General features: G+C 50.1%; 42 protein-coding genes and 2 tRNA genes. 17 read left to right on the top strand and 27 right to left on the bottom strand.

Going from position 1 to position 50,080, the window contains the following annotated elements; translation table 11 throughout:
* The 6 genes from tnpA to BLR50_RS14300 form a co-directional block, all read right to left on the bottom strand.
* The coding region (gene tnpA / locus BLR50_RS09265) for an IS200/IS605 family transposase (protein WP_143008078.1) at nt 1-204 on the bottom strand (204 nt) is incomplete at its 3' end.
* A gap of 184 nt (nt 205-388) precedes the next feature.
* Nucleotides 389-1,495: a radical SAM family heme chaperone HemW gene (gene hemW, locus BLR50_RS09260; RefSeq protein WP_092641034.1), complete on the bottom strand. Its 1,107-nt coding sequence runs from the start codon at nt 1,493-1,495 to the stop codon at nt 389-391.
* Nucleotides 1,492-1,830 (bottom strand): hypothetical protein, encoded by a 339-nt coding sequence (locus BLR50_RS09255; protein ID WP_143008084.1) that lies wholly within the window; start codon nt 1,828-1,830, stop codon nt 1,492-1,494. The genes hemW and BLR50_RS09255 overlap by 4 nt, the downstream gene beginning before the upstream one ends.
* 81 nt (nt 1,831-1,911) lie before the next feature.
* Nucleotides 1,912-2,403 carry a hypothetical protein gene (locus BLR50_RS09250; protein WP_092641027.1) on the bottom strand — a complete coding sequence of 164 codons (492 nt, stop codon included), beginning with the start codon at nt 2,401-2,403 and terminating at the stop codon, nt 1,912-1,914.
* 168 nt (nt 2,404-2,571) lie between these two features.
* Nucleotides 2,572-4,380 (bottom strand): translation elongation factor 4, encoded by a 1,809-nt coding sequence (gene lepA / locus BLR50_RS09245; RefSeq protein WP_205408683.1) that lies wholly within the window; start codon nt 4,378-4,380, stop codon nt 2,572-2,574.
* A 241-nt stretch (nt 4,381-4,621) separates the two neighbouring features.
* Nucleotides 4,622-4,978, bottom strand: coding sequence for a hypothetical protein (locus BLR50_RS14300; RefSeq protein WP_143008083.1), 357 nt, complete (start codon nt 4,976-4,978; stop codon nt 4,622-4,624).
* Between the two features lie 420 nt (nt 4,979-5,398).
* Here BLR50_RS14300 and trmB point away from each other — a divergent pair, with 420 nt between their 5' ends.
* From trmB to BLR50_RS09215, 5 genes are all read left to right on the top strand, one after another.
* Nucleotides 5,399-6,097 (top strand): tRNA (guanosine(46)-N7)-methyltransferase TrmB, encoded by a 699-nt coding sequence (gene trmB / locus BLR50_RS09235; protein WP_092641021.1) that lies wholly within the window; start codon nt 5,399-5,401, stop codon nt 6,095-6,097.
* 120 nt (nt 6,098-6,217) lie between these two features.
* Nucleotides 6,218-7,351, top strand: coding sequence for a type II CAAX endopeptidase family protein (locus BLR50_RS09230; protein WP_092641018.1), 1,134 nt, complete (start codon nt 6,218-6,220; stop codon nt 7,349-7,351).
* A 7-nt stretch (nt 7,352-7,358) separates the two neighbouring features.
* Nucleotides 7,359-8,291, top strand: a complete 933-nt coding sequence (locus tag BLR50_RS14815; RefSeq protein ID WP_162840386.1) for a GNAT family N-acetyltransferase — start codon at nt 7,359-7,361, stop codon at nt 8,289-8,291.
* An 830-nt stretch (nt 8,292-9,121) separates the two neighbouring features.
* Nucleotides 9,122-9,197: transfer RNA gene (locus BLR50_RS09220), tRNA-Thr, on the top strand.
* Between the two features lie 179 nt (nt 9,198-9,376).
* Nucleotides 9,377-9,461: transfer RNA gene (locus tag BLR50_RS09215), tRNA-Tyr, on the top strand.
* A 294-nt stretch (nt 9,462-9,755) separates the two neighbouring features.
* On the opposite strand, the gene BLR50_RS09210 is transcribed toward BLR50_RS09215, so the two are convergent.
* From BLR50_RS09210 to BLR50_RS09190, 5 genes are all read right to left on the bottom strand, one after another.
* Nucleotides 9,756-11,006, bottom strand: coding sequence for an ISL3 family transposase (locus BLR50_RS09210; RefSeq protein WP_242871732.1), 1,251 nt, complete (start codon nt 11,004-11,006; stop codon nt 9,756-9,758).
* A 34-nt stretch (nt 11,007-11,040) separates the two neighbouring features.
* On the bottom strand, nt 11,041-11,670 hold the full coding sequence (locus tag BLR50_RS09205; RefSeq protein ID WP_092641012.1) for a helix-turn-helix domain-containing protein: 630 nt from the start codon (nt 11,668-11,670) through the stop codon (nt 11,041-11,043).
* Nucleotides 11,671-11,765: 95 nt separating this feature from the next.
* The gene (locus BLR50_RS09200) at nt 11,766-12,989 is read right to left on the bottom strand and encodes a hypothetical protein (RefSeq protein ID WP_092641009.1); all 1,224 of its coding nucleotides are present in this window, start codon (nt 12,987-12,989) and stop codon (nt 11,766-11,768) included.
* 173 nt (nt 12,990-13,162) lie between these two features.
* On the bottom strand, nt 13,163-13,582 hold the full coding sequence (locus BLR50_RS09195; protein WP_092641006.1) for a tyrosine-type recombinase/integrase: 420 nt from the start codon (nt 13,580-13,582) through the stop codon (nt 13,163-13,165).
* Between the two features lie 113 nt (nt 13,583-13,695).
* Complete coding sequence (locus BLR50_RS09190; RefSeq protein ID WP_092641003.1) at nt 13,696-14,781, bottom strand: GntR family transcriptional regulator; 1,086 nt, start codon at nt 14,779-14,781, stop codon at nt 13,696-13,698.
* Between the two features lie 419 nt (nt 14,782-15,200).
* Here BLR50_RS09190 and BLR50_RS09185 point away from each other — a divergent pair, with 419 nt between their 5' ends.
* Nucleotides 15,201-17,084: an alpha/beta fold hydrolase gene (locus BLR50_RS09185; protein ID WP_092641000.1), complete on the top strand. Its 1,884-nt coding sequence runs from the start codon at nt 15,201-15,203 to the stop codon at nt 17,082-17,084.
* Nucleotides 17,085-17,416: 332 nt separating this feature from the next.
* On the opposite strand, the gene BLR50_RS09180 is transcribed toward BLR50_RS09185, so the two are convergent.
* The gene (locus BLR50_RS09180) at nt 17,417-18,349 is read right to left on the bottom strand and encodes a helix-turn-helix transcriptional regulator (protein WP_092640997.1); all 933 of its coding nucleotides are present in this window, start codon (nt 18,347-18,349) and stop codon (nt 17,417-17,419) included.
* A 128-nt stretch (nt 18,350-18,477) separates the two neighbouring features.
* Here BLR50_RS09180 and BLR50_RS09175 point away from each other — a divergent pair, with 128 nt between their 5' ends.
* Nucleotides 18,478-19,116 carry a type 1 glutamine amidotransferase family protein gene (locus BLR50_RS09175; protein ID WP_092640994.1) on the top strand — a complete coding sequence of 213 codons (639 nt, stop codon included), beginning with the start codon at nt 18,478-18,480 and terminating at the stop codon, nt 19,114-19,116.
* A 186-nt stretch (nt 19,117-19,302) separates the two neighbouring features.
* On the opposite strand, the gene BLR50_RS09170 is transcribed toward BLR50_RS09175, so the two are convergent.
* The 12 genes from BLR50_RS09170 to BLR50_RS09115 form a co-directional block, all read right to left on the bottom strand.
* On the bottom strand, nt 19,303-20,088 hold the full coding sequence (locus BLR50_RS09170; protein ID WP_092640991.1) for an HAD-IIB family hydrolase: 786 nt from the start codon (nt 20,086-20,088) through the stop codon (nt 19,303-19,305).
* A 222-nt stretch (nt 20,089-20,310) separates the two neighbouring features.
* A complete protein-coding gene (locus BLR50_RS09165) occupies nt 20,311-21,333 on the bottom strand; it encodes a sugar kinase (RefSeq protein WP_092640988.1) in 1,023 nt (340 codons plus the stop codon).
* A 144-nt stretch (nt 21,334-21,477) separates the two neighbouring features.
* Nucleotides 21,478-22,440 carry a bifunctional 4-hydroxy-2-oxoglutarate aldolase/2-dehydro-3-deoxy-phosphogluconate aldolase gene (locus BLR50_RS09160; RefSeq protein ID WP_092640985.1) on the bottom strand — a complete coding sequence of 321 codons (963 nt, stop codon included), beginning with the start codon at nt 22,438-22,440 and terminating at the stop codon, nt 21,478-21,480.
* Between the two features lie 30 nt (nt 22,441-22,470).
* Entirely contained in the window at nt 22,471-23,883 is a 1,413-nt protein-coding gene (gene uxaC / locus BLR50_RS09155) for a glucuronate isomerase (RefSeq protein ID WP_092640982.1), read from the bottom strand.
* A gap of 32 nt (nt 23,884-23,915) precedes the next feature.
* Nucleotides 23,916-24,998 (bottom strand): Gfo/Idh/MocA family protein, encoded by a 1,083-nt coding sequence (locus tag BLR50_RS09150; RefSeq protein ID WP_092640979.1) that lies wholly within the window; start codon nt 24,996-24,998, stop codon nt 23,916-23,918.
* Nucleotides 24,999-25,009: 11 nt separating this feature from the next.
* The gene (locus tag BLR50_RS09145) at nt 25,010-26,179 is read right to left on the bottom strand and encodes a Gfo/Idh/MocA family protein (protein ID WP_092641046.1); all 1,170 of its coding nucleotides are present in this window, start codon (nt 26,177-26,179) and stop codon (nt 25,010-25,012) included.
* A 144-nt stretch (nt 26,180-26,323) separates the two neighbouring features.
* A complete protein-coding gene (locus tag BLR50_RS09140) occupies nt 26,324-28,426 on the bottom strand; it encodes a glycoside hydrolase family 3 C-terminal domain-containing protein (RefSeq protein ID WP_092641042.1) in 2,103 nt (700 codons plus the stop codon).
* Nucleotides 28,427-28,794: 368 nt separating this feature from the next.
* A complete protein-coding gene (locus BLR50_RS09135; RefSeq protein ID WP_162840385.1) occupies nt 28,795-30,435 on the bottom strand; it encodes an extracellular solute-binding protein in 1,641 nt (546 codons plus the stop codon).
* Between the two features lie 66 nt (nt 30,436-30,501).
* Nucleotides 30,502-31,377, bottom strand: coding sequence for a carbohydrate ABC transporter permease (locus BLR50_RS09130; RefSeq protein WP_092640973.1), 876 nt, complete (start codon nt 31,375-31,377; stop codon nt 30,502-30,504).
* A 9-nt stretch (nt 31,378-31,386) separates the two neighbouring features.
* Complete coding sequence (locus tag BLR50_RS09125) at nt 31,387-32,349, bottom strand: ABC transporter permease (RefSeq protein WP_242871731.1); 963 nt, start codon at nt 32,347-32,349, stop codon at nt 31,387-31,389.
* A gap of 11 nt (nt 32,350-32,360) precedes the next feature.
* Nucleotides 32,361-34,313 carry a glycoside hydrolase family 20 zincin-like fold domain-containing protein gene (locus tag BLR50_RS09120; protein WP_092640970.1) on the bottom strand — a complete coding sequence of 651 codons (1,953 nt, stop codon included), beginning with the start codon at nt 34,311-34,313 and terminating at the stop codon, nt 32,361-32,363.
* A 478-nt stretch (nt 34,314-34,791) separates the two neighbouring features.
* Nucleotides 34,792-35,703 carry a serine hydrolase domain-containing protein gene (locus BLR50_RS09115; protein WP_092640968.1) on the bottom strand — a complete coding sequence of 304 codons (912 nt, stop codon included), beginning with the start codon at nt 35,701-35,703 and terminating at the stop codon, nt 34,792-34,794.
* A gap of 176 nt (nt 35,704-35,879) precedes the next feature.
* Between BLR50_RS09115 and BLR50_RS09110 the strand changes: the two genes are divergently transcribed.
* Nucleotides 35,880-36,701: a helix-turn-helix domain-containing protein gene (locus BLR50_RS09110; protein ID WP_092640965.1), complete on the top strand. Its 822-nt coding sequence runs from the start codon at nt 35,880-35,882 to the stop codon at nt 36,699-36,701.
* Between the two features lie 312 nt (nt 36,702-37,013).
* Here BLR50_RS09110 and uxuA read toward each other — a convergent pair whose 3' ends face one another.
* Both uxuA and BLR50_RS09100 read right to left on the bottom strand, forming a co-directional pair.
* Entirely contained in the window at nt 37,014-38,087 is a 1,074-nt protein-coding gene (gene uxuA / locus BLR50_RS09105) for a mannonate dehydratase (protein ID WP_092640962.1), read from the bottom strand.
* A 77-nt stretch (nt 38,088-38,164) separates the two neighbouring features.
* Nucleotides 38,165-39,766: a mannitol dehydrogenase family protein gene (locus BLR50_RS09100; protein ID WP_092640959.1), complete on the bottom strand. Its 1,602-nt coding sequence runs from the start codon at nt 39,764-39,766 to the stop codon at nt 38,165-38,167.
* Nucleotides 39,767-40,215: 449 nt separating this feature from the next.
* Between BLR50_RS09100 and BLR50_RS09095 the strand changes: the two genes are divergently transcribed.
* The 9 genes from BLR50_RS09095 (at nt 40,216) to BLR50_RS09055 (ending at nt 49,670) form a co-directional block, all read left to right on the top strand.
* Nucleotides 40,216-40,728 carry a MarR family winged helix-turn-helix transcriptional regulator gene (locus BLR50_RS09095; RefSeq protein WP_162840384.1) on the top strand — a complete coding sequence of 171 codons (513 nt, stop codon included), beginning with the start codon at nt 40,216-40,218 and terminating at the stop codon, nt 40,726-40,728.
* Nucleotides 40,721-42,448: an ABC transporter ATP-binding protein gene (locus BLR50_RS09090; RefSeq protein WP_092640954.1), complete on the top strand. Its 1,728-nt coding sequence runs from the start codon at nt 40,721-40,723 to the stop codon at nt 42,446-42,448. Before BLR50_RS09095 ends, BLR50_RS09090 begins: the two co-directional genes overlap by 8 nt.
* Nucleotides 42,448-44,337, top strand: coding sequence for an ABC transporter ATP-binding protein (locus BLR50_RS09085; RefSeq protein WP_092640951.1), 1,890 nt, complete (start codon nt 42,448-42,450; stop codon nt 44,335-44,337). The genes BLR50_RS09090 and BLR50_RS09085 overlap by 1 nt, the downstream gene beginning before the upstream one ends.
* A gap of 169 nt (nt 44,338-44,506) precedes the next feature.
* On the top strand, nt 44,507-45,220 hold the full coding sequence (locus BLR50_RS09080) for an ABC transporter ATP-binding protein (RefSeq protein WP_205408682.1): 714 nt from the start codon (nt 44,507-44,509) through the stop codon (nt 45,218-45,220).
* Between the two features lie 166 nt (nt 45,221-45,386).
* Entirely contained in the window at nt 45,387-46,403 is a 1,017-nt protein-coding gene (locus BLR50_RS09075) for an ABC transporter permease (protein WP_092640945.1), read from the top strand.
* A 212-nt stretch (nt 46,404-46,615) separates the two neighbouring features.
* Complete coding sequence (locus tag BLR50_RS09070; RefSeq protein WP_092640942.1) at nt 46,616-47,224, top strand: TetR/AcrR family transcriptional regulator; 609 nt, start codon at nt 46,616-46,618, stop codon at nt 47,222-47,224.
* Nucleotides 47,225-47,526: 302 nt separating this feature from the next.
* Nucleotides 47,527-48,411 carry a zinc ribbon domain-containing protein gene (locus BLR50_RS09065; RefSeq protein ID WP_092640939.1) on the top strand — a complete coding sequence of 295 codons (885 nt, stop codon included), beginning with the start codon at nt 47,527-47,529 and terminating at the stop codon, nt 48,409-48,411.
* Nucleotides 48,412-48,423: 12 nt separating this feature from the next.
* On the top strand, nt 48,424-48,657 hold the full coding sequence (locus BLR50_RS09060; protein ID WP_092640936.1) for a hypothetical protein: 234 nt from the start codon (nt 48,424-48,426) through the stop codon (nt 48,655-48,657).
* 203 nt (nt 48,658-48,860) lie between these two features.
* Nucleotides 48,861-49,670: an ion transporter gene (locus tag BLR50_RS09055; protein WP_242871730.1), complete on the top strand. Its 810-nt coding sequence runs from the start codon at nt 48,861-48,863 to the stop codon at nt 49,668-49,670.
* 209 nt (nt 49,671-49,879) lie between these two features.
* Here the strand turns inward: BLR50_RS09055 and BLR50_RS09050 are convergent.
* The coding region (locus tag BLR50_RS09050) for a transposase (RefSeq protein ID WP_205408656.1) at nt 49,880-50,080 on the bottom strand (201 nt) is incomplete at its 5' end.

Here is a 50,080-nt window from a genome sequence, read left to right as displayed (position 1 = left end):
TATGCTTACCATCATGTGTATATGGTCGCGGCATGCCTGTGCCTCTATTATTTCCACCCCTTTTTGTTCGCATAATTTCCTAAGTATCTGCCCTATATCCACCTTGATTTGTCCATATATTTCTTGTCGTCTATACTTCGGTGCAAATACTATATGATATTTACATCTCCATTTCGAATGTGTTAAACTATTTATGTCATCCATTGACATGTCCTCCTTTGTTTTTTGATGCGGTTGGTGAACCTTCATCATTCTATCACTGGAGGACCTCTTTTCGCTATAAGCGTTCTAATTCCACCAGCAGAGCTGGTGGTTTTTTGCGCTGAAGCTACAACAGTAAAAGGAGCCTTGAATCAAGGCTCCTTTTGTATTGATGTTCATGAATATACTAGGCCAATATCTTACCGATGCAGTAGTTTGAAACCAAAAAACCGTTCGGTGTTAACCGGATGCCGTTCTCGTCGCAAACACACAGGCCATACTGCCGCAGCGGTTGTGCACGTTTTAAAAGCATCTGCTCATCAAAGGCATACCGCTTATGCGCCTGCTCAAAGGCAAGCCCTTCATTCAGCCGCAGGCGAAGCATGGCATACTCCTCAAATTCCCCGCCCCCGCCCATGGGCTCGGGCTTGCTTCCCGCCAGAAAAGCCTGTAAATCCCGCGGGTAGGCAAAGCGCTCGCTTCCTATAAACGAGTGCGCCGCGGGGCCGAGGCCCAGATATTCGCGGCAGTCCCAGTAAAGCAGGTTGTGGCGGCAGGTATAGCCCTCTTTTGCGAAGTTGGAGATCTCATACTGCCGGTAGCCCGCCTGCTTAAGAACCTGCACCGCGCCAAGGTAGAGCGCCGCGGTGTCGTCCTCGTCGGGGAGCTTCAGTGCATCACGCCGTTCATAGAAAGGGGTGCCTTCCTCTATTTTCAGCAGATAAGCCGAGATATGCGTTACATTCAGCTGCGACAAAAACCGCACCGAATGCTGCATGCTCTGCTGCGTTTGGCCCGGGATGGCCAGCATCAGGTCGGCGCTGATATTCTCAAAGCCCGCCCGCTGCGCCGAAAGAATAGCATCCCTTGCCTGCGCCGCCGTGTGGGCACGGGTGAGCTGTCTCAGTTCTTCGTCTGCCGCGCTCTGTACGCCGAACGAGATACGGTTATACCCCGCCCCGCGAAGTGTAAGCAGGGTATCGTAATCGGTATGGTTGGGGTTGGCCTCCAGCGTAATCTCCGCCTGCTCCAAGCCAAAATGCTTTGCGCAGACCTTTAGCAGCTTGCACAGCCGCTCTGCGCCAAACAGGATGGGCGTGCCGCCGCCTAAGTATAACGAACAAGCCTTCCTGCCGTTTAACCGCTGCGACCACTGCTCCAGCTGTTCGCTCAGCGCCGATAGATAGATATCCATCAATGTATCGTCCGCCGTCACCGAGTAAAAATCGCAGTAGGCACATTTGCGCGAGCAGAAGGGGATATGGATGTACAAGCCGAAGGGTTCGCCTGTCATGTCGCTTCTCCTTTTGAAGGGGCACGCAGCAAAAGCTTAACAACCGCCTTTATCCCATCCAGCACCGCTCCGTACAATATAAACGAGAGAAGATGCGCAACATACCAATACACCGAGATTTCGCCCGGTATGGTTTTAGCCGAAATCTCCGGCCCGCTGTTTAATAACGCCCGGCCAGCATCATTCAGACTGATGCTTTCTAAGATAACGTTAAAGTAAATAAGCACGATGCTTTTACTATCGCCGCCCGAATAGTGATTCCATATTATCAGCAGGCTCAAAGCAGCAAACCAGAAGGTAAAAGAGGTAATGAGCAGTTTTAAAGCTTTTTTCAACATCGTTCCCCCGCAGTATTCCTATCAACGGCCAATGTATAGATGTGCATAAATATAAAGAGTGCCGGCTTCTCTCAGCGCCTATTTTGATTGCTGCTTTACCTCTTTAGTCTTCGGCAGTACCGCTTCAGGCCTTTTAAGCTCCGGCCTGTTCACTTGCGGCCCTTTCGCTGCGGTCTTTATGAAACGAATCAGCCGTATAATCAGCGTCTGTATTACATCCACAACGGCGCCGTACAGCACAAAGGTAAGCAGGTGCGCGATATACCAGTAAACCGAGATACCCCCGGCGGCAACAGCCGGCCCGCTGCTGAGTACATTCATCCCGAATTCGCTAAAGCTCACGCTCTTTAAGATTGGGTTCAATCCGATGAGGATCATCCCCTTGCTGTCGCCACCGAAATAGTGGTTTGCAATAATCAGCAGGCTCAGGATGGCAAAGCAAAGGGTGAATGAGAGATAAAGCGTTCTGCGTCTCATCCTTCTAAACTTCTTCATCGTCTTGGCTTGCGCCTTCGCCGGCCCTTTAGCACTCTTTTCCTTTTTGGGGGCTTTCTCATTTGCCTTTGCCATTACCGAATCACCCTCCTTGTCTTTTGCGGGTAGAACTCTTCAAGCAGCGCCATATAATGGGGAAGCTTCGCCATGCTCGGCTCCCAAAACTTAAAGACATAGCGGGTACACCTATAATATTGATTTTCATCTATGCAGCGCTTGCATGGCAGGCACCGTCACCGATGCTTATTCGTCCAGCTTCAGCACGCTCATAAACGCCTCCTGCGGCACCTCTACGGTACCGAACTGGCGCATGCGCTTCTTGCCTTCCTTCTGTTTTTCCAGCAGCTTCTTCTTACGGGTGATGTCGCCGCCGTAGCACTTAGCCAGCACGTCCTTGCGCATCGCCTTCACCGTCTCACGGGCAATTACCTTTCCGCCGATTGCCGCCTGAATGGGTATCTCGAACATCTGGCGCGGGATATTGTCCTTCAGCTTTTCCGCCATGCGGCGCGCGCGGGCATAGGCCTTATCGGCGTGCACAATAAACGACAGTGCATCGATTACATCGCCGTTTAACAGGATATCCAGCTTCACCAGCTTGGACTGCTCATACCCGCTCAGCTCGTAATCAAACGAGGCATAGCCGCGCGAGCGCGACTTTAGGGCATCAAAGAAGTCGTATACAATCTCGTTGAGCGGCAGGGCGTAATGTAAATCCACACGGTCGGTGTCCAGGTACTTCATATCCTTGAATACACCGCGCCGCTCCTGGCACAGATCCATAATATTGCCCACATATTCCGAGGGAGTGTAGATGTGCGCGTTCACCATCGGCTCCTCCGCGCTTGCAATCAGCGACGGGTCGGGGTAGTTGGTGGGGTTATCGATATAGATATCGTTGCCGTTTGTCATATGCAAAAGGTAGATAACGCTGGGTGCGGTGGTTACAAGGTCTAAGTTATACTCGCGCTCCAAACGCTCCTGAATAATCTCCATGTGCAAAAGCCCCAAAAAGCCGCAGCGGAAGCCGAAGCCCAAGGCCACCGAGGTTTCGGGCTCAAAAGAGAGCGCCGCGTCATTAAGCTGCAGCTTCTCCAAGGCGTCGCGCAGGTCGGGGTACTTGGCGCCGTCGGCGGGGTAGATGCCGCAGAACACCATCGGGTTTACCTTGCGGTAGCCGGGCAGCGGCTCGGCGGCGGGGTTTTCCGCATCAGTTATGGTATCGCCCACGCGGGTATCCTTTACGTTCTTGATGCTGGCGGTGATGTAGCCTACCTCGCCCGACCGGATTTCATCGCCGGGCAGCAGGCTTGTCGCACCCATCGCTCCCACCTCCACCACGGTAAACTCCGCACCGGTCGACATCATGCGCATGGTCATGCCGGGGCGCACCACGCCCTCCATCACGCGCACATAGACAATAACGCCCTTGTAGGCGTCATACACCGAGTCAAAGATCAACGCGCGCAGCGGGGCCTCGTCGTCCCCCTTGGGCGCCGGGATATCGGTAACAATGCGCTCGAGCACCTGCTCGATGTTAATACCCGCCTTGGCCGAGATGCGCGGCGCGTCCATCGCGGGCAGGCCGATTACATCCTCAATCTCGTGGCACACCTTTTCGGGGTCGGCGGCGGGAAGATCGATCTTGTTCACCACCGGCACCACCTCAAGGTCGTGGTCAATGGCAAGGTAGGTGTTGGCAAGCGTCTGCGCCTCTATTCCCTGCGACGCGTCCACCACCAAAACAGCCCCCTCGCACGCCGCGAGCGAGCGCGAAACCTCGTAGTTGAAGTCCACATGACCGGGGGTATCGATAAGGTTGAAGTCGTAGGTTTCGCCGTTTAAGGCGGTGTAGCTCAGCCGCACCGCGCGCGCCTTAATGGTAATGCCGCGCTCGCGCTCAAGCTCCATGTTATCTAGCAGCTGGTCCGACATATCCCTTGCCGCCACGGCGCTGGTTTTTTCAAGGATACGGTCGGCAAGCGTGCTCTTGCCGTGGTCTATATGTGCGATAATACAGAAATTCCGGATGTGGTCACGGTCAATGGACAAGTGGTATTCCTCCGCTTTCAAAGCCCTTTTAGGGGCAATAATAAACTGTTCTGCTGTGGGCAGCTGCCTTTTGCGTACAATTACCCATAATAATGTATTATAGCATAATCAAGGCTTTATACGCAATGTGACAAATGTAAAAAGGCATGTCCGCAACGGCTTTGTAAAATGGTGTATTTAATATTAAAAGAATAATATTTTACAATAATATTACAATACATATATGGTACTATTTATAAATTTATTTTATATTAATTATAAATCTATATTTTATAGGATGTTGAACTATGAAGAGAGAGGGTTTACTATGTGTGGTGACGATTCTCATTGTTTTATCGCTGGTTATTTCACCTTGCACAACTGTTTTCGCTTTACCTGTGAGGTGATAATCCATGCCCCCGTTAAAGTGGCGTAAGCTATTCTGGATTCTGATTGCTGTCTGGGGTGCTATCAATATCTCCTGTGCTTTTTTTAACGGCATTGTGCAAATCATCATTGCGGTTATTGCAATGATCTTTCTGTGTGTAATAGTTATTCTTGGCTTCATCTTTTGGCGTTGCCCCACCTGTAAGCGTTTTTTGCCTCGTGGGTTATTCATAGAGTATTGCTCCTATTGTGGCGAGCCGCTTGATACGGACGATAAGAACACCGGAAGTCAGGATACGAAAGAACATTAACCGTTTATTATTTTATTCATACCGCTCAACAGACCGGATAAAGGTTTGTCGGGCGGTATTTTCTATTCTCTCGCTTATTCTTGCGCATCACTGATTAATAGTGCTATAATATGCCTGCTACGAGAGGGCAGAACGTAGGGACCGTTCTTGACCGTTCTGCCGACATTGAAGCCCTTGATTGTCCTCAGGACGAACACGCGGGTTCGTCCCTACAATTCTACGTCGGAACGCCGTAGGATCGATTTACAGCGGACTATCGATGATTTTGATAGAACCGCAGACGCGCAATGCGCGCCCCTACAATCTATCCCCCACCACCTATATAGAAAGGAACCACACCTATGCGTATACGGCACAAACCCTGGGCGCGCCCCGAGCTGGCGGCAAGCCCGTTCTTCATAGACATCCCAACAGAGCAGAAGGGCCGCTGGAAGAGCGCCTTTGCTCACCCAGAACGCCCCCTGCACCTGGAGCTTGGCTGCGGGAAGGGCGGCTTTGTGGCGGCCATGAGCGTGCAGCACCCCGAGATAAACTTCATCGCGGTGGATATTAAAAGTGAGATGCTCGGCCTTGCCAAACGCAATGTGGAAAAGGCAAGCGCCGCAGCGGGCAAAGCGGTGGATAACGTTTTACTCACTGCTTATGATATCGAAAAATTATCCGAAATCTTTAATGAAAACGACGCCCCCGAGCGTATTTATATCAATTTCTGCAACCCGTGGCCCAAGCCCAAGCACCACAAAAAACGCCTGACCCACCCGCGCCAGCTCCACACCTACAAAAGCTTTCTGCACCCGGGTGCCGAGCTGTGGTTTAAAACCGACAGCGAGCCGCTGTTTCTGGGTACGAAACGGTATCTGGAGCAGTCGGGCGGCTTCGAGGTTCGCTTTTTAACCGACGACCTGCATAACAGCGGCTTTACCGAGAGTGTACCCACCGAGCACGAGCGCATGTTCTCCGAAATGGGGCTGCCGATACACTTTTTAATTGCGGTATATAACGGCGGCAACAAGCCAGAGCAGACCCCTGCAATTCCCTGATATCTTCGTATCTTGTTCACAAATAAGCGGTATATTTCGCAGATTCTGCTTGCTATACTGATAATGGTTTTGCTGATTTTTATTGCAGGTTCATTTCAGTTGTGAAAGGAACGAAACGCGATGGCCGGATATTCCCCCTATGATCCAAACCAACCCGCGCAGGGGCAGAATGGATATCAAAACCCTTACCCTTCAAATGGCTATAACCCTCCGCCGCAGGGGTATACTACCTGCTATGTCCATCAGCAGTATACCTTTGTGCAGGGGTACGGCTTTATGCTGCCCACCCCCGAGGATACCGAACGCACGGAGCTTAGCCGTCAGAGCCGCCAGTTGGGGCTTTCGCTGTTTATCTATTTTCTTCTGCTGCTGTTCATAAAGCCGGTTGCGTCCAGCCTTACACTGTTTTTAATTCGCCTATTTATCTCAAATTTTCCTACCGATAAATCTGCCCTTATCACCCTGCTGTGGTTTTACCCCTTGGTTATTCTGCTGCCGTTTTGGGTGTTTAAGCATTACACGGGTATTCCCACGCATGCGGCACTGCCCATGCGCGTGCCCCGGTTCGGGATTGTTTTTCCCGGCATCTTCATCCTGTTGGCACTTACGGCGGTGGGTACCTTTGCAATGAATGCACTCTCCAGCCTGCTGAGCCTTGCGGGCCTGTATGTTAAGCAAAACAGCGTTCCGCTTCCCGAGGATGTCGGCGGTATCGTACTATATATGCTAAACTTTGTGCTCATTGCCCCTGTGGTGGAGGAACTGGTGTTCCGCGGCTTTGTAATGCAGCCGTTGCGCCGCTTCGGCGACGGCTTTGCGCTGATTGTGTCATCGCTTGTTTTTGCACTGCTGCATGTAAACCTTTTAAAGCTGCCCTATGCATTCCTGTGCGGGTTGTGTATAGGCTATTTCGTATTGCGCACCGGCTCGCTGCTGGCGGGAATGGTGCTGCACTTTACCAACAACCTGTTTGTAACCGTCGGCGATCTGCTCACCCGCCGCCTTTCGCCGCAGCTATATACCCTCAGCCAGAGTATCATGCTTGCGGTGTTCCTGTTAACGGGGATTATAGCCGCAATAGCGCTGGTTCGCAGAAAGCCCGGTATGTTTACCGTAATGCCCAGCGAGACGGCGCTCAACGAACGCACAAAGCTTGGCGTGATGCTTGGCAGTGTACCGATGGTGCTCATTTACATAGCGGTTGGCGTTATGATTCTTACCAGCTTTGCCTTCATCGGCGCATCAACATGGTAAAAACGTTATGGTTCAGTTGATTGCCGTTGATAACAACACCGTCAGCCATTACCGGCTGTTTGAACAGGAGTACGAAAGCCGGTTAAGCCGTTACACCTCCAGAATCCACCCCCACCAACACGAGCGGTACGAGTACTTAACCCAACAGGGCCTGCTCTTTTGGAGGCTGATTCTCTGCGAGGGGCGGTATATCGGCAGCGTGTGGTTGGAAAAGGACGCTCCCTCCTCCGATACCGCAAGCCTTGGTATCTTCATTCTTGAAGAGCCGCTGCGCGGAAAGGGTATCGGGCGTAAAGCTATCCGGCTTGCGATAGACGAAGCCGCCCAAACGCTTCATATCCGCCAGGCAGAGCTGAATGTGCGCGCCGATAACCCCAGAGCCTTCAAATGCTACGAGCGGTGCGGCTTTACGAAGACTAGCCGCTTTACAAAGCCTAACGGTATAGAGGTCTTCCACATGGTTAAACCGCTGAATAACAACAGTCTTACAGATACCCCCGAATACTATATGAGCTTGGCGCTTAATCAGGCGCGCCTTGCTGCCTCTCTTGGCGAGGTGCCCGTGGGTGCGGTGATTGTCAAGGACGGCGAGGTGATTGCCGAGGGCTGCAACCGCCGTGAAACCGACCACTGCGCCACCTATCATGCAGAGGTAATGGCTATTGAGCAGGCCTGCAAAAAGCTTGGCAGCTGGCGGCTTTCGGGCTGTGATTTATATGTTACGTTGGAGCCCTGCCCCATGTGCGCGGGCGCCATTATCAACGCTCGGGTAAGCCGCGTGTATATCGGCGCACTGGATGAAAAGGCCGGGGCCGTACGCAGCGTTGCCGCTATGTTTGAGATGCCCTTTAACCACCGCCCCGCCGTAAAGTGCGGCATATTGCAGCAGGAATGCACTGCCGTTCTGGCCGATTTTTTTGCGTCTCTTCGCAAGACATGACAATCGTATTCGACGTATTAACAGTTTATTCACACTATTTCGACAATCCTTTGTTATAATGAGGCTGTCGAAACAGTATACCTGTTTCAGACAATCCCCCTCCTTTATAATTAACTCCATACTTACTTTATCTTACGAGCTTTCAGGCTCGTCTTTTTTTGTCGAAAAATGTTAATGTTGGAAAGTTATTAACAGTTAAAATGGCTTGGTTTTGCCGTTTTGCACACCGATTGTTGAAAACTGTGTTGAAAAGGTTGAAAAGTTAAATCAAAACTTGAAATATTACCTTTCGTAATCAATTGATAGGAACGTATTTTCGCCCACTAGATATTGTGATACTTAAATTACCGCTAACTCCATAATGTGGATTTTTCTTGTATTTTACTACATTCTCAATCAAGTCCCTCCGCAGTAACATAGAGCCCTCAGTTTTTTCTACAAAAATCGGCACGTCTGCATAAAAGCGTGCCGATTTTCTAGCGATTTAAGAATTCACGGTGTGGCGGGTTCGGAGAAGTAGGTTTTACGTTCTATGCAATTACCCCTTGTTACCCGCGTGTTCCGCCCCATTCCGCCACCGTAAAGCCCTTGCGTTCAAACGGGGTGAGCTTCTGCTCCTTGATTTCAACCGGCTCGTTCAGCGGCTGACATAACCGCTTGAATAATTCTTTCTATCTATGGTATACTGATGTCTGACATGTCGGCCTGCCGCCGTTCCAAAGCGGCAAATATTCGCAAGCTTCGCCCAGAAATTACTTTTATCCACAGTCTAAGAAATATCCTTGACAAAGGTTGCCCGATGTGTTAGAATAACATGCGTCGACAAAAACGCTGGTGTAGCTCAGCCGGTAGAGCAGCTGATTTGTAATCAGCAGGTCGGGGGTTCGAATCCGTCCACCAGCTCCACTGTTTTGAGTAAGTTCGGCACGGATTCGAACCCTGAGAGGGCTTTTCGCGTTAAGAAAAGCTGCCGGCGGCAGTTTTTTAGCGAAAAGGGGCGCAGCGCGACAGCGCAAGCCCGGCAGACGCGCAGCGGCTGCATCCGTCCACCAGCTCCACTGTTAAGCTGCCAATCAATTGAATATGGGAGGGTTCCCGAGTGGCCAAAGGGGGCAGACTGTAAATCTGTTGCGTCTCGCTTCGATGGTTCGAATCCATCTCCTCCCACCATAGAAAAACACCTGCTATTCAGCGGGTGTTTTTCTATGGTTTTTAGGCAGGAGTAGGATTCGAACGAGGTGAGCTCCGCAGAGCGAGCCGAAGCTCGCGCCTTTGTGCAGCAAAGGCGTTGGAATCACATCTCCTCCCACCATAGAAAAGCACCTGCTATTCAGCGGGTGCTTTTGTTTTGGCTTCAGCTGCGGAAGCATTAAGCTACCCGCAGCTGTTTTTTGTGGCTCTATGTCAATAGTTGTGGTGCAGGAAAAGGAAAGAATGGGAACAATAAAAGCAGCGAAGGAAGCGTTAAGAGGACAAAGCAGCATTTTGCTGACTAAAAACATGAAGGATTCTGTTTCTGAAGCGGAAGAAATTACGATAACCATAGGTATTACGTTTTAATACCTTAATTTTGTTGTTACAGCCCTCGGTGAAACCATTGGAGTAAGGCAAGGTGAAGGCGTTAAGAATCTCAGGAGCCCAAAGGATAAAGGTATCAGCACACTGATGGAAACGAGGAATGGAACTGTTTTGAGCGTGTAAAATCCAAGAGGATAGTTCTTGTCGCAGCAATACCGCATCCTTAATTCTGGATAACTTACAAAAGGATTCTTTAAGATAATAAGCGCTGGATAGGTTCGGACTTGCGTAAAGCATCACGTTTACCTCCTGTTTTTGCTCATTCGATAAGGAATCGAAAGGTTTTAATAAAAGAAATCTGGAATGCTTAAAGTATATCCGGTGAGATTTTGAGAATTTCTTTTGCTCTTCTTTCCGTACCGCTTCAAAGGCCCATTCCACTTGTCTCATGATATGATATCTATCTAAAACGTGCTTAGCGGTTTTAAAGTATGTACCAAAGATATCCGCATAGGGCTTCCACATATCACTGACAACAAAGGAAGTATTAAAGCGGTTTAGATCTTTGAAATAGGCAGCTAAATTGTGAAAGAAGCGATCAGGGAGGACATCTAAAACCCATCCGTTCTCAGGGTCTGTAAGAATACATTGATATTTTTCTTTTCCTGTATTACCTTTGAATTCATCAATACCCAATACATTACCTAGTACAGGCTTGCCATAATTAACAATGTCAAAGATACGGATAACGGTTGATACGGAAAGGTTCACCTGATTTGCTATACTGGTAAATGAGTAGATATCCCGCAGGCGGTCTATTACATAGGCCACAAGACGGCTTGTCATTCGGTGATAGTGGGGTAAAAAAGTATTCTTCTCGTAGAAGCACTTACCACAGGCCTTACAGCGGTAGCGGCGTTTGCGGTATAACAGTATCACTTGCATACCGAAAGCCGGTATGTCCTTAGCGGGCTGTAAGCGGTAATCATGTACACAATCCGTTTCTTGTCCGCAACACGGGCAGAGATGTGCTTTTCTTGGCAGTTCTATTGTGGCTTTATAAATTCCGTTAATATTCTCTTCCTTTTTTATGATTACCTCTTTTAATCCCAGCAGTTTTTCTGTAATATTAGTAGAGAGCATATTGTGTACCTCCGATGATGGTTCTAAGCAATTCCATTCTATCGGTTTTTCCACAAATATGCTCTCTTTTTTTACTCTTTTTTGAGCTCTATTTGCTGTCTACCACAACATTTATTATAGAGCCTTTTTTCTTTTGCTTTGCTTTTGGTTGCTCTCCGAACAGTAGTATGTAGAGGTTATGTGAAAAGCTGCCATCTTGTTTCCGGCGGTTTTGTTTTTTTAGAAACAGGTACTCCTGCAGCGCACGAATCTTTTTCACAATGGTCGCTATCGTCAGATGCACGTTATCCCGGATGTTGCTCAGAGATGGGAACGCTGCGGCGGTGTTATTCATGCAACGGAGTATGTACAGGTAGATGGCCGTGGCCGTCGTACCGGTGCAGGCGGCAACCTTGCGGAACATTTCTCTATCCACTTTAAAATAGCCGTTTTTTGTGGCCGGTAAGTTCACAATGTAGCCGTTGGCCAGTGTTATGCCTGTGAATGGGTTATGGCGCGGTATGATAGAGATAAAGCCCTTCTGCTCCAGTGAGCTTACAATGGTCATGGCAGAATCCGCGCTGGTGTAGCCGCACGCTTTTGCGATAGTTTCATATTTTGCAACTACATAATCTTGATGGTCTGGCTTGTGGATACTGGCAAGATAGGTAAGCATAACAAGCTCATTGGCCTTCAGGCCAAGCTTAAACAGGCAATTCGGCATTTTAATATAATTCATTTCTTATAAACACTCCCTAAATAATAAAGGCTTTAGAAGCGTTAATCGCCCCTAAAGCCTAAGTAATTAAATTTGAATATAATTAAATAACTTCGTTAGTTATTTTTATCTTTAATAAGATAAAGTGATCTCCCAGATGTAATCATTGCAATTGATTCCCCGTCTTCTGAAAATATATTGTCAGACTGCAGATTAACTGGCTCAAATTCATCATCTCTATTTTCAAGAAGAATTTTATATTTAACGGTATCATCTGAGTTTATCATACTTAAGTTGATCTTAGAATAATCATCGCTGAAGTCCACTAATAATTTGTTGCTACTGATTCTACTAAAGCAGATATCTTCAGCTTGATTATATTGTTCAGGTACTGGTACATACTGAGCCTCTTGTTTTCCATCGGTATTTATAACTTTAAAAGTATCGCATTTACTGCTCATCAGCGAATTAAAAGAACCGGTTATGTCATTTTTAAAATAGTAATCTTCTCGGGACTGACTTAATTTCATATTCCCATCTATGATGTAATTCAAATCTCCAGTCCCAATGTTGAAAATCGCCATGCATAATTCATGTTTCTGCGTCACTAAGTTTAAGAGAATTTTGGAGCTATCCAGAAATGCTACATCAGTACAAAAAATATCACTGTCATACTGTGGCAATTGTATTCTATCAAGTGAGTAAATAAGTTGGTTATTGTCAACGTCGTAAACTTCAAGACTTCTTTTTTCATTTGTTATATAAGCAACTTTTTTATTATCTTTTGATAGTGCAATTTTGTTGCCGGAATAGCCTGAAGGCAACATAATTTCTCTTATTGGGTTCAAAGTATAATCATACAAACTTAAGCAACCCTTATTGAGATCTAGAGCCCTTATCGAATCATCTCCCAAACCGCAAGAAGTGTTTCTATTTCCGGTACTCATTTTTATAGTCAGCGTCTTTAAAATTTTAAGATGTTTTACATCGTATAGCGTTAGAAAATAGCATTGATTTTGTGTATCATTGACATCCTTATGAATGATAATAAGTGTGCTATTATTAATGAAACTTACATTAACAATAGTAAATTTGTCTACACCAATTTGCTTAGTTAAATTATAGCAAACTTTATCATTTGATGATTGAATGATATTCTCTTGGACTAATTGTTCTGAAGGAATTTCAAGTGGCTCACGACTTGAGCTTTCATTTGGAGTATTGCTTATACTATCCTGCATTTGGCTAACAGCCGCATTGCTAACATCCCAATTGCTATTATTACTGCATGAAACTAACATTAAAGTGGTACATAAAACAATAATTATTTTTTTATACATACTTCCTCCATCAAATGAAATATTAGTACCCCGCAAGTCTTATTTAATAGATGCACATATGAATTATTATAGCATCATTTCTAATATATGTAAACAACCCCCCCGGGGAGATAAACCATTGAAACTAAATTCAAATTGCCCTAGTCTTACTCTAGGGCAATTTGAAGCCGAGATTATCTATCCAATTTTGCAGATAAAAACACGTTAATTTCATCGAGATAAATACCTTCCTCAGCAAAGTATGGGGCAATGTGGTTATATATTTGACCATAATATGTTTCATAAGTGTTCCCTTGAAGCTTAAACTTATGAGTCTCAAGCCATAATTTCATATAATCACAAAATAAAATTCTTTGTGACTTGAGTTTACTTAAAATGGTTGAATAATTATTAGAAGAGATGTTGTTTTTGCTCTTATCATTCATCATGAGAGATAAGCTTTTTTCAAGATACACGTCAATGCAACTCCTTGTAGTTAAATTGGGTTGCTTATATTGTATCGTAATTTGTCGCATTTCGTAAAATGATTTTGAATAAGGCTGTAAATCTGTTGCGTCTCGCTTTGATGGTTCGAATCCATCTCCTCCCACCATAGAAAAACACCCGTTCTCTACACGGGTGTTTTTGTTTTGGCTTCAGCTACGGAAGCATTAAGCAACCCGCAGCTGTTATTTATTATAGTAATATGTAGCACCATCAGCCGAAATCAGATGTTCGCAAAAGAAAGTTCCTTTACACTGGCACGCTCTACTGTTTTCCACTGGAATATCTTCGAGGTCTCCTGCTTGCCGCAAATCATATTTACAACCTTTTCGGCGGCTACCCGTCCAAGCTCATCCTTGGGGTGCGACAGCGAGGTGATGTTGGGCGACGCAATACTCGCATACAGGCTGTCGTCAAAGCTGATGAGCGACAGATCCTCCGGAACGCTCTTCCCCTCCAGCTTGATTGCCTTCAGTACATCCAAGGCAATCATATCATTGTAGCAGATGATGGCGGTGTGGCCGTTGATGAGATTTTTCAGCTGTGCAGAGGTCGTGAACCCCGCGCGGTTTAGGTCATTGTACCAGCACACGCTGTCGTCATTCAGCGTAAGCCCCGCGCGCGAAACCGCCTGCATAAACCCCGTGCACCGCTCCACGCCCTGCTTGTCGTCTGATTTAAATATCGCAGCTATTTTGCTGTGCCCCCGGTCAAGCAGGAATTCTGTTGCCATCCTGCCGCCCGCACGGTCATCAACGGTAACCGATATCGGGTTCTTGAGCTGGTCATAAGAGGCATGAATAAAAACTATCGAGGTGCCGCGGGCCTCCAGCTCCTCATACAGGTTGATGTTGGGGTTGGGAAGCGCGGTTTTCGTGCCCTCAATAATCAGCCCCCGCACGGGGTGCGTAAGGTAGTATTCCAGCTTCGCGCGCTCGTTGTCGGTTCGATTGTAGGTAGACGACAGCGATAAGGTAAACCCCTTTTCGTCCAGCGTTTTCACAATTCCTCTGACGATAGAGGGGAAGATATATTCGGTGATATAGGAGAAGATGACCCCTACGTTCCTGTTGTCGGTTTTGTACCTGCCCTGGTCGCGGGATACATAGGTTCCGCTGCCCTGCTTGCGCTCCACAAGGCCCTCCTGCTCCAGAAGATTAAGCGCCTGCCGGATGGTTTGGCGGCTGACAGAGTATAGCTGAGCCAGCTCAATCTCGGTCGGCAGCCGTCCGCTTTCTGCGGCCATCCTCTGCGCGATGTCTGTGCGGATGATATTGGCAACCATTTGGTACTTTGTTTTTTCGCTCATCGAATTCCCGCCCCCACAATTAGTACGTACATATTTTACCACGATTAGTTGCGTTTTGCAATTAAAAGTACGAAATTTTTAAAGGCAGCACCGAGAATTATGTTAATTTTGCACATATATGTACGCACCTATTTGTAATTGTATGAGAAATGTCACAAAAGGTATTGTATTGTTCGCAAGTTTGTATAGAATAAGTTGTAAGGACAACTTGTTGTGACTACTCACTGCTATGAATGGTCTACACAACACAAGCATACACTGCAGAATAAATTACAGCAAACAACTGCAAAAAGTTCAGCAGGGTGTCCTATTAACTGTTATAATGTTATTAAAAGGGCTTGGAGGTGAAAAACCGGGGAGTAAAAGCTGATTTCAATCACACTAGCGATGAGCATTAAAACAGGAGGAGCGAGCAACATATGAACAACCAAACTAACAAAAAAACCTTCCCACGACTTTGGCTATGGATCTCTATCGCTTGCCTTATAATCAGCATGGTTGGTGCAAGTATCGTTCAAACCGCAGGCGGAACTGTCGCAATAAAAGACCTTGACATCATTGCAAACGGCAGCAAGCAGATTAACGCAAAGATATTCATTCCTAAAGATGCTAGTGTAGATAACAAGCTTCCGCTCATTATCGTACAGCACGGCAGCCAGCACAACCTTGAAATGCAGGATATGAGCTATGTGGAGCTTTCGCGCCGCGGCTATATCGTTATTTCAGCCGATGCGTACGGCCACGGTTCATCCGATAACCGTGACGGCCTCAGCCGCGAACAGTCCTTCGGCAGCATGGCCGCCATCGTGGAATATGCATACAACAATCTTGACATTGTGGATAAAACCAAGATCGGTATTTCCGGCCATTCCATGGGCGCCGGCATTGTGCTTTCCACCGTTCAGTTCTATGCACAGCAGGCGGCTCTGAAGCTTGGGCCGAATAAGATTGCCGCAGCCCTGGAAGTTGGCTACGACCCCGATTATACAGGCTGCAAGATTAAGGGCATTGACCAGCCGGTTATCCCCGAGATTAACTGGGGCGTTATTGCAGGCAAGTACGACGAATACTTCTTCCGTCAAAAAGATGTTGGCGGCGACCCTGCCCGCATCCTTGAAAGTGCCGCAACACTGTCCTTTGTTCAGCAGGTAGACAAAACCGCTGTAGGCCCTGTTGAAAACGGCAAGAAATATAAAGGCGACATCAACGGCAAGGAATACATAAGAGCGTTCTACCAGAGCCCCGAAATTCATCCGCAGAACGTATTCTCTACCACCACTGCCGCCAGCACCATAGACTTCTTCTATGACGCACTGGGTACTCCGAAGGGCCATGAAGTTATCGCGCCAACCAACCAGGTTTGGCCGTTAAAGCAGGCATTTAACTGCCTGGGGCTTATCGCAGTATTCCTGTTCCTGTTCCCGTTTGCATCGTGGATTATGGACACCGTTCCCTACTTCTCGGTACTCAAGGCTTCTTCCGTTCCCGTTCCGGCTCCTGCCCTTAACACCGGCAAGAAGAAGATTGCGTACTGGTTAACCCTGCTTATCAGCACCGCCATTCCGGCAGTTTTAGCAATGCCGGTAATGCACTACTGGATCGGCCAGCAGTCGTTTGCACCCATGACGGCCAACAAGTGGTTCGGCGACGGCGCAGTAAACGAAATGGCCGGATGGTGCTTAATCGTATCCGTTACCCTGTTGGGTGTGTTCCTGCTCAACTACTTCGTATTCGGCAGGAATCACGGCGCTACCACCGAGAGCTGGGGCTACAAGATTACCTTGAATAAGCTTTGGAGAAGCGCCCTGCTCGCAATAATGACCTTCGCGGTTGTGTGCGCCATCCTGTTCTTTGCAGATTTCTGGTTTAAAACCGATTTCCGCTTCTGGCTGGTTGCCCTGCGCGTATTCACCGCCAATAAGATGATGTATTGGATTGCCTATGTTCCGGCCTTTGCACTCTTCTATGTAGTGAACTCGCTGCTGGTAGACGGCGGCAACCGTGTTGAAGGTATGCCCGATTGGTTGGTTACCCTCATCAGCTGCCTTGCAAACGTAGCGGGTGTAGCGGTTCTGATTGCTATTCAGTATATCAACTACGCTCAAACCGGCACCTTCATCTTCAACGCAATGCGTACACACAATCTGTTCCCGCTGCTCGTTCTTGTTCCGGCGGCAACAATTGTAAGCAGAAAGTTCTTCAAGAAAACCGGCAACATCTATCTAGGCGGCTTTACAGTATCGACAGTCATCACCATCATGACCATCACTCAAACCTCCATGACCATGAGTGTACTCAGCTAACATCAAATTCGATACTGCTGATAGTAAATTAAGAGTCTCCGAACCAATGATTCTACCGAACTTCGCTTTAATTCTCGAAAAAGTCAGCCAACAACGTTGCTATGCGTCTTAAAGAGATATTTAATTTGCTTATCGCAAGGTTTCAAGCATAAACACCTGAATTGACCAACACTTTTCCTTACAGTCAATTATTAGCCTCCCTTTATTTTAGCAGCAGGTTTACCGCCTGCTGCTCTTTTTTTACATTTACCTGTCCGCTGTCGCCTGCCACTTGTTGATGGGCTTTTGCTGTACTAAGCCTCACAGAGCCAGCCGAAGCTCGTTTCTTTTACTCATGTGTCGTATATGGCAGCTATATCATGTATTCTACGCTTCATTTCTGTGCGGATATGTAACGGCTCTAAACACTCGCATTTATCCCCAAAACTGAAAAGAATATTGTAGTAGTACTCGTTTTCTATGAAAGGAAAACGAACAATGTAATGCTCATCATCGTCTGGCAAAAAGTCTTCATAAGTGCAATAATCAAGTACCCTGTCCATAACAGATTTATGAATACGAAGTTTGATTTTTGTTTGCATCGTTTCCAAAATATCCGCAAAGTCTAAAATCGGTTTCTCATAATCTCGCGGCGTGAACGTCTCCTCTAGCATTTGTAGGTTCGATATGCGGGATAGTCTGAACAAACGAAAATCATTTCTTTTGTGGCAATAACCATGCAAATACCAATAACTACTTTTCAATACAAGCTGATACGGTTCAACTGTTCGTGCGGTTTTATTTCCGTGGTGGGCTATATATTCAAACGAAAGCAGCTTGCTTTCCTGCAAAGCTGCCTTGATCATCTCTAAATATGGTTGTATGTTCCTGTTGCCCATCCACGGACTTAAATCTATACATAGTTGATTTGCTTTTAATTCAATGTCTTTCGCTCTGTCGGCGGGGATAAAGCTCTTAACTTTCGCAAGGGCGTTTACCAGTTCATTACCACGCATCATGTTTGAAAGACTGGAAAGCCCCATCAAGATAGCAGAAAGGTCGTCAGTAGAAAAAACCTTTTTATCAATCTTGTATTCCTGCATGATTTCAAAGCCGCCGCCCACCCCTGATGTGGAACGAACGGGAATACCCGCCATGTTAATGGTGTCTATGTCGCGGTAGATTGTGCGGGGTGAAACCTCAAACAGTTCTGCTAACTCCTGTGCGCCTATACGCTCTTTATCAAGGAGTATCATAATAATGCTAACAAGCCTGTCAACTTTCATCTGAAAGCCGCCTTCCAAAATTACTTGTTAACATTATAGATTGTTGCCATAATGCTGTCAACAATTATAAGGTATAGTAAAAATGCAGGCAAATCAATCTGCCTATCTATGAGAATGGGGGAAAATTTATGTTTACCATCTATGTTTACGTTCTTGATACTTTAGCCGACTGGGAACTGGGGTATGTTACTTCGGAGCTGAATTCCGGCCGATTCTTCAAAAAGGGTGCACAAAGCGTATCACTCAAAACAGTCAGCTATTCAAAAAAGCCGATCAAAACGATGGGCGGACTGACAATAGTGCCCGATTGCTTAATTGATGATATTGTTATGAGTGAAACAAGCATGTTACTGTTACCGGGCGCAAATACATGGAACGACCCAAAGCATGGCGTTATCATCGAAAAAGCAAGCGAACTTCTCTCTTTAGGCGCTACGGTATGTGCAATCTGTGGGGCTACCGCTGCGCTTGCCAACTTTGGGTTATTGGATCAACGTCCGCATACCAGTAATGGACCGGGGTTTCTTGAAATGGTTTCTCCTGGTTATAAAGGGCAAAGTTTTTATATAGACAAGCCATCCGTAGCGGATAATAACCTTATTACTGCAAGCTGCACCGGCGCTTTGTTGTGGGCGAAGCAAATTATTGAGCATTTAGGTGTTTTTGGGTCAAACACACTGGAATCTTGGTATGAATATTTTAGTACCGGCAAGCCTGAGCATTTCTTTGCCCTCATGCAAACTTTGCCGTCGAACAATGAAAACTGATTCGCCTTGCCTGACAAACAATCTTGAAATTTATCCGCCGTTCTCTGAATATTAGAGAGCATGGGTAGTTGCGCCCCTTGCACTTCATAATTTCAGCCCTCCGCAACATACCGCGGAGGGCTGTTTTTCTATATATGATAGCTAGATAGTTTAAGCCTCAAACGAAGGCCCCGCCGCACTCGGCGCTTACTCCCCCCCCACCCCCAAAATAAACCCCACCGCCTCGCCAAACCCCTCCCCGCCCTCGCGGGTGGTCACAAACGCGGGCAGGTGCTCAAGCTTACCGGCAAACTGCAAAATATTTGCCACTGCGCAGCTATTGGGGAAGAACGAGAACATCGGCTCGTCGTTGGGCGAATCGCCAAAGAACATACACGCTTCCAGCAGGTTTGGCTCCTTGAGCACCTCACTAAAAAACAGCCTAGTCATCCTCAGCTTGTCGTACTCGCCGAACCAAGCGTTTACATGAATCGAGCTGATCTTCGCCTGCGCCCCGAACAAAACGCAGATATCCTTAATGCGCTGTGCCGCGTCCAGCCCCAAGTAAGGCGGGTCCTCGTTAAAATCAATCGCCAGATCGTAGATACGCGAGAACTGGTCCTTTGCCACACGGCAGCCCGGCACCCCCTTCAGGCAGGCGTCTTTCACCTCGGCTAGCTTCGCCCTTACCTCGCTGCCCGCCACCGAGGGGTGCACAAACGAGCGGATCTGCCCGTTTTCGGCATAGAAAACAAACGCGCCGTTCTCGCCCACTACCGCCTTCACCGGCCATTCGCGGATAATCAGGTCGCACCATCCGGCGGGCCGGCCCGTTACGGGTATCACCGCAAAACCGGCGTCCTGCAGCCGCCACAGGGCGGTGTAGGCCTCCGCCGTCAGCTTTCCGTGGGTGGTTAGGGTGTCGTCGATATCGCACAGTATGTATTTTAGCTTGGATATCCTTTTGGCATCCAGCTCGTTGATTGGCCGCATAGAGTTGTTTCCTCCCAAATCTGTCTCATTTAATTGCACCACTCTAGCATAGCATCCGAGCCCGCCGCTGTCCAGATATCCGCCCTCATTTTACGCGATGAGTGTTTATACATATCGTATATAACTACATATCAAAAACCGGGCTGCGGCTAGTGTGCAACCCGGTTTTTGATTGATATGATATAAAGTTGAGGAAACAAGCAATGTAATACGCCAATGCTCCTACCGCTGCACCCTGCCCGAGCCGCCGCCCGAAACCAGCGCCTGAACCTCGGCAACGGTAACGTGGTTAAAGTCGGTTTCAATCGAGTGCTTGAGGCAGGAGGCCGCCGTCGCAAACTCGATGGTATCCTGCGAGGAATACCCCTGCAGCATGGCGTAGATCAGCCCCGCGCCAAAGCTGTCGCCGCCGCCCACACGGTCTACGATATGCACCGCGTAGCTCTTGGAAAAATGATAGTCTGTTCCGTCATACAGCATGGCTGCCCAGTCGTTGTCGTTTGCCGAATGGCTGGTGCGCAGCGTAATTGCCGCCGCCTTCAGATGAAAACGGTCGGTCAGCTGCTTTGCCACGCTCTTGTAGCCCTCATGGTTGAGCTTGCCACCATCCACGTCCGTGCCGTCGGCCTTAATGCCAAACACCTTGTCGGCGTCCTCCTCGTTGGCGATGCACACATCCACATACTCCATCAGCGCGCCCATCGTTTTACCCGCCTGCTCGCTGCTCCACAGGTTCTTGCGGAAGTTCAGGTCGCAGCTTACGGTAATGCCCTTCTCCTTTGCCTTTTTGCAGGCCGTCAGGCAGATATCCGCCACATTCTGCCCCAGCGCCGGGGTAATGCCGGTAAAGTGAAACCACCTGCAGCCGTCAAAGATCTGGTCCCAGTCAAAGTCCTCCTGCGCGGCCTTGGCAATCGCCGAACCTGCGCGGTCGTAGATTACCTTAGACGGGCGCTGACTTGCGCCCTTTTCAAGGTAGTAGATGCCTACGCGCTCGCCGCCGCGTGTGATGAGCGTGGTATCCACGCCATAGCGGCGCAGCGAATTCACCGCGGCCTGCCCTATTTCGTGTTTAGGCAGCTTGGTTACAAATGCCGCGTCGATATTAAAATTAGCAAGCGAAACAGCAACGTTTGCCTCACCGCCGCCAAAGGTCGCGCCAAGATTTTCTGCCTGCACAAAACGCAGGTAGCCCTCGGGGGCCAAACGCAGCATAATCTCACCGAATGTTACAACCTGTGCCATTTTATATCATCTCCTATATAAAAATTGCGGTGCGGCCTTGCCGCAGGAGGAGTGTTACTCCGACAGCAATTTTCAAAGCTTGAAAGACTTTTCAAGCTGCCCTCCCTGATGTAGTCCTAATACTATCCCTTACATCTGCTAAGGTTATTTTTGAACCAGATGTACCGCAAACCCGCCGAATTCCTCCTGCAGGTAGATAGCCGCAAGCGCACCCTTCGCGTTGTACTTTGCCGAGCCCTCGTTAAAGGCAACACCCTTAAACTTCAAGTAGCGAACCGCACGTTCTATACTGTTTGTACGGAATGCGATATGCCCCTTTGCGCCAAAGCCGGGCGAATGCATTACCTCCACCGCCGTGCCCGCAAAGGTAGAGCTGTTGCCCTGCTTCTTTTCCAGCCCGAAGGTGCCCGCAAACAGTGCGGCAATTGCGTCGGCCTGCGCGCCTGCGTCGGGGTTGATGCCCACATGCGCAAGCTCAAAGCCGAGCATTGTCATCACCGCTTCACGCGCAAGGGCCGTGATCTCCTCAAATCTGCCCTCAGCAATCAGCTCCTCCTTCACCATCCAGCTTCCGCCGCAGGCAACCACCTTGGAGAAGGAAAGGTAATCGTTAAGGTTCTTGGGGCTGATGCCGCCCGTAGGCATAAACGAAACACCGGAATAGGGCGCCGACATTGCCTTAATCATCGCAATACCGCCCGCCTGCTCGGCCGGGAAGAACTTTACCGTGTCCAGATTAAGCTCCAGCGCCCGTTCGATATCGCTGGGGCTTACACAGCCGGGCACGATGGGTATACCCTTTTCCACACAGTGGCGTACCACGGTGGGGTTAAGGCCGGGGCTTACAATAAACTTTGCCCCCGCTGCCGCGGCTTCGTCCGCCTGCTTTGGCGTAAGCACCGTTCCCGCGCCCACCAGCATATCGGGCAGCTCGGTGCAGATGCGCTCGATGGCCTCCTTCGCACAAGCGGTGCGGAACGTTACCTCCGCTGCGGGCAGTCCCCCGTCATACAGCGCCCGTGCAAGGGGCACCGCGTCTTTGGGGTCGTTTATTTTAATAACCGGCACAATGCCGATAGCGGCTATCTCTTTAATAATTGCGTCCAACTAATATCACATGCCTTTCTCTACCGTAATCTATGCCCTTGGCTTAATGCCGAAGTAGCTGACAGCGTTGTTGTAGCAGATATCCTCCACCACGCGGCCCAGCGCCTCGTCCTCCATGGCAATAACACCTTCCTTAACCCACTGCCCCAGCTGATTGCACAGGATTCTGCGGAAGTACTCATGCCGTGTATACGAAAGGAAGCTGCGCGAATCGGTGAGCATACCGATAAACCCGCTTAACACGCCCTGATTGGCGCAGGCGGTGAGATGGTTTTGCATACCCGACCTGTTGTCGTTAAACCACCACGCCATGCCCAGCTGCAGCTTGGGGGGATAGCTCCCCTCCTGAAAACAGCCGAGGATCGACGCGTTGCGCACGTTGTCGTTTTCGTTGAGGGAGTAAACCACCGTCTTGGGCAGCACCCCCTCGCTGTCCAGCGTATCCAGCAGCGCCGAAAGCGAGCCCGCCGTCAGGCTGTCGCCAATGGCATCAAAGCCTGCGTTAATGCCTACCCTTTTAAACATGCGGCTGTTGCAGTTGCGCGCGGCGGAAAAATGCAGCTGCAGCACAAAGGAGTGCTTGTGATAGATTTTCCCTAAATCCAGCATCACCTGCGACTGGTAGGCCGAAAGCTCGTCCTCACTCAGCGGCGCACCCTCCATCGCCTTGACGAATACCGCCTGTGCCTGTTCGGGGCTGCTGCGCTTAAAGCCCGGGCAGCCGAAGGACTGGTCCGCCGTGCGGCAGCCAAGTGCTTCAAACGCATCCGCCCGAAGGGATAACGCCGTAATCATGTCGGTGTAGCTGCTAATCTCTATCCCTGCGGCCGTTGATAACTTCCCTACCCATCCCGCAAACCCTGCGTCGTCGGGATGAACCGCCGTCTCCGGCCTGAAGGAGGGGCACACCAGCACCGGGAAGCTGCTATCCTCGGCAAGCGCACGGTGGTATTCAAGGCTGTCTGCCGGGTCGTCGATGGTAAAAACGGCCGTTACATTGCTCTTTAAAATGAGCTGCCGTGCCGTAAACTCACCAAAGGCAAGCATCTCCTTGCTCTGCCGCCAGATCTCCTCCGCCGTTTCGCTTGTCAGCGGAGTATCGATGTTAAAATAGCGCGCCAGTTCAAGGGCTGTCCAGTGCGAAAGGGGATTGGCGACGCCTTTCTCTATGGCAGAAGCCCATGCCTTGAACTTCTCCCTTTCATCCGCGCTGCCGGTAATATACTCCTCCGCCACGCCGCACGCCCGCATCAGGCGCCACTTGTAGTGGTCGCCCTCCAGCCACAGCTCGGTAAGGCTGTTAAACCGGCGGTTCTCGGCAATCTCCCGCGGGTTTAAGTGGCAGTGGTAATCGAAGATCGGCATTTTCGCTGCGTGCTCATGGTAGAGCCGACGCGCCGTATCTTCGGCAAGCAAAAAATCATCATGAATCAGTGTCTTCATCCAATCCCTCCGTCACCATAGGGCGCCCGCTGTTATCTTAAGCCGCCTATATCCACGGCCTGCAGCTGCGCCTTTACGCAAAGTTCGGCAGCCTTGAATGCGTGCTCCTGTGTCATGGCGTTTTCGGTACGGTTCAGGCAGTCGAGTATCAGGCTGCCGAAGTAGGGGAACCCCACCTTGCCGTGCACATCAAAGTGCGTTTCGCCCTTGCCGTTGGCAAGGTACAGGTGCGCGGGGCTGTTGGGCGTGCCGATATTCATATACTTGCGCTGCTCGATAAAGCCCTCGGTGCCCAGAATAAAGCTGCGCCCGTCGCCCCACGTCTGCAGCCCGTCGGGGGTAAACCAGTCCACACGGAAATAGCCGGTAGCCCCGTTATCGGTTACCAAGGTAGCGTCGCCAAAGTCATCCAGCCCGGGGTACTGGGGGTGATGATAGTTTGCAATCTGGCTGCGCACCACCGTAGCGTCTTTGGCGCCGGTGTAATAAAGAATCTGTTCGATCTGGTGGCTGCCGATATCGCACAGGATGCCGCCGTACTTCTCCTTTATAAAGAACCAGTCGGGGCGACCCGGTGCACCCAAGCGGTGCGGGCCTAAGCCCAGCACCTGAATTACGCGCCCGATGGCGCCCTCGGCAATCAGCTGCCCCGCAAACACCGCGGTTTCAGAGTGGATGCGCTCGGCGTAGTACACCGCGTACTTTTTGCCGGTTTTCGCACAGGTCTCCTTAGCGGCCTTAAGCTGTTCAAGGGTGGTAAGCGGCGCTTTATCGGTAAAATAGTCCTTGCCTGCGTTCATCACGCGCAGGCCGAGCGCACAGCGCTCACTTGCCACACAAGCGCCCGCCACCAGCAGCACCTCTTTGTCGCCCAGCACCTCGTCCTCGCTGCGCGCGGGCTTTACCTGAGAAAACCTTTTGCAGAATGCCTCCATCTTGGCGGGGTCGGGGTCGTACACCCATTTGAGTGTAGCGCCCGCCTCCAAAAGGCCCTCGCTCATGCCGTAGATATGCCCGTGGTCAAGCCCCACAGCCGCAAAAACAAACTCGCCCGGCTTTACTACGGGGTTGTATTTTCCTATAGGAGCATAGTTCATGCCATCCGATACATTCATGATATTTCCTCCTACAGTTTCATTTTATAGTCGCTGCCAACGGTGATATCTCCGCCAAGTGTTTCCAGCGAGGTGGTCTTCATAAAGAACCTTGGCGTGTTTTTAAGAATGCCCTCCACCGTATAGAACGCGTCGTCCTTTGCAAGGGGCAGTGACACCGCGGTATGGGTACTGCCCGCCTTGAATATGGCGGTAATCATCTCGATTGTCGCACGTCCGCTTACCCCGTCGATGGCAGGGCGGCCCTTGGTCTCCACTGCGGTAAGCACATTCTCAATCTGCCCCGTGTGGCCGATGTATTTCAGTGTAGGCAAAGAAGCTACAAAATCATCAAGCTCCTTCTCAAACGCCTCATTCCTGATGGGGAAGCCGTTGGGCTGAGAGATGGAGGCCGATACCTTCCACGGTGCCGAAACCCTTGCCTTCTCGCCTTGGAAGATCAGCTGCTGCTCCTCGCCGTGGTGGATTACCGAGCTGGTAATCTGCGCCAGGGCGCCCTGCGGATATTGCAGCACCGCTATCGAGATATCCTCCACCTCAGAGTTATCATGCGCGGCGTTGGAGAGCACGGCCGTTACCTTGTCCGGCAGGCCCATCATCCACATCAGCATATCGATATGGTGAACCGCGTGGTTTAGGGTGCAGCCGCCGCCCTCTTTATCCCAGCGGCCGCGCCACCAAAGGTCGTAGTAGCTGTGCCCGCGCCACCAGAACGAATCCACCTGTGCGTGCAGCACCCTGCCGATAAGCTGTGCATCCAGCACCTTCTTTACCGCCTGTATGGGGTCGCGGAAGCGGTTTTGGGCTACCACCGACAGTATTTTACCGCTCTCTTTTTCGGCGGCAAGCATGGCGTCGCACTCCTCAAGGCTCGCGGCCATCGGCTTTTCTACCAGCACATTGCAGCCCGCCTTCAGGCAGTCTATTGCAATCTGGGCATGGCAGTAGGGCGGGGTGCAGATACTCACAAGGTCAATCTCCCCTGCCATTTCAGCCAGCATCTGTGTGTGGGAGGAAAAGGCGCGCGCGCCTGTAAGGTTGTGGTGGGTAATACCCTCCTGCGCCCGTTCGGGCAGAATATCGGCCAGCGCCACAACTTTGCAGCGCTCGGGGAAAGTAAGGTACCCTTCAAAATGCAGCCTAGAGATATTACCTACTCCTACAATTGCAACTCTTATCATAAACAATCATCCGTTCCTTTCAATAAACCTGCAAGCAATCAGGGGCTTATACTTATCTCGATTACAAAACCTATAAAAATCAAACAAAAGGCTTGGATTTATGGCTTTTCTGTGAAAGGTTTTAATAAGAGATTAGCATTACCATCAAACGGTAACCGCTGCACTCAACGGCTTTTGGCCGTAAAGCGCCGTGCTGCGGTCATCAGGCTGTGTAAACCCAACATACAGGGTGTGTGTACCCTTTATTTTCACAAGGTCGCCCTTTGCGTCATAACGCGAGAACGCCTTGCTATCCAGCATGACGGTCAGTTCGGTTGATTCACCGGGCTGCAGGAACACCTCGCCGATGCCGCAGAGGCTGCGAAGCTCCTTCTGCCCCGGTGAGGAGACATACACCTGCACCGTTTCGTGAGCCGCCATCTTCCCGGTGTTTTTTACCGTTACCCTGCACCCAACTTCATTAGCGGTAAGGTTATCCAGCGTAAAGGCGGAGTAGCTTAAACCGAAGCCGAAGGGATACAAGGCCTCGCCCTTAAAATAGCGATAGGTGCGGTTTTGCATATTGTAGTCGTGGAAGTCCGGCAGATCGGCTGTGTTGCGATAGAAGGTAACCGGCAGCTTGCCGGAGGGGCTGAACCCGCCGAACAGCAGCTCGGCAATCGCCCGGCCGCCGTATGCGCCGGGGTAGAATGCCTGCACAATGCCGTTTACGTGCTCATCGGCCCAGCCTACCGCAAGCGCGCTGCCCGAAAGCAGCACCAGAATTACCGGCTTGCCGTTTGCGGCCTTTACCACATTCTCCAGTAACGCCTGCTGGCGGCCCGGCAGCTCAATGCCCGGCTTGTCGCCGCCCGTAAACTGGTTACCCTGGTCGCCCTCCTCACCCTCGATGCTGGAATCAAGCCCCAGACAAAGCACAATCACATCGCTTCTTCTTGCCACCGCACGCGCTTCCGCCATACGGTCGTCGGGCTGTGCCAGCATGCTGTTGCGGTCCTTAAACAAATGGCAGCCCTCGGCATACCGCACCTTGATGCCCTGCGGCTCCAGCAGCTCGCTTAAGCCCTGCAGCACGGTGATATGCTTGGTAGCGGTGCCCTCATAGTTGCCCTGCAAGGCCCTGCGGCTGTCGGCATTCGGGCCGATAACGCCCACCGACCTTATCTTAGCGGCATCCAGCGGCAGCGCTCCGTCATTCTTCAGCAGAATCAGGCTTCTGCGCGCTACCTCTTGGTTTAGCTTGCGGTGCTCCTCGCAATCCACCATGTCGTACGAAACCGCGGTGTATTTTGGGTTTTCGGGTGCACCCAGCAATCCAAGACGCATACGGGTAACAAACAGGCGGGTAACCGCCTTGTCAATCTGCTCCTCGGTTAACAGCCCCTGCTCCACCGCCTGCAGGCAGAAGCCGAACAGGTTGCCGCAGTTTACGTCGCAGCCGTTCTTTACGGCCAGAGTCACCGACTCCACCGGGTCTTTGGTCACCTTGTGGTGCTCGTGAAAATCCTTCACCGCCCAGCAGTCGCTTACCACATGCCCATCAAAGCCCCACTTTTTGCGCAGAATATCCTCTAGCAGCAGCTTGCTTCCGCAGCAGGGCTCACCCAGGGTGCGGTTGTAGGCGCCCATTACCGCCTCTACCTCGCCCTCCTTCACTGCCGCCTCAAAGGCGGGAAGGTAGGTGTTCCAAAGGTCATAATCGTCGCAGATGGCGTTAAACTCGTGCCGCTCGCTTTCCGGCCCCGAGTGCACGGCAAAGTGCTTGGCGCAGGCCGCCACCTTTAGGCGGTTGCGGTCCGGCCCCTGCAGCCCGTGGATGAACGCCACCCCCAGCCGCGCGGTGAGATAGGGGTCTTCACCATAGGTTTCGTGGCCCCGGCCCCAGCGCGGGTCGCGAAAGATATTGATGTTGGGCGACCAAAAGGTTAAGCCCTTGAAGATATCGTGGTCGTCCTCCTCCTGAAACGCGTTGTACTTGGCCCTGCCTTCGGTAGAGGTAACGTCCGCCACCTGATAGAGCAGCTTTTCGCTGAAGGTTGCCGCCATGGCAATCGCCTGCGGGAACATCGTCGCCACACCGGCGCGCGCCACCCCGTGCAGCGCCTCGTTCCACCAGTTATATGAAGGGATGCCCAAACGCTCCACCTTCGGGGCGGTGTGCAGCATCTGGAATACCTTTTCCTCTAAAGTCATCTTGGAAACCAATGTCTTTGCTTCTTTTTTTATATTAAACACAGTAAACTCCATTCCACCGCCATAGTGGCGGCACCTTGAATCATGAAAAAGGCACATGCCGCGCAGCGGATTTCGGCCATACCTTCCGGCCGGCAAGTGTCTTTATTATGCGTGAAATAACTTTCACGCTATCCGCTCTCCTTGTAAGTACGAAAACTGATTAGTTGCAGCCATCCTTGCGGCTCTTGGGTTCATGCTATCCATCTATCTATTTCCCGTCTGTAATACTAATCACTCAATCGTGATAGGTATAAGGCTTAAATGTCACCTTTCATGCAGTCTCAACCATTTTTGAGGAACACTTTTTTAAATAAGGGGCTTTGCGGCCTTTAACCGCAAAGCCCCCTTTCGCTTAGCTTAGATAATTAAGATCTGTGATCTTATTTAAGATCATAATACTTCTGGGCACGCTCATCAATTACTGCCTGAGCGCCGGAAGCAAGCCAATCCTTAATGCCAGCATCCCATACTGCGTCAAACTTCGCTTCGGGTGCCTTAATCGATTCTGCCATTAAGGCCTTGCCCTTATCCTGCAGCGTCTGGGTTACAGGGCCTGCAGCGGTAAGCGTAATCGAACGTACAGGAGTTACTACGCCGTCTCTCATCGAGTTCTCGTAAGCTTCGGTGATGAGAGCCTTGTCAAAGGAGTAAGAGTTTGCAGTTGCCTGCAGGTTCTTCGCGTCGTCGTTTAAGTCAAGGCCGTTGATGGTGAGGGTGTAGTCGATGTTCAGTGCGGAGTTCATGATCTTCGGGCCTGTAGCGGTGATGATCTTCGGAACGCCGTCTACCATCTTATGGGTTACGCCTTCCTCGCCTACCTGCAGGAAGTAACGGTTCTCAAACTTGGTAATCCAGTTGAGGTAACGCACAGCGCCTTCGGGGTTTTTGCTGGAAGCGGGAACAAAGATCTTTACGCCTGCTTTGTCGTACTGGAATTTCGGGGTTTTGCCTGCGGCGTTCTTGAACGGGTCGATGGTGATGAACTCAGCATCGGGAACAGTCTTCTTCAGCTCGATGAGTAATCCGGGGCTCTCACGGTAAGCCTGATCCCAGTTGTGGATGAAGGAGCCTACCACGCCGCTCTTAATCAGGTTATCACTTTCCTGGTCGCCCTTATACAGCGGGAACTGAGGGTCAATAAGGCCGGCGTTGTACATCTTGTTAAGGTAGCGAACGCCCTCTTTATAACCGGGCAGCAGGAAGAAACGGTCTACGCAGGTGTTAACATAGCGGTCCTTCTCGCTGAGGTTGGGGTCGATGAAGGAATCAACGATGTTGGATGCACGCCAACGGATATCGTCGGTTGCGGTAAACGGAATTACCTTATCTTTGCCTACCTTGCCGGGATCCTTCTCTTTAAACTGAACCAGTGCGTCGAAATACTCTTCCTTGGTGGTGGGAACCTTTAAGCCCAGCTTATCCAGCCAGTCTTTACGGATGAAGGTGTTTGCGCCGGCTACGTTAACTCTGCGTGCCGGGATGTCAAACAGCTTGCCGGTTTCAGGAACCACGTCGCGCATGATAAGATCCTTGCCGGGAAGCGAGGTGTCTTCGCCAAGGAACTCCTTAACGTCCTTCAGAAGGGTGTCTACATAGGGGGAAAGGTCAGTCAGACCGCCCAGATCGCGGTAGTTGGTAATCAGGTCTTGGCTGTAGGTTAAGCACAGGTCGGGAGCGGAGTTTGCAGCCATCAGGTTGTTAAGCTGCTCGGTCTCTTCCCAACGGGAAACAGCCTTGAAGGTTACACCAAGATTCAGGTCTTTTTTTGCCTTTTCCTTAATCCAATCGGTGTAGAAGTTGTTGGTGGGGTCGGTCTTGCCGCCGTCGGTGCCGCGATCGAATACCTCAACGGTAATCTCGCTGTACGCGGGCAGTGCATCTCCGCTGGATACAGGAGCGGATGCCGCTTCAGAAGAAGCTGCGGACGAGGATGCTGCGGGGGTTGCGCCGCTGCCGCATGCGGTAAGCACGGTGGCAGCCATCAAACAAGCCAGAACAAGGGAAATAATTTTTCTTGTCATGAAAGAACCTCCTCTTATTTTTAGCATAATTTCATGCCGGACTACTGCAGTAAAAATGGGTAAGCCTTAACCTTTTTCTGCGCCAACCGTCACCCCCGTTATAAAATATCTCTGCAGCCAAGGGTAGATGAGCAAAATGGGTACGGTAGCGATCATTACTGCGGCTGCCTTCATACCGTCGCTTGCAGCAGGGGCGTTGGACGCTATCCCCTCCGCCTGTACCTCTATCGCTGAAAGATTTCGAATAATCTCGTAAAGCTTTAACTGAATGGGGGCAAATCTCTTGTCGGTCATATACATCAGTGCGTCCGAGAAGCCGTTCCACCGGCCCACCGCATAGAACAGCGCCAGCGTTGCCAGCACCGCGGTGGAAAGCGGCAGATAGATCTTCGTCAGCACCACAAACGGGTTGGCTCCGTCAAGCTCTGCCGATTCACGCATGCTCTCGGGAATACCCATGAAAAAGCTTCGAAGGATGATTACATTGAAAACCGAAAGGCAGTTCGGGATAATCAGTACCCACGGCTTATCAATCCAATCCAGATTTTTAAGCAGGATATAGTTCGGGATGGTACCGGCGCTGAAGTACATGGTTAGTACCATGATGGTGGTAAACACCTTTTTGCCCTTCAGCGAGTCGTAGGTCAGCGGGTAGGCGCACAGGATGGTCATCACCATCGAAACCACCGTGCAGATGATTGTAAGAAAGACGGTCCAGATTAACGAACGGGAGAATGCAGGGTCTCTAAACGCATACTGGTAGGATTCCAGCGTAAAGCCAACCGGCCAGAAGGATACTTCCCTGTGCACGATAGCCATTGGGGAACTGAAGGAGCGTGCGGCAAGGTTGATCATCGGCAGAATGCAAACGAGGATGAACAAAAACATGATTGCCGCAATGATAAAATCAGAAATCCTTGTACCTTTAGACTTAACCATCATTCCACCCCCTTACCAGATTCCGCGATCGCCGACGCGTTTCGCTATTTTATTCGAGCCTATCAGGAAGATTACACTTACCACCGATTGGAACAAGCCAATTGCCGCGGTGTAAGAGAACTGGAAGGACTTAATACCCACGCGGTAAACCAACGTACTGATTAAATCCGCCACCGGCAATACCATGGGGTTCATTAAGGCGTAGGGGCGGTCAAACTCGCTGCCGAGGATTCTTCCCATCGCCATGATGAGCAAAACTACAATAGTGGGGCGCAGTCCGGGCAGGGTAACGTGCCAGATCTTGCGAAGCCGTTTAGCCCCGTCTACCTCCGCGGCCTCATACAGCTCGGCGTTAATGCCGGTGATGGCGGCCAGGTAGATAATGGTGTTCCACCCGATCTCCTTCCAAACGCCAAGGAACAGATAGGTGACTACCCACAACGTTTTATCCATTAAAAAGTCAATAGGCTGCATACCAAGGCTTATGAGCAGGGTGTTTACAACGCCGGTGCTGGGGCCCAGCAGCTCGGTTGCCAGTGCGCTCACGATAATCCACGATAAAAAGTGCGGCATGTAAGCAATGGTCTGCGAAACCTTTTTATAGCGTTTAAACGCAAGCTCGTTCAGCAGAATCGCCAGTATAATCGGTGCCGGAAACCCGATAATCAAATCGAGTATATTCAGCACAAAGGTGTTGCGCAAGGCATTATAGAAATCGTTGGATTGAAACGCCTGTGCAAACCATTTAAACCCTACAAACGGGGAGGCAAATATCCCCTTGAACATGCTGTAGTCCTCAAAGGCAATAATAATGTTGCCCATTGGGATATAACGAAAAACAAAGAAGAAGAGCATGGGCAGCACCAGCATCAGGTAGAGCATCCAGGTGCGCTTGAAGTAGTTTATTCTTTTAGAGCTTCTTTGCTGCGGCGTTAGTCTCTTGTATGGCTGAGCCATTGCAGTACTACTCTTCATAAGCTTTACCCCTATTCATATATTTTTCGGCCCTTTTCATCCGTTGTTCCTGTTAAACGATAAAAAAAGGTGTTGATTACGTCGCGCCATTCCTCGGCGTTTTCCAGCTGCTTGAGCAGGCGTTGTTTCACCGAAACGAAGGTCGTTCCCGGAAGCTTCGCTTTAAGGGTTTCCCACAGGGCGATAAAGCGCTCAACCTCCTGTACCCCTTCAAAGTGGGTATCGTAGATGTGCTGCAGCAGTGTTTTGCCGCTTTTAAGCACGTAGGTATAGGGCAGCCGGTGAAAATATAAAAGCAGCTCCTCGGGGCAGGTTTCACGGCTGTCAAAGATTTCGGTGAGGTAGGGGTCATACTGCTTTGTAAACCCTGTGCCCCGCGAGGTACGGTCAACCCCGATCGCAACGCGGTTTGCCCGGTGGTAGGTGCCCCATTTCATAAACTCGTAGCCGTCGGGGCTGGGCCCGTAATGCAGGTTAATATTTACCATCCAGCCAATCCCCAGCGGCGCATTATACTTTTCATAGGCACCGCGAGAGCTCATCATGATATCCGTAAGCTTTTCAACAACCTCCGGCTCGGTGCCGAATGTCAGCTTAATCCATTCGTCGGTAATCTCTCTTGCGGTAAGCCTTGGGTTCCATGCCAGGCGCCCGAAGCTGTAGAGGTTGGCCTGCGCCAGGGTGTGCCCCGTCCAGTTTTCGTCGTCGCCCACATTCGAAACCGCCGCAACGGTGTCAATCTCATTGCCAATCAGGTCGCGCAGCACTTGGTTTCTGTTTACGGGGAAGGAGAAAACCTCCTCCCACTGAACGGCCAGGTTGTAAAGGTCTATCTGGTGGCCGGTGTACTCCTGTGTAATCTGAAGCTCCAAGGCCTCCCTTGTGTGCTTCATTGCTCCCAGCAACGGGGAGTTCGGCTCCCGCACCTGAAAATCACTGGGGCCGTTCTTCACCTGAAGAATCACATTCTTTTCAAACAAGCCATCCTGCGGCTTGAACAGGTCGTATGCGGCCTTGGGCCGGTCGGTATCGGTGTCGCGCCAATCCTGCATACAGTTGTAGATAAAGCACCGCCAGTAAACAACCCCGCCAAAGGGTGCTACCGCGCGCGCCAGCATATTGGCACCGTCGGCCTGTGTTCGCCCGAGCGAAGCGGGGCCGCCGCGGAATTCGGAATCCGCCTTCATAAGATAACCGGAGAAATCGGGTATCGCTTGGTAGATTTCCTGTGTCTTGGCGTTCCACCATGCAGCCACCCGTTTATCCAGCGGGTCGGATGTTTGCAGCCCGCCAAGCAAAACCGGGCTTTCAAAGTGTACCGAAAGGGCTAACCGAATGCCGTAGGGCCGAAAGATGTCGGCAAGCTCTGCCACCTTGGGCAGCGCTTCGGCTGTTAGCAGCCTTGCGCTGCTTTCGGTTACGTTTACGTTGTTGATGGCGATAACGTTAATGCCAATCGAGGCTAAAAGCCTGGCGTAATCGCGTATGCGTTCGGGGTTAAAATCCAGGCGGTCGTCTTTAAAGAATATCGAGTTGCCGGCGTAGCCGCGCTCCACCGTACCGTCTGCTCTGTCCCACTGGTTGATTACCCTTCGCTCAACAGCAGGAGCACTCTCTGCCACAGTACCTTCATCGAACTGCCCGATGCCAAGAGCCCGAAGCAGCCCGAACACGCCGTACAGTATTCCGTTTTGGCTGCCGCCTTCAACGGCAATACCGTTGCTGCCGTTTGTTAATCGATAGCCTTCGGCGGGCAGCTGACTGTTAATATGTAGGGTAACCGATTTTTTAGCGTCTTCCTGCCAGATGCCGCTGCCGAACAATCTTTCCATTCCGGCCTTGCATTCATCCCTTGCAACCATTGGCACCTCTGGCGAGGTGTTTAGCCGAAACGGCTCTTTAAACCTATACGAATGCGGCTGAAGCCACGCGTTATATTCCCTGTATTCCTGCCCTATCCCCATTATTCGCACCTGTACCGACAAATTTCCTGTGGCAAATACTGCAGCCCATTCAGATTTTATGATATAAAATTTGAATGAAACCTTTTAAACATTGCCAAGCATGTTTGCTTTGCTCTTTAAAATAAATCGGCCTTGTTTTCCTTTGCATTTTCAGTAACTATGTAGGATTATGTGCAATATAAACAAAATATCATATTCAAGGCTGTCATTTTAAGCTAATTATACCATTGGATTTCTGAAATAAACATTAAAAAAGTTATGATTATTTGTAATTATTACAGGTGGCTATTCATTTTCTTTTTCCATCCTGCAGGCTGCCACTGATAAAAGCAAGAATTGGAGCGATTTACTGGGTTCAGCTTTGTATAAATCTTATGTATTATTGTGTTTGTACAAAAAATATTTTATAATAATTAACGTAAGCTGCTGCAGTGCGCGTTGTGCCCGGTACTATAAAAACTATGTATTTTGTATAGTTTTATAGTGAGGGCAGTATCTCGCTCCACACCGCACGCAAAATATCGTTGGCCAGCACCTCATTGTGAGCGGTTACGGTTACCACGGCCTGCCTGTCCGGCAGCACGATAGAGTACTGTCCGTACTTGCCGTCGGCCCGGTAGGCATCCTTTACGGTGCACCGCCACAGCTGATAGCCGTACCCCTGCTTATTCTCGATGTCGTCAAAGCCCGCTGTGGTAACGGTATCGTTTATCGCAAGACGGAGGTATTTCTCGGGTACAATCTGCTTGTCCTGCCATCTGCCATTGTTAAGCAGCAGAATGCCCAGACGCGAAAACTCCTCGGTGTTTAAGAAAAGCCCAAAGGCGCCAAGCGAATGCCCGCCCGGGCAGGTATGCCACTGCGGGTTGAAGATATCCAGCGGTGCAAAAAAACGGGGCATCAGGTACTCCCTCAGGTTCTGCCCGCTTACCGCCTCCACCACGCGCGAAAGCATATAACTGCTGCCGTTATCATAAAGGTATGCCGTTCCCGCTTCATGCGCCATAGGTGTGTGAAAAAACAACTCCGCCCAATCCAGCTTGTGCTCGTGCGATTCCTCAAGGGTGGTGAACAGCGATTTATCGTGCCCCACGCGCATCTGTAACAGATCCTTTACCGTGATCTGCTCGGCACCCGGTGCGGCAATATCGCGATATTGCGGGAAGTAGTCAATGATTTTATCCGAAAGGCCGAGCCTTCCTTCCCCCGCTGCGATCCCCACCGCCATCGAGGTAAACGCCTTTGAGCCGGAAAACAGGTGAACCCGCTCCTGTGCTCTAAAATGATGCGCGGCGCTGCCAAGTGTTTTAGAATAAACATGGATGCCATACACATTAAGGTTGTTTTGAGCATTGGATTTTATAAAGCCTTCGAAAATTGCCTCATTCATAAGTAAACCCCCTTAGCATTCAGCACAAAAATTTCTGTGGTGACTCCTTAATTATATTAGATTACGCCCTGTTATTACAACGAGATACATAAAAGATGCAAATAATCTATAAAAAACACAAGGTTCGCCGTTTGGTAAGCTCAGTTCTAATTCTATAAATTCGGGAGGTCCTTACAATGGATGCAGCGAATGAAAATATCATGTTAGAGGTAGGGTACTTTATAAACCGCAGGTGCACCCCAACATGGATTATCGCCGAAAGCACCATCGATTTTTCCGATCTCACCTATATTACCAAGGGCAGCGCCGAATATATCATCAACTCGGTTCCCTACACGGTAACTGCGGGTGATCTGATCTGTATTCCCAAGGGCTGCCTGCGCTCCGCCACCGTTGTACCCAATGATCTTATGGAATGCTATGTAATCAACGGGCAGGTGCAGAGCCTTAAGGGCGAGGAGATGGAGCTGCCCTTTCCGCTCATCAGCCACATCGGCCTGCATCAGGATATCATCTCGCTTTACCGCGACCTGAATGCAGAATGGCTGCTGCGCGACCCCGGCTATATCATGAAGGTGCGCGCCATCTGCCTGATGGTGCTGCAGCGCTATTTTCAGCTGATTGTCTATAAAAACGACACCAGCACACTGGATAAGCGTATTAAACGGGTGCTGCGATATATCATCGACCACTACTACGAGCCGCTTACCGTTCAAAGCATGGCAGACTTGGTGGGGTTAAGCGCCGTTTACTTCGGCAACTTCTTTCAGCGTGAAACCGGCATGTCGTTCAGGCAGTACCTCACCTCCATCCGCCTGAACCATGCCGAGGATATGCTCAACAGCGGCGAGTACAATATCAACGAGGTTTCGGATGCCTGCGGATTTTCGGATATCTTCTACTTCAGCAAGGTGTTTAAAGAAAGCCGCGGGGTTCCGCCCTCCCAGGTGATACGTTCGGGAAAACAAAGGGCAGAACGTGGTTTGAGTCGTCTATAGCCAAACCCGCACCGGAAATCTGGGGCGCGCAAGGCCGTTATCTGCAAAACCTGCCTACTGTCTTCTGATTTCTGTCTCCTCGTAGGGGGCGGCATACTCGGCGCCCTACGGTCAACACGCGCGCTAAAGGTTTTCTGCAGCAAGGTTATTAACCTTCCGCGGCATTATTGGCGGGCATGTTTAGGAACAATGGCGAACACCGTTGCCCCTACAGATTATAAAACACAAAGCCGCTATGTACGTTTGGAACATAGCGGCTTTGTGCTTGACAATTTTCTTCCTCAGGAGAAACTCAGGAGGTATATCTCATATTTACTTATTTGTTTTTTCGCGCTCAAGGGCTTCCCAAACGCCCGCGATGTAGGCAACACCCATCGCGCGGTCGTACAGCCCGTAGCCCGGGCGGCCCTTTTCGCCCCACACCATACGCCCGTGGTCGGGGCGGATGTAGCCGTCAAACCCCGCGTCATGCAGTGCACGCAGGATGGCGTACATATCCAGCGACCCGCAGGCGGTGGGGTGTGCCGATTCGTAAAAGTCGCCGTTGCTCAGCTGCTTGAGGTTGCGAACATGCGCGAAGTGTACGCGGGACGCAAACTCCTTCGCGATGGCCGGCACGTCATTTTTCGGGTCGGCACCCAGCGAGCCGGTGCACAGGGTAATACCGTGATAGGGGCTGGGGTTGATATCCAAGAACCGCTTGATGCTCTCGCGGCTGTTAATTAAACGGGGCAGCCCGAACAGCGGCCACGGCGGGTCATCGGGGTGGATGGCCATTTTAATGTCCAGCTTCTCCGCCCACGGGATGATGGCGTTAATGAAATACGCCGCGTTTTCCCAGTACTGTTCCTGCGTTACCCCATCGTAACGCTTGATGATTTCCTTTACATGCACCATGCGCTCAGGCTCCCAGCCGGGAAGCGCCAAGCCGCCGCACTGCTCGGCATATCGCTTTGCCAGCTCCTCCGGCGTGGTGGAAAGGATAAAGTCGCGGCTGAAATACATGGTCTCTGAGCCGTCGGGCAGGCTGTAGTACAGGTGGCTGCGCGCCCAGTCCAGCACCGGCATAAAGTTGTAGCAGATTACCTTGATACCTATATTCGCAAGGCGCTGCATCGTTTTGATATACGCCTCTATCTTCTCATCGCGCCCCGGCGCGCCCAGCTTGATATCCTCGTGGATGTTTACGCTCTCGATCACCTCGGTCTTCAGGCCGGCCTCGGTTACCACGCGGTGCAGCCTGTCAATCTCCTCTGTCGGCCACAGCTCGCCCGCGGGCATATCCATCAGGGTGGTTACCACACCGTCCACACAGGGTATCTGTCGGATGTAGGAAAGCGGCACGGGATCGTGATTTTCACCAAACCATCTGAATGTCAGTTTCATGTTTCAATCCATATCCTTTCTTCGCTTACTTTTAGAATACAGAGCATTAAACCTCATGGCTGAAAGATTCTATCCTTTCAACCGATATAATCCTTTAATAAAGCACGCACCGCACCCTTGCCCTGCAGCATACACTCAAACAGCATCTGCACACGATCTGCAAGCCCTGCCTCAAACAAATCCACCCCAAACAGGGCGGCGTTGTGCAGAATTCCGTCCAGCTTGCCCTCGGCACTCTGCGGGTCGCCAACCTCAATGCCCGCAAGCGCGGCCTGCAGCTCGTTTAACAGCGGGTCGCTGCTCACCGTCATCGGGTTCAGCTCATCGTCCACCCCCAGCAGGTAGCGCAGCCAGCCCGCCAGCGCCAGTGAAATACCCGTAAGGCAGTCGGTGTTCCATTCGGGGGAGGCCAGATAGGCCTTGATGGTCTCACCAAACCGTATCGGTATCTTCTGGCTGGTATCGCAGGCGATGCGCTGCGGGGTGTCGGGGATATAGGGGTTGGGCAGCCGCTCGTTTACCACCTCATCCAAAAACGCACGCGGCTCCAGGATGCCGGGGTGGGTTACCACCGGCAGCCCCTCCACATAGCCGATACGCCTCACCAGCTTTGAAAGCTGTTCATCCTTCATTTCCTCGGAAATCTTGGTATAGCCGAGCAGGCAGCCGAACACCGCCAGCGCTGTGTGCAGCGGGTTTAAGCAGGTGGTTACCTTCATGCGCTCCATGCGGTTTACCGTATCGCGGCTGGTAAAGTATACGCCCGCCTTCTCCAGCATCGGCCTGCCCGCGGGGAAGCTGTCCTCCACCACCAGGTACTGCGGAGCCTCGGCGTTTACAAACGGGGCGATATAGGTGCCCTTGCCGGTTACAATCGGTGCCATGCCCTCGATGCCGCTTTCCGTCAGCGCTTTGTATATCTCACCGTCGGGGCGCGGGGTAATCTTGTCAATCATGCTCCACGGGAAGGAAACACGCTTTTCGTCGCCTATGTAGGCCAAAAAGCCCTTATCAACAAAGCCCGCCTGCTCCCACGCCGCTGCAACCGTCTTAACAGCATTGGCCAGCTTTTCGCCGTTGTGGCTGCAGTTATCCATGCTCACCAGCGCGATGGGCGCCATACCGTTTTTATAGCGCGTATACAACAGCGAGGTCAGCACCGCCATCACATGCACGGGCTTCTGAGGCCCGTTCTTCATATCGGCATCCGCAACGGGCAGCAGGTTCCCGGACATATCGAAGAGCGAATACCCCTTTTCAGTGATGGTGAAGCTCACCATCCGCAGCTGCACATCTTTAAAGTAACCCTGTAAAATTGCAAAATCGTCGGCGGTGGTAAAGCCCGCGGCGATACTTGCCACCACGCTTTTTTCGTTGTTGCCGTCTGCCTTCAGCGTTACCAGCAGTGTCAGGTTATCGTGCGGGGCGTAAACCTCTTTGATAATGTCATAGTCAAACGATTCCACGGCTACAATGCCCTTGTTGGCAAGGCCCTCGTTTAAAAGCCTGTCCTGCAGGGCTGCGATAAAGCCTCTGAAGATGTTCCCCGCGCCAAAGTGCAGCCATACGGGGTGTTCTTTTGTTGCCTTGGCCACCGCCTGTACATCGTATCGGGGCAGGCGTACCTTTGCTTCCTGCCATGCTTCACTGTCACGAATACCTTCATAGTTCAGGTTCACTGCGCTTACTCCTTTCGTTATTGCATCAATCATTGCTGCTTTGGATTACCGGGTCAATTTCATCATCTTGTTGTAAAACCCCATACGCATACTATATCTTACATTTATTCGCTCAGAATACGTTTCTGTCTTTGCTGAAATTATACACAATAACTGTACAACAATAAAGATGCACCCATAATAACTACAAACATTCGTGATTAATGATAAAAACCGATGAAAGGTTAGCCTTTATAGCCTTTCTAAGGGGACACAGCCGCCCGGCAAAGCATCTGTCTATGTAAACTAACGCTGAACATTTTATGAACGCTATTGACTAAAATTTTATATTGATGTATATTATAGTAACCGATTAATAGTTAACCGGTTATTTATTTTATATCCTTCATTGATACAGCAGCTGCCTTTTGTTGCTGTCAATTGAAGGTATGGGAAAGGAACACGGACCTATGGAAATACCTCTCGGCGAGCTTAAAAGCAGTATGCACCGCTTAAGCGCAATCTACCGTCTTCGTATGCACGGCGTGTTTGGCAAAACACCGCTCCACTTCGGGCAGTACCCTATCCTCAGGTACATCATGGAGCACGACGGCTGCACGCAGCGCGAGCTTGCGCAGAACATGATGGTTTCTCCGCCCTCCATCGCCACCTCTATGAAGAGGATGCAGCGGGCGGGGCTTGTATGCAAAAGCGCGGATAAGAACGACCAGCGGTGCAGCCGGCTTTCCTTAACCGACGAGGGCCGCTCAACAGTGCTCCGCTGCCAGGAGGAGCTGCGCAAGATGGATGCCGACCTGTTCAAGGGCTTTTCCGAAGAGGAATGCACACAGATTGCCGCATTCATCAACCGTATGAGCGATAATCTTGCTACCGACGACCTGAAGGGAAAATCGGTGGCCTCCCTGTTTGCCCAGGAAATCAACAAACTGAACGACAAAAAGGAGGGTTGCGGCCGTGGCTAAGCTGCTGCGCTATATCAACAAGTATTGGGTTTTTGCCCTTCTGGGGCCTATAGGAATCATCGGTGAGGTTCTGATGGAGATTCAGATACCCTTTCTGATGTCCAGAATCGTCGATGTGGGTATCCCCAACAAGGATATCGGGTATGTACTTCAAACCGGCGGGGTAATGATTCTGTATGCCCTGCTCTCGCTGCTTTGCGGCGCCGTTGCGTCGTTCTTCTCCTCCACCGCGGCCATGGGCTTCGGCAGCGAGGTAAGAAAGGCGATCTTTAACAAGGTGCAGGAGTTTTCGTTTGCCAATATCGATAAATTCAGCACCGCCTCGCTGGTTACACGTTTAACCACCGACATCAACAACACACAGAACGCATTTTTAATGTCTATCCGCCTGCTGGTGCGCGCCCCCGTTATGCTGGTAAGCGCCACCATCATGGCCTACACCATTAATAAGTCGCTGGTAACGGTGTTTTTGCTTGCCATCCCGTTTCTGGCCATCTGCCTTGCCATTATCGCCTCGGTGGCCTTTCCCCGCTTTACCAAGATGCTGGGCAAGTTTGATAAGCTCAACGCCTCGGTGCAGGAAAACCTCGTAGCCATCCGCGTGGTAAAGGCATTTGTGCGGGCGTCCCATGAGAAAGAGAAGTTTCAGGGCGCCAACGATGACGTAATGTACGCCCAGCGCAAGGCGGAGCGCGCCATCATCTTCGCGTTCCCCATCATGATGCTTACTATGTACTCCTGCATCATCGCCATCCTGTGGTTCGGCGGCAACTTCATTATTGCCGGAACCATGCTTACCGGCGAGCTTATCAGCTTTATCACCTACGTTACCCAGATTCTCATCGCACTGATGATGATCTCGATGGTATTCGTAATGCTGGTGCTCTCCCGCGCCTCCATCAGCCGTATTAACGAGGTGCTTGCCGAGAAGATTGACATCACCGACGACAACGCCAACCGCAATCTTACGGTAGAAACCGGCACCATCGAGTTTAAGGATGTTTCCTTCCGCTACAACAAAGAGGCCGATACCAACACGCTGGAGGGCATTAACCTCTCTATCGCCTCGGGCGAAACGGTGGGTATCATCGGCGGCACCGGCTCGGCCAAAACCACGCTGGTTCAGCTTATTCCAAGGCTGTATGACGTTACCGGCGGGCAGGTGCTGGTAGGCGGGCACGATGTGCGCGAATACACGCTGCAAAACCTGCGCAACGCCGTAAGCATGGTGCTGCAAAAGAACGTGCTGTTCTCGGGCAGCATTGAATCAAACCTCAGGTGGGGCAACAAGTCCGCCACCGATGAGGAGGTTCATCAGGCCGCCGAATGCGCGCAGGCGCACGGGTTTATCGAATCGTTCCCAAGCGGCTACCAAACCGACCTCGGGCAGGGCGGCGTAAATGTTTCGGGCGGGCAGAAGCAGCGCCTGTGCATCGCGCGCGCACTGTTAAAGAAGCCGAAGATTTTAATTCTGGACGACAGCACCAGCGCCGTGGATACCGCCACCGACGCGAAGATCCGCAAGGCGTTTTCTGAGGAGCTTAGGGATACCACCAAGCTGATTATCGCCCAGCGCGTGGCCTCGGTGTGCGACGCGGATAAGATTATCGTGCTCGACGACGGCAAAATTGCCGACATCGGCACCCACAGCGAGCTGCTGGCCCGCTGTGAGATCTACCAAGAGGTTTACAATTCTCAGCTGAAAGGGGTGGCGGAATAATGCCGGGACCACGTCCGATGAAATCCAGCAAGCCCAAGGATGTTCGCAAAACCTTTAGCCGCGTGCTTGGATACTTAATGCGTCAAAAGGTTCGTCTGTTCTTGGTTGTGTTCTTTGTGCTGCTAAGCTCCCTTTCGGGGGTGGCAGGCACCTTCTTTATCAAGCCCATCATCAACGAGGGTATTCTGCCGCTGGTGGGCACCAACCCGCAGGGGGCCGACTTCCTGCCGCTTGTTAAGCTCATTCTCATCGCGGCGGCGGTGTTTGCCTCGGGCGCGCTTTCAGGCTATATCTACAGCCGCCTGATGATTACCGTTGCCACCTCCACGCTCAACACCATCCGAACCGACCTGTTCAACCACATGGAAGACCTGCCGGTGAAATACTTCGATACCCATACCCACGGCGAGCTGATGAGCCGTTTCACCAACGATGTAGATACCCTGCGCGACGCGGTTTCTCAGGGCATGCCGCAGCTTATCTCGTCGTTTATCTCGATTGTCGGCACCTTTGTAATGATGCTGATACTCAACCCCCTGCTTACCCTGCTCATCCTTGTAATGCTTGCGGTAATGCTGTGGGTGGTGAAAACCGTGGGCGGCAAGAGCGCCCTGTTCTTCAAGGCGCAGCAAAAGGCGGTGGGCGCCGTCAACGGCTATATCGAGGAGATGATTGAGGGGCAGAACGTGGTAAAGGTGTTCTGCCACGAGGAAGAGGTAAAGGGGCAGTTTGCCGAGCTCAATGAGAACCTGCGCAAGGCTGCCACCAGCGCCAACACCTACGCCAGCATCATCATGCCCATCATGGGCAACCTCTCGTATGTAAACTACGCGCTTACCGCCGCTGCGGGCGCTGTAATGGTTATCCGCGGCATGACCGATATCGGCTCGATCGCCTCGTTTTTGCAGTACACCCGCTCGTTCTCGCAGCCGATTGTTCAGGTTTCGCAGCAGTTTAACTCCATCCTCTCCGCCCTCGCAGGCGCCGAGCGCATCTTCGAGATTATCGACACCCCCGTGGAGGTGGATGAAGGCTATGTGAAGCTCGTAAACTGCACGCAGGCAGAGGACGGCACCATCACCGAGGCGGCAGGCTACACCGGTATGTGGGCGTGGAAGCACCCGCATCACGACGGCAGCGTAACCTATACCCGCTTAATGGGCGACGTACAGTTCGAGGACGTACACTTCGGCTATGAAGAGGGCAAAACGGTGCTGAAGGATGTTTCGCTATACGCCAAGCCTGGGCAGAAGATTGCCTTTGTAGGCTCCACGGGTGCGGGCAAAACCACCATCACCAACCTGCTCAACCGCTTCTACGAGATCAGCGAGGGCAAGGTTCGCTATGACGGCATCAACATCCAAAAGATTAAAAAGGATGACCTGCGCCGCTCGCTTGCGATGGTACTGCAGGATACCCACCTGTTCACCGGCACCGTGCGCGAGAATATCCGCTACGGCAAGCTCGACGCCACCGATGACGAGATTATCGCCGCCGCGAAGCTTGCAAACGCCCACTCCTTCATCAAGCACCTGCCGCAGGGCTACGACACCCTGATTACCGGCGACGGTGCCAACCTCAGCCAGGGCCAGCGACAGCTCTTGGCCATCGCGCGCGCCGCAGTAGCCAACCCGCCGGTGCTCATCCTTGACGAGGCCACCAGCTCGATTGATACCCGCACCGAGGCGCTGATTGAGAAGGGTATGGATAAGCTCATGCACGGGCGCACCGTGTTTGTAATCGCCCACCGTCTCTCTACCGTTCGCAACGCCGATGCCATCATGGTGCTCGAGCAGGGCGAGATTATCGAGCGCGGCAACCACGAGGAGCTGCTGGCACAGAAGGGCAAGTATTATCAGCTCTATACCGGGCAGTTTGAGCTTTCGTGACAGCTGCAATATAATACGATAAAGATAGCGGATACTATTCTGACAGGATAGTATCCGCTTTTTTATATCCTCCCCCCTTGACTTTTATAAAGACTTGTTCTAATATAGAACTTAAAGAACTATTTAAGTTCTATAAGTACTAAAAATACGCAGATAGCAGGTGAAAAGGATGCAGGTATGTGTAAGCCATGTGTCAAAGAGCTTTAAAAAACAACAGGTACTCAAGGATATCAGCCTGACGATTGAAAACAACGAGATTTTCGGCCTCATCGGGCCTTCCGGTGCGGGAAAAACCACGCTGATACGGCTGATAATCGGCGCGGTCAATGCGGATGAGGGTGAAATTAAAATCGGTAATATCAAAATTCCCAGCCTGCGCGCACTCAGGGATTTCGGCTATATGCCGCAGAACGACGCGCTGTACTACGACCTTTCGGGCTACGATAACCTGATGTTCTTCGGCGGGATGTACGGCATCGCAAAACCGGAGCTCAAAAAACGCGCTCATGAGGTGCTAAAGCTGGTGGACCTTGAACACGACGGCGGCAAAAAAGTAAGCAATTATTCAGGAGGCATGAAGAAGCGGCTTTCGCTGGCCGTGGCGCTGCTGGCCGAGCCTGGGCTGCTGATTCTCGACGAGCCCACCGTGGGTATCGACCCGCTGCTGCGCCGCCGGATATGGGAGCAGTTTAACCGGCTGAAGGAGCAGGGTAAAACCATCATTGTCACCACCCATGTAATGGATGAGGCCGTGATGTGCGACCGGCTTGCACTCATTTACAACGGCGGGGTGCTGGCCTGCGACGGGGTGGATGCTTTGCTTGCGCGCACACCAAACCATACCATAGAGGAGCTTTTCTTTAATAACGGCGCGCAGGCCTAACAGCGGCAAACTAAAAAAAGTATGGAAAAGTCGCTGTCCAAAGCCAATCAAATGGATACCATTTAATTGGCTTGTATAACTCCTCCTGCGGCAAAGCCGCATCGCAATTTTTTATAGTGTTTTGTGCCTTTTCGGCACAAAGCGCCGGAAAGGAGTCAAAAAGGCAATGAAAACATTTAATATTATAAAACGCATTATCAAGCAGATCTTTAACGATAAGCGCTCGCTTGCGCTGATACTGCTGGTGCCGCTTTTTATCTTCACTCTCATCTACTTCCTGCTTGGGGATTCGGACTACACAGCGAGGATTGCAGAGGCCGATATGCCTGCGCCGCTGGTGGATGAGCTCAAGGAGCAGAACGTTACCGTAACAAGCCTTACGGTTGACGAGGGCCGTGAGCAGGTAAAAAGCGGGCAGGCCGACGCACTGTTGTATAAAGAGGACGGTACTACCCATCTGCTTTTGGAAACCAACGATGCCACGAAGGCCGGAATTGTACAAAAGGCCGTTACCTCCGCCATGAAGGAGCTGTCGCCGGGCAGCGCGATGGAAACGGAGTTTATCTACGGCAACAGCGACGACACCCTGTTTAACAGCCTTGGCTATGTGATGCTGGGGATTGTATCGTTCTTTATCATCTTTATTATCGCGGGCATCTCGTTTGTAAGAGAGCGCACCAACCAGACCATGGAACGGCTGATGATGACACCCGTCCGCCGGTGGCAGGTGGTGCTGGGGTATACGCTGGGCTTCGGCTTCTTTGCCATCTTGCAGAGCATCGTCCTGCTTACCTACGATATCTGCGTGCTTGGCTTCGCAGTTGCGGGCTCGGTGATTACCGCGGGGCTTATCACGATACTGCTTGCCATGTCTGCGGTATGCATCGGTGCCTTTTTCTCCATCTTCTCCAACAACGAGTTCCAGATGATGCAGTTTATTCCCATAGTGGTTATCCCACAGATTTTCTTTTCGGGGATTATATCGCTTGATACCCTGCCCTACCATCTTGGCGAGGCGGCAAAAATCTTTCCGGTTTACTACGCCTGTGATGCGCTGAAGGCCGTTACCATCCGAGGCGCGGGGCCTGAGAAGATCCTGCCGGATATAACCGCACTTTTGGTGTTTATCCTGCTCTTCTTTGTCATGAACATCCTCGCACTGAAGAAGTACCGCAGAATTTAACCGCAAACAAAGTCACGCTCGGAACAGCAAGCTCGCAGAATGCTGTCACAGATAATTCAAATCTCTCATTAAGTCCTGGAATTCTTGTAATACAGCCATAAATCCAGGCCTTCTGTTTGATTTGTTTATAATCGGGATAAGTGTTAGGGTGTAACTTTTAAAATTTTCTGTTATAATAAAAACAGGAAAGCACCAGCTGCGGGAGGGGTAACATGCGCTCGGAGGAAATGAAAAGAAAACGGATACTCGACTCGGCTATTCGGCTGTTTATGGCTCATGGGTATGCCCGCATCTCAATGGAGGAGATTGCGCGCAGCGCCGGCGTTGGGAAAGGCACAATCTATCAGCTTTTTGAATCCAAACAGGCGCTCATGTTCGCAGGTGTCGATTTGGTGGTACAGCAGCTGGAGAAGGAGTTTGAAGGCCTTCTTCGTGATACTGCCACTACCCCGCCGCAAAAACTGAATTTGTTTTTGCACGCCCTTTCGGCCAGGATTTCGGGTATTCACCCTGAAGCGCTGCGCCAGCTGCAGCACGACCTCCCCGAGGCTTATGAGAAGATACAATCCGCACGCGAACGAATCATCTTTCATAACCTGAAAGAGCTTTTAAGGTCCGGAAAAGAGTTTGGCGTTTACCGCAGCGATATTGACGAGGCCTTGGTGGCTGATATCGTTATCGGTGCCGCGGATTATGTTACCCAAGGAAGGGTATACGCCACATTAAACTATGCGCCGCAGCAACTGTTCGAAACACTGCTTTCAATTATCCTTAAAGGCTGTTATGCGGAAGAGTATCGAAATAAGTTGAATATCTTTTAACGAACATGATGTTTTTTTAAACGTGCCTATAAGACGTTTTATCAAACAACGGCATCTATACATGATTAAAAAAACAGCCCAAAGCCGTAAGGCCTTGGGCTGTTGGTTTTTGGCTGATTTGGTTAGAGGGTACTATCCCTTGAGGTACAGTTGAAATGAAATAATGGCGTAAATAAGCTATCTGGTTTTATTCTATTATTCTCATGCTGTTGAACTTCACTCCAACTATTGAATATTTTTAATATAATGCTAGAATATAGTAGAACCATGTCGACGTAAGCATATGATTGGAGGGTATCATAATGTTTTGTCCGAAATGTGCAACTATAAACCCAGATGATGCACAGTTTTGTAAAAAGTGCGGTCAATCGCTTGTTAAAGGATCTGTGGTTACTCAAACCCCATTCACTCCGCAAAAAGGGAAGTGGTACACTCAAACTTGGGCTACCGTATTATTTTTAATTTTGTTCTTCCCTGTTGGTTTGACTTTTATGTGGATATATCGTAAGAATTGGAACATGGTAGTTAAGATAATTATTACTGCCTTTTTTGCCCTATTTGTTATTGTTCGTATAGCCTCTACTCCCAAGTATTCAAAACCAGTACCCGCAAATGCAACTGTTCAAAACTCATCTGACGAAGTATCAAGTACGGATTCACTTGCTGAATCAAGTGAGATTGCATCCATCCAGAATTCATCTAAGTCGAATTCTTCTGACATTTCTTCAAGTGAAGTATCTTCCGCTATTTCATCTAACTCTTTGTTAAGCACTTCTTCTAAATCTTCTGAAACATCTTCAATATCAGAATCAAGCAAAATTGCAGAGTCGCCTTTGCCAGATTCCAACAAATCTGAATCGTCAGAAATTAAGAATGAATCAAGTTTAGCAATGACGGCAAGCACGGCAGTTTCCGAAGAGATTAGTGTCATTAGCATTACTTCTCCAGTTTCTCCAAACGAAAATGCTTCCCTTACAATTCAAGGTGTTCCCAACACAGAATATTCTATTTTGGTATACTATTCAAGCGGAGCTAGTAAAGCTGACGGCCTAGAAAAGAAAATGTCCGATGACAGTGGGCAAGTAACATGGTCATGGAAAATTGGCGGTAAAACTAAGTCCGGATCATATCGAATAGTAATTAAGGGTGGAAACAAAACACTTAGTACTTCAATTACTGTTGTATAGGGAGAGAGAACAATGGCAAGACGTAGAAGTTTTAAAATACCCGGCGTTTCATTCTCTGCAAAAAGGGCTTTAGGTATTACAAAAGCGAAACGCAATTTTTCCCGCTTTACAGGCATACCAACTTCAAAAGCAGGAATACAGCGCAAGGTGGGTAAGGCCGCTATGGGCGGCGGCTGTTTGCTTTCAGCACTTTCTATTGCTGCAATATTAGTTATTGGTATTATGATTGTAATAACAATTGTATAACAGGGGTTTGTCGTTCTCTATGCATTGATTTGTCTAAATGCTCGCTTTGTGGCTCGGCCAATAAGATAAACATAGAGAATTAAATATAACATTAGTAGCGCTCATGTGGCAAATTGTTAGTCGTAGGATAAGCTTGTCTTTTTTGTATACGATGCTTGACTAAACAAATAAGGCTCATAGTTCAAAGATAGGAAGGCAAGATGATGTTTGAGCGTATAAAATACAATGTCTATAACCTAATTCGGGATGACGACGAGAACAACCTTGCTGGTAACATATTCGACAGTATAATAGTTGGCCTGATAATCATAAATATTATACAAGTCGTTTTGGATACCTTTAAGCTGCCACCCTATGCAGTTATGATATCCAATATTATTGAAGTTGTTTCCGTTATTGTTTTTACTATTGAGTACTTACTAAGGCTATGGGTAGCTACTTATATGTATCCAAATATGAGCCATTTTAAGGCTAGAATAAAGTATGCCCTGTCTTTTATGGCCTTGGTTGATTTAGTTGCTATTCTACCATTTTACATACCATTTATAATTCCAATAGATTTACGCGTATTACGTGCTTTAAGAGTAATAAGATTATTCAGATTATTAAAAATAAACAGGTATACCGATTCACTTCATGCCATATCCGACGTGTTTCGCAGAAAGGCCAGCCAATTACTATCATCCATTCTTGTTGTTTTTATACTTATGCTAATTGCGTCAGTACTGATGTTTAACATTGAAAATGCTGCTCAGCCGGATAAATTTGATAATATATTCGACGCATTTTGGTGGGCTATTGCAACATTTACAACAGTCGGCTACGGTGATATTTATCCTGTTACTCCCGCAGGTAAATTATTAAGCTCCGTTATTGCTTTCTTAGGTATTGGTTTAGTAGCGGTTCCTACCGGAATAATAAGTTCCGGGTTCGTAGAGAACATAGAAAACAAGAAGGATAGATCGGAGGAAGAGCAAAAGTATTGTCCTTACTGCGGAAAGCAGCTTAAATAACTAAGAAGCGAGTAGCTGCCAACTGTCAACGAAGGAATTAAATTAACCTAAAACGCCGGGCAAAAGAATAAATCAAAACCACCAGTTAAACTGGTGGTATGCACCAGCCCTAAAAGGGCATATTACTGGCACAGCGTCTCAAGACGCACTGAATGGTTCCGCCAACCGCATTACTATTACGGGCAGCCGCTAAAGCGGCTGTTCGTTTTTCATGCCTTTGTTTCCTTGCTACCCGTGAACGGGTCTATGTATTCTTTGAATGATATTTGATCTGAAGCTATGTCTTCTTGTAATTGGTTTTTGATATATTCTTCAATTACTTTTGCATTTCTTCCTACTGTATCAACATAATATCCTCTGCACCAGAAATGCCTGTTCCCATACTTATACTTCAAATTTGCATGCCTATC

The organism is Acetanaerobacterium elongatum (assembly GCF_900103835.1).
GTDB lineage: Bacteria > Bacillota > Clostridia > Oscillospirales > Ruminococcaceae > Acetanaerobacterium > Acetanaerobacterium elongatum.
The sequence above is the reverse complement of the archived record's forward strand: the minus strand, read 5'-3'. Positions and strand labels throughout refer to the sequence as shown.

Excerpts from the sequence above, each read along its gene's own strand:
- BLR50_RS09125 (WP_242871731.1), bottom strand. The coding sequence starts at position 32,349 with ATGAAGAGTAGTACTGCAATGGCTCAGCCATACAAGAGACTAACGCCG.
- BLR50_RS09120 (WP_092640970.1), bottom strand. The coding sequence starts at position 34,313 with ATGGGGATAGGGCAGGAATACAGGGAATATAACGCGTGGCTTCAGCCG.
- BLR50_RS14300 (WP_143008083.1), bottom strand. The coding sequence starts at position 4,978 with ATGAATAACCCACGAGGCAAAAAACGCTTACAGGTGGGGCAACGCCAA.
- uxuA (WP_092640962.1), bottom strand. The coding sequence starts at position 38,087 with ATGAAACTGACATTCAGATGGTTTGGTGAAAATCACGATCCCGTGCCG.
- BLR50_RS09115 (WP_092640968.1), bottom strand. The coding sequence starts at position 35,703 with ATGAATGAGGCAATTTTCGAAGGCTTTATAAAATCCAATGCTCAAAAC.
- uxaC (WP_092640982.1), bottom strand. The coding sequence starts at position 23,883 with ATGAAGACACTGATTCATGATGATTTTTTGCTTGCCGAAGATACGGCG.
- BLR50_RS09145 (WP_092641046.1), bottom strand. The coding sequence starts at position 26,179 with ATGATAAGAGTTGCAATTGTAGGAGTAGGTAATATCTCTAGGCTGCAT.
- BLR50_RS14815 (WP_162840386.1), top strand. The coding sequence starts at position 7,359 with ATGGTTCAGTTGATTGCCGTTGATAACAACACCGTCAGCCATTACCGG.
- BLR50_RS09180 (WP_092640997.1), bottom strand. The coding sequence starts at position 18,349 with ATGAAAGTTGACAGGCTTGTTAGCATTATTATGATACTCCTTGATAAA.
- BLR50_RS09065 (WP_092640939.1), top strand. The coding sequence starts at position 47,527 with ATGTTTTGTCCGAAATGTGCAACTATAAACCCAGATGATGCACAGTTT.
- BLR50_RS09250 (WP_092641027.1), bottom strand. The coding sequence starts at position 2,403 with ATGGCAAAGGCAAATGAGAAAGCCCCCAAAAAGGAAAAGAGTGCTAAA.
- BLR50_RS09190 (WP_092641003.1), bottom strand. The coding sequence starts at position 14,781 with ATGAGCGAAAAAACAAAGTACCAAATGGTTGCCAATATCATCCGCACA.
- BLR50_RS09205 (WP_092641012.1), bottom strand. The coding sequence starts at position 11,670 with ATGAATTATATTAAAATGCCGAATTGCCTGTTTAAGCTTGGCCTGAAG.
- BLR50_RS09200 (WP_092641009.1), bottom strand. The coding sequence starts at position 12,989 with ATGTATAAAAAAATAATTATTGTTTTATGTACCACTTTAATGTTAGTT.
- BLR50_RS09095 (WP_162840384.1), top strand. The coding sequence starts at position 40,216 with ATGGAAATACCTCTCGGCGAGCTTAAAAGCAGTATGCACCGCTTAAGC.
- hemW (WP_092641034.1), bottom strand. The coding sequence starts at position 1,495 with ATGACAGGCGAACCCTTCGGCTTGTACATCCATATCCCCTTCTGCTCG.
- BLR50_RS09085 (WP_092640951.1), top strand. The coding sequence starts at position 42,448 with ATGCCGGGACCACGTCCGATGAAATCCAGCAAGCCCAAGGATGTTCGC.
- BLR50_RS09070 (WP_092640942.1), top strand. The coding sequence starts at position 46,616 with ATGCGCTCGGAGGAAATGAAAAGAAAACGGATACTCGACTCGGCTATT.
- BLR50_RS09150 (WP_092640979.1), bottom strand. The coding sequence starts at position 24,998 with ATGAATGTATCGGATGGCATGAACTATGCTCCTATAGGAAAATACAAC.
- BLR50_RS09170 (WP_092640991.1), bottom strand. The coding sequence starts at position 20,088 with ATGCGGCCAATCAACGAGCTGGATGCCAAAAGGATATCCAAGCTAAAA.
- BLR50_RS09140 (WP_092641042.1), bottom strand. The coding sequence starts at position 28,426 with ATGGAGTTTACTGTGTTTAATATAAAAAAAGAAGCAAAGACATTGGTT.
- BLR50_RS09195 (WP_092641006.1), bottom strand. The coding sequence starts at position 13,582 with ATGGTGGGAGGAGATGGATTCGAACCATCAAAGCGAGACGCAACAGAT.
- BLR50_RS09135 (WP_162840385.1), bottom strand. The coding sequence starts at position 30,435 with ATGACAAGAAAAATTATTTCCCTTGTTCTGGCTTGTTTGATGGCTGCC.
- trmB (WP_092641021.1), top strand. The coding sequence starts at position 5,399 with ATGCGTATACGGCACAAACCCTGGGCGCGCCCCGAGCTGGCGGCAAGC.
- BLR50_RS09055 (WP_242871730.1), top strand. The coding sequence starts at position 48,861 with ATGTTTGAGCGTATAAAATACAATGTCTATAACCTAATTCGGGATGAC.
- BLR50_RS09130 (WP_092640973.1), bottom strand. The coding sequence starts at position 31,377 with ATGATGGTTAAGTCTAAAGGTACAAGGATTTCTGATTTTATCATTGCG.
- BLR50_RS09110 (WP_092640965.1), top strand. The coding sequence starts at position 35,880 with ATGGATGCAGCGAATGAAAATATCATGTTAGAGGTAGGGTACTTTATA.
- BLR50_RS09060 (WP_092640936.1), top strand. The coding sequence starts at position 48,424 with ATGGCAAGACGTAGAAGTTTTAAAATACCCGGCGTTTCATTCTCTGCA.
- BLR50_RS09075 (WP_092640945.1), top strand. The coding sequence starts at position 45,387 with ATGAAAACATTTAATATTATAAAACGCATTATCAAGCAGATCTTTAAC.
- BLR50_RS09185 (WP_092641000.1), top strand. The coding sequence starts at position 15,201 with ATGAACAACCAAACTAACAAAAAAACCTTCCCACGACTTTGGCTATGG.
- BLR50_RS09165 (WP_092640988.1), bottom strand. The coding sequence starts at position 21,333 with ATGGCACAGGTTGTAACATTCGGTGAGATTATGCTGCGTTTGGCCCCC.
- BLR50_RS09080 (WP_205408682.1), top strand. The coding sequence starts at position 44,507 with ATGCAGGTATGTGTAAGCCATGTGTCAAAGAGCTTTAAAAAACAACAG.
- BLR50_RS09175 (WP_092640994.1), top strand. The coding sequence starts at position 18,478 with ATGTTTACCATCTATGTTTACGTTCTTGATACTTTAGCCGACTGGGAA.
- BLR50_RS09230 (WP_092641018.1), top strand. The coding sequence starts at position 6,218 with ATGGCCGGATATTCCCCCTATGATCCAAACCAACCCGCGCAGGGGCAG.